38 protein-coding genes are annotated in these 48902 nt (G+C 73.3%); 17 read left to right on the top strand and 21 right to left on the bottom strand.

Annotated features, from left to right (window positions below):
* Both BMY19_RS31655 and BMY19_RS19330 read right to left on the bottom strand, forming a co-directional pair.
* On the bottom strand, nt 1–1925 hold a 1925-nt coding region (locus BMY19_RS31655; RefSeq protein ID WP_280141637.1), incomplete at its 3' end, for an autotransporter-associated beta strand repeat-containing protein.
* Between the two features lie 463 nt (nt 1926–2388).
* Nucleotides 2389–2874: a Ros/MucR family transcriptional regulator gene (locus BMY19_RS19330; RefSeq protein WP_100252642.1), complete on the bottom strand. Its 486-nt coding sequence runs from the start codon at nt 2872–2874 to the stop codon at nt 2389–2391.
* 793 nt (nt 2875–3667) lie between these two features.
* On the opposite strand from BMY19_RS19330, the gene BMY19_RS30515 reads away from it, so the two are divergent.
* The 6 genes from BMY19_RS30515 (at nt 3668) to BMY19_RS19305 (ending at nt 10246) form a co-directional block, all read left to right on the top strand.
* On the top strand, nt 3668–3934 hold the full coding sequence (locus BMY19_RS30515) for a hypothetical protein (RefSeq protein WP_128083444.1): 267 nt from the start codon (nt 3668–3670) through the stop codon (nt 3932–3934).
* Between the two features lie 180 nt (nt 3935–4114).
* Entirely contained in the window at nt 4115–4645 is a 531-nt protein-coding gene (locus BMY19_RS19325) for a lysozyme inhibitor LprI family protein (RefSeq protein WP_081636529.1), read from the top strand.
* Between the two features lie 147 nt (nt 4646–4792).
* Nucleotides 4793–5323, top strand: coding sequence for a lysozyme inhibitor LprI family protein (locus tag BMY19_RS19320; protein WP_128083443.1), 531 nt, complete (start codon nt 4793–4795; stop codon nt 5321–5323).
* A 147-nt stretch (nt 5324–5470) separates the two neighbouring features.
* Complete coding sequence (locus tag BMY19_RS19315; protein WP_100252640.1) at nt 5471–7423, top strand: FAD-binding monooxygenase; 1953 nt, start codon at nt 5471–5473, stop codon at nt 7421–7423.
* A gap of 14 nt (nt 7424–7437) precedes the next feature.
* On the top strand, nt 7438–8364 hold the full coding sequence (locus BMY19_RS19310; RefSeq protein WP_100252639.1) for an alpha/beta hydrolase: 927 nt from the start codon (nt 7438–7440) through the stop codon (nt 8362–8364).
* Nucleotides 8365–9145: 781 nt separating this feature from the next.
* Complete coding sequence (locus tag BMY19_RS19305; protein ID WP_100252638.1) at nt 9146–10246, top strand: adenylate/guanylate cyclase domain-containing protein; 1101 nt, start codon at nt 9146–9148, stop codon at nt 10244–10246.
* 32 nt (nt 10247–10278) lie between these two features.
* Here BMY19_RS19305 and BMY19_RS19300 read toward each other — a convergent pair whose 3' ends face one another.
* The 11 genes from BMY19_RS19300 to BMY19_RS19250 all read right to left on the bottom strand — a co-directional run bounded on the left by BMY19_RS19300 (nt 10279) and on the right by BMY19_RS19250 (nt 32887).
* Nucleotides 10279–10677, bottom strand: a complete 399-nt coding sequence (locus BMY19_RS19300) for a hypothetical protein (RefSeq protein ID WP_100252637.1) — start codon at nt 10675–10677, stop codon at nt 10279–10281.
* Complete coding sequence (locus BMY19_RS19295) at nt 10674–11414, bottom strand: hypothetical protein (protein WP_100252636.1); 741 nt, start codon at nt 11412–11414, stop codon at nt 10674–10676. Before BMY19_RS19295 ends, BMY19_RS19300 begins: the two co-directional genes overlap by 4 nt.
* Nucleotides 11411–13240 (bottom strand): reverse transcriptase family protein, encoded by a 1830-nt coding sequence (locus BMY19_RS19290; protein ID WP_100252635.1) that lies wholly within the window; start codon nt 13238–13240, stop codon nt 11411–11413. Before BMY19_RS19290 ends, BMY19_RS19295 begins: the two co-directional genes overlap by 4 nt.
* Nucleotides 13241–13550: 310 nt before the next feature.
* Nucleotides 13551–15215, bottom strand: coding sequence for a hypothetical protein (locus BMY19_RS19285; RefSeq protein ID WP_100252634.1), 1665 nt, complete (start codon nt 15213–15215; stop codon nt 13551–13553).
* Nucleotides 15212–18334 carry a hypothetical protein gene (locus BMY19_RS19280; protein WP_100252633.1) on the bottom strand — a complete coding sequence of 1041 codons (3123 nt, stop codon included), beginning with the start codon at nt 18332–18334 and terminating at the stop codon, nt 15212–15214. Before BMY19_RS19280 ends, BMY19_RS19285 begins: the two co-directional genes overlap by 4 nt.
* Nucleotides 18335–18530: 196 nt before the next feature.
* Entirely contained in the window at nt 18531–20516 is a 1986-nt protein-coding gene (locus BMY19_RS19275; RefSeq protein WP_100252632.1) for an SWIM zinc finger family protein, read from the bottom strand.
* A gap of 9 nt (nt 20517–20525) precedes the next feature.
* Nucleotides 20526–21656 carry a VWA domain-containing protein gene (locus BMY19_RS19270; protein WP_100252631.1) on the bottom strand — a complete coding sequence of 377 codons (1131 nt, stop codon included), beginning with the start codon at nt 21654–21656 and terminating at the stop codon, nt 20526–20528.
* Nucleotides 21653–25516 carry a DUF4132 domain-containing protein gene (locus tag BMY19_RS19265; RefSeq protein ID WP_100252630.1) on the bottom strand — a complete coding sequence of 1288 codons (3864 nt, stop codon included), beginning with the start codon at nt 25514–25516 and terminating at the stop codon, nt 21653–21655. The genes BMY19_RS19270 and BMY19_RS19265 overlap by 4 nt, the downstream gene beginning before the upstream one ends.
* Before the next feature lie 14 nt (nt 25517–25530).
* Entirely contained in the window at nt 25531–29421 is a 3891-nt protein-coding gene (locus tag BMY19_RS19260) for a DUF4132 domain-containing protein (protein WP_100252629.1), read from the bottom strand.
* A 47-nt stretch (nt 29422–29468) separates the two neighbouring features.
* Entirely contained in the window at nt 29469–31781 is a 2313-nt protein-coding gene (locus BMY19_RS19255) for a DUF5682 family protein (protein WP_100252628.1), read from the bottom strand.
* The gene (locus BMY19_RS19250) at nt 31778–32887 is read right to left on the bottom strand and encodes an ATP-binding protein (protein WP_100252627.1); all 1110 of its coding nucleotides are present in this window, start codon (nt 32885–32887) and stop codon (nt 31778–31780) included. The genes BMY19_RS19255 and BMY19_RS19250 overlap by 4 nt, the downstream gene beginning before the upstream one ends.
* A gap of 615 nt (nt 32888–33502) precedes the next feature.
* Between BMY19_RS19250 and BMY19_RS19245 the strand changes: the two genes are divergently transcribed.
* The 3 genes from BMY19_RS19245 (at nt 33503) to BMY19_RS30970 (ending at nt 34375) form a co-directional block, all read left to right on the top strand.
* Nucleotides 33503–33784 (top strand): hypothetical protein, encoded by a 282-nt coding sequence (locus tag BMY19_RS19245; RefSeq protein ID WP_020095099.1) that lies wholly within the window; start codon nt 33503–33505, stop codon nt 33782–33784.
* Nucleotides 33785–33913: 129 nt separating this feature from the next.
* Nucleotides 33914–34126, top strand: a complete 213-nt coding sequence (locus BMY19_RS19240; RefSeq protein WP_020095100.1) for a TOBE domain-containing protein — start codon at nt 33914–33916, stop codon at nt 34124–34126.
* Nucleotides 34127–34231: 105 nt separating this feature from the next.
* A complete protein-coding gene (locus BMY19_RS30970; RefSeq protein ID WP_020095101.1) occupies nt 34232–34375 on the top strand; it encodes a hypothetical protein in 144 nt (47 codons plus the stop codon).
* A gap of 45 nt (nt 34376–34420) precedes the next feature.
* Here BMY19_RS30970 and BMY19_RS19235 read toward each other — a convergent pair whose 3' ends face one another.
* The 5 genes from BMY19_RS19235 to BMY19_RS19215 form a co-directional block, all read right to left on the bottom strand.
* Nucleotides 34421–37660, bottom strand: a complete 3240-nt coding sequence (locus BMY19_RS19235) for an efflux RND transporter permease subunit (protein ID WP_100252626.1) — start codon at nt 37658–37660, stop codon at nt 34421–34423.
* Between the two features lie 11 nt (nt 37661–37671).
* Nucleotides 37672–39090 (bottom strand): efflux RND transporter periplasmic adaptor subunit, encoded by a 1419-nt coding sequence (locus tag BMY19_RS19230; protein ID WP_100252625.1) that lies wholly within the window; start codon nt 39088–39090, stop codon nt 37672–37674.
* Nucleotides 39091–39224: 134 nt separating this feature from the next.
* Nucleotides 39225–39596, bottom strand: a complete 372-nt coding sequence (locus tag BMY19_RS19225; protein WP_020095104.1) for a hypothetical protein — start codon at nt 39594–39596, stop codon at nt 39225–39227.
* Between the two features lie 63 nt (nt 39597–39659).
* Nucleotides 39660–40700 (bottom strand): AraC-like ligand-binding domain-containing protein, encoded by a 1041-nt coding sequence (locus BMY19_RS19220; protein ID WP_020095105.1) that lies wholly within the window; start codon nt 40698–40700, stop codon nt 39660–39662.
* Between the two features lie 309 nt (nt 40701–41009).
* Entirely contained in the window at nt 41010–41189 is a 180-nt protein-coding gene (locus BMY19_RS19215; RefSeq protein ID WP_020095106.1) for a hypothetical protein, read from the bottom strand.
* 208 nt (nt 41190–41397) lie between these two features.
* Here BMY19_RS19215 and BMY19_RS30965 point away from each other — a divergent pair, with 208 nt between their 5' ends.
* From BMY19_RS30965 to BMY19_RS19200, 4 genes are all read left to right on the top strand, one after another.
* Nucleotides 41398–41574, top strand: a complete 177-nt coding sequence (locus BMY19_RS30965) for a hypothetical protein (RefSeq protein ID WP_170863001.1) — start codon at nt 41398–41400, stop codon at nt 41572–41574.
* Between the two features lie 36 nt (nt 41575–41610).
* Nucleotides 41611–41853: a hypothetical protein gene (locus tag BMY19_RS19210; protein WP_020095108.1), complete on the top strand. Its 243-nt coding sequence runs from the start codon at nt 41611–41613 to the stop codon at nt 41851–41853.
* 173 nt (nt 41854–42026) lie between these two features.
* Nucleotides 42027–42401, top strand: a complete 375-nt coding sequence (locus BMY19_RS19205; RefSeq protein ID WP_042671492.1) for a hypothetical protein — start codon at nt 42027–42029, stop codon at nt 42399–42401.
* Nucleotides 42402–42738: 337 nt separating this feature from the next.
* On the top strand, nt 42739–42999 hold the full coding sequence (locus BMY19_RS19200; protein WP_100252624.1) for a hypothetical protein: 261 nt from the start codon (nt 42739–42741) through the stop codon (nt 42997–42999).
* Between the two features lie 19 nt (nt 43000–43018).
* Here the strand turns inward: BMY19_RS19200 and BMY19_RS19195 are convergent, their stop codons facing one another.
* Together BMY19_RS19195 and BMY19_RS19190 are read right to left on the bottom strand one after the other, a co-directional pair.
* Nucleotides 43019–43198, bottom strand: coding sequence for a hypothetical protein (locus BMY19_RS19195; protein WP_100252623.1), 180 nt, complete (start codon nt 43196–43198; stop codon nt 43019–43021).
* A gap of 222 nt (nt 43199–43420) precedes the next feature.
* Nucleotides 43421–43903: a DUF2721 domain-containing protein gene (locus BMY19_RS19190; RefSeq protein WP_100252622.1), complete on the bottom strand. Its 483-nt coding sequence runs from the start codon at nt 43901–43903 to the stop codon at nt 43421–43423.
* A gap of 1009 nt (nt 43904–44912) precedes the next feature.
* On the opposite strand from BMY19_RS19190, the gene BMY19_RS19185 reads away from it, so the two are divergent.
* Entirely contained in the window at nt 44913–45743 is an 831-nt protein-coding gene (locus BMY19_RS19185; protein ID WP_020095114.1) for an outer membrane protein, read from the top strand.
* Between the two features lie 203 nt (nt 45744–45946).
* Here BMY19_RS19185 and BMY19_RS19180 read toward each other — a convergent pair whose 3' ends face one another.
* A complete protein-coding gene (locus tag BMY19_RS19180) occupies nt 45947–46543 on the bottom strand; it encodes a hypothetical protein (protein ID WP_100252621.1) in 597 nt (198 codons plus the stop codon).
* Between the two features lie 196 nt (nt 46544–46739).
* Between BMY19_RS19180 and BMY19_RS19175 the strand changes: the two genes are divergently transcribed.
* The 3 genes from BMY19_RS19175 to BMY19_RS19165 all read left to right on the top strand — a co-directional run bounded on the left by BMY19_RS19175 (nt 46740) and on the right by BMY19_RS19165 (nt 48424).
* Nucleotides 46740–46955, top strand: a complete 216-nt coding sequence (locus BMY19_RS19175; protein ID WP_170855188.1) for a hypothetical protein — start codon at nt 46740–46742, stop codon at nt 46953–46955.
* Between the two features lie 41 nt (nt 46956–46996).
* Complete coding sequence (locus BMY19_RS19170; RefSeq protein ID WP_100252620.1) at nt 46997–48001, top strand: SDR family oxidoreductase; 1005 nt, start codon at nt 46997–46999, stop codon at nt 47999–48001.
* 156 nt (nt 48002–48157) lie between these two features.
* The gene (locus BMY19_RS19165; RefSeq protein WP_042675167.1) at nt 48158–48424 is read left to right on the top strand and encodes a GCG_CRPN prefix-to-repeats domain-containing protein; all 267 of its coding nucleotides are present in this window, start codon (nt 48158–48160) and stop codon (nt 48422–48424) included.
* Nucleotides 48425–48902 lie beyond the last annotated feature (478 nt).

Genomic DNA, 48902 nt, shown 5'->3' with positions numbered 1-48902 from the left:
AGGCGGGCGACGCCGGTGTTGGTCAGGTCGGCGGTGAGGGTGCCGTCGCTGGCGACGAGGCCGGCATTGCTGAGGCCGCCGGAGGCGGTGAGGCTGGCGCTCTGGGCGACGGCGACGAGGCCGGCATTGGCGAGGGGGCCGGCGAGGCTGTAGCTGCCGCCCGTGGTGACGGCGAGCGTCGCGCCGGCGGCGTTGGCGAAGGGGCCGGTGCCGGTCACGGATCCGGAGACGGCGAGCAGGCCGGCATTGTTGGCGATGGGCCCGTCGATGCGGCCGGCGCTGGCGAGCACGGTGCCGGCATTGGTCAGGCCGCCGCTGATCGTGCCGCTGGTGGCGAGGAGGCCGGTGTTGGCGACGCCGCCGCCGATGGCGCCGGCGTTGCTCAGGACGCCGCTGTTGGCCGCGCCACCACCGATGGTGCCGGTGTTGAGGGCCAGACCGGCATTAGTCAGCCCGCCCGCGACGGTGCCGGCGTTGATCAGGCTGCCGCTGTTGGTCGCGCCGCCGCCGACGGCGCCGGTGTTGAGGGCCAGACCGGCATTGGCGAGGCCGCCCGTGATGGTGCCGCTGTTGGCGAGCACGCCGAAGTTGCCGACGCTGCCGGAGACGAGGCCGGCATTGAGGAAGCTCGCCGCCGAGCCGACGAGAACGGGCGCGGTGAGGCTGCCGGTGGCGGTCAGGGCCAGGGTGCCGGTGCCGACCAGGGCGCCGCCCGTGAACGTGTTGGCGGCCGAGAGCACGGCGGTGCCGGGGCCGGTCTTGACGAGCACGCCCGGCTGGCTGCCGTCGGCGATCGGCCCCGCGAAGGTGGCGGTGCCGAGGTCGATCTGCAGGGTGCCGGGGCCGGCCAGCGTGATCGGGCGGGCGGTGGCGAAGCCGTCGGCGAGGACCTCGAGGGTGCCACCGCCGAGGGTCAGGCCGGTGCCGGCGGCGCCGAGATTAGCGTCGCGGGAAACGGCCAGGGTGCCGCCGAGGATGGTGGTGCCGCCGGCATAGGTGTTGGTGCCGGCAAGTTCGAGGGTGCCGAGCCCAACCTTAATCAGGCCGCCAGGCCCGGAGACGTCGCCGCCGAGGCTCGCAACATCGAGCGGGTTCAGCGCCGTCGTACTCATCAGGAAGACGGGAAGGCCGGTCGTGAATTGCGAGGCCAAGCTCAAGCTGCCCTGCAGTGCGATCATCGGCTGGGCAATGAGATCTGCACTTTCGGGGGCAATGCGCTGGTAACCCGCGAACCCGCTATCGGCGTCATAGATGAGATTGAAGCCGCGGAGGATCGTGATCGTCGTGTTGATGTAGGTTGCGCCGGTATCAGGCACCGGCGTGCTCTCCGCATAGACCTCGCCCACCGGCGCAAGCGGATTGCGCGTGTCACCAACTCTGAAGCTGTAAAGCGCTACAGGCGGGCTCGTACGACCCGGCATGTAAACTGTTACGAGAGTTCCCTTGGGGATCCTCGCATGGGGTGTGAGGCTGCTGCCATCCGGGAGGATGATGTAGGAGTCGTAGAGGCCCGTATCAGGCAGAACAGTTCCGGAGCCGATGGCGCCCCCAGCCTGCAGGTCGCCCGGCGTCATCTGCCATTCGATGGCGTTCCCCGATTTCGGGCCGGCAGTTAACCTAAGGAACGTCGTCCCTTGTGTATTTGCGGCTGTAAGTCCAAGTTGTATTCCGTCCTTAGTTATAATGTAGCCACGCACAAGTTTGGATGCGTCGCCAGTGGCGATATAGTTGATATTGAGCAACGGATTTGCATCGGGTGTCCCATTCGGGAAACCCTTTGCCTCACGGCCGAAGCCGACACCAAACATCTGTGTCTTAATTTCGCCGGTTACGGCAACGCCGCCCACTGTTTCCGCCGTCACCTGCAGTATGGGTACGCGCGCGGCAGCGACAGGTTTTTTCGTTGCCGGGTCGTAAAGCTGCACGGTGGTCTCGTAGAGCTGACCTGTTAAGACACGCTGGCTGCTAGAATATGTGATCTGTCCCGGTCCGATCGGCGCTTGGCCAGGAGCAGGTTGCCAAACTTTAGAGTCTTTTCCGATGGCTATACCCGTCGAACCAGTATCGAGCATGAAATTGCTTGGGCTCATGCCGTCGATACCGACACTCAGCGTTGCTCCGGGGCTATTGTTGCCAAATTCGTCCTTTGCCTTCCAGATAATTGGAGACGCAAATGGGATAGCAATACTGGTAGATTTGTCCGAATATAAGCCCCACGGCAGTCCCTCAGCGCTCCCGGCCGTGGCGGGCATCGAGATCGCCATACCCGCGAGCAGCGCAGCACGATAACGATAGGCGTCTGTCAAAATCATCCAATAAGACTTCTAAATATACGATCGGGAAGATTCAGAAAAGAAACGGAAACATTAACAATCGGTAAACCGTCTCTTAGGGAGTCATCCTCGTTTGTCGATCCGGAAGCTTTGCGCGTCCCAAAACGGCATTTCTCGACCGGTATAAGTGCTCGGCGTCGTTGACGATGCTGCTGCTCGCCTGCCACGCCGCCTGGGCGCCGTGCACGCCTAGCCCGATCGCCTTCGCGAGCGCCGAGTGCTTTGCAGCATAGCCGGCGACGACCATGGGATAGTCGTGGGGCAGGCTGAAGCTTGCGCGGTAGCTGTCCGGTGTCAGACCGTAGGCCGTGAGGTGCCGCTTCAGCGTCCTGTATTCGCAGCCGTTGATGAAGCTGATCAGCCTGTCCGGGTGGACGGACTTGCGGATCTGGGCGGGCGTCGGGGCGGGGCGGTCGGGCTCCGGCTCGGCGACGATCGGCGGGCCCACATCGCCCAGCGCGAGCAGGCCGTCGCGGACGGTGCGCATCAGGCCGGGCAGATCGGCCGCGGCCACCGCTTGGCGGCTGACGAAGGCCGCCACGATGCCGGTGGTGGGCTGAGGAGGTCGTCGGGGGAATCGGACATGGGGCTCTCCTGATCAGAGGGTCGATCGCGAGGACCGGGCGGATGAGGAGCGGCCACGATCAGGCCGCGGAGGTTGCCGTGGGCGGCAGCGGGCTCCCAAAGCGCCAGCCGTCCTGGCCGCCGATGTGGATGGGGGTTCATCATCGGCCTGCCGAGGCGCCGGTAGTGTGCGGCCCACGCTTCCCATCCGGGCGAGTCGTCGCGGACGAAGACGCGGCTGTGCGGCGCCCTGGGCTGGGCAGCGGGGCGAAGTCGGTCTGGCGCAACCACGCCTGCGACGCGAAGGCGTAGCCCGGCTTGCGCTGAGCGTGTGCCGCGTAGGCCCGTGCCGCGGCGATCGCCGCGAGTTGCTCGGATTCGGACAGCGCCTCGAAGACGGCGCGGGCATCCCGGGCCCGGCTCCCGACGAGGCCATCCGGCCAGACCGTGACGAGATGCTCGAATCGTACGGCGACCGGATCGAGCTGGCCGCCGGCGGCTGGTCTTCCGCCGGTCCGTGACCCTGCAACTCCGAAGCTACCACCGTCGCTGCCAAGTATTTTGAATACGGGCTCCTTGCCGCTGCTGTGAGAGAGATGCTCTTCAGCGCGGAGGCCGAATGAGGCGCCGCAGCTGACGTGTTCTGAAGCACCTAAGCTCTCCGAGGTCGGAGATATGTACTCCCGCAGCGAACCGGCAAAATCAACCGGATCGCCCCAGATCAAGTTAGATCTGTTCAATGCGCCATCTGTTAACGAAAGCAGCAATCCATGAAGTCCATTGTTGTTGCCGCAGCCATTTCGATCGCCTCGATCGGCGCGGCGAATGCGGGACCTATCATCGCCCTGGATAAGGCATTCACAACCTCCGATCAGCCCCTCGTGTCCAACGTCGCTTGGCTCAGCCGCTACGGCAAACTCTGCTATCACGGCACGAGGTGGATCCCCGCTTGCCATGCCACCAATCGGCCGGTTGGCTACATGAGAGGTCACTGGAACGCGACCCGTACTCGCTTCATTCCGGGGCGTTACTATTGAGGCGCCGGAAACCAAGTGATCCAACCTGCGCCTCATGTGAGGCGCGGTCCGGCCATGTGGCAATTGCAGCAAGCGCAGCTCGTGCTTCGAGATCGCAAATGCTGCGCGATCAACACACCTCAAAATTACGGCCGTAAATCTGTGGCTTGTTGCAGTATTACAGTCAGATCAGGTAGCAGTATGAGCAAGGCCGCTCTTCGCACCCTTGCCGGTGCATTTGCTGGCGCAGTGGCCAGCGTGACTTTGGTGCCCATGGCCCTTGCAGCGCCAAGTGCGCCCGCCGCTGAGACATGTGACTCGGACGACCCAACCATATGTCTGAGCCGCCATGGCGAAGCGGCTGTGAATATGTTGTCTAATGCTTACGCCGACGCATCCAAAAAGGTCGCTCCGATGTGCTTCGAGGTGATCGGCCCGGCCATCGGCGATTGCTTGGAGCGTGCTCAACGAGTCGCGGACAAGGAGCTCAATGAGACCTACGCCCGTGCGATGAAGTCGATAGGCAGCGACGATGACGCAGCCCGCAAATGGCGCGAAAAACTCAAGCTCGCACAACAGGCTTGGCTTCGATTTCGGGATGCCGACTGCGGCAATGTCATATCATTCGAGTGGATGGACGGTACAGGCGCCGGTCCAGCGGGATCAGCCTGTCTGGTCGCGCATACCATAGAGCGAGCGGCAGAACTTAAGCGGCGCTACGACCGCGAATAGATTTGTGACGCGGACTTTGGGCCCCTCCTGGCCTTAACGCCCCCGTTTCCGGCCCTCGATGGATTTAGTTTGAGATTGATATACACCGCGCCGGACGAATAGGCGCATACGCTAAGGCAGCATCCGCGGAATATAAAGGTGTCGACGATGAAGGCCCTCGCTCTCTCTATTATTTTATCTGCCGGCTTTCTTAGCGCGGCATACGCTGCGCCGAATGATGCGACGCCATCAGCCTCGAAAGAACCGCCGCCCTTGGCCTGCATGGATGACAATACAATAGACTCCTGCCTGAACCGTCATGGTGAGGATGCAGCAAAGGCGCTGTCGAAGGCCTACGGAGATGTTGCGGGCAAACTTGACGCTGCCTGTTCTGAGGTGATCAGCCCAGGGATGACCGCCTGCCTGGGTCGAGCCCAGGAAATCGCAGATAAGAAATTGAACGCGATTTACGCACGCGCCATGAAATCGATCAGCAGCGAGGATAACGGTAAGAAGTGGCAGGAGGAGCTCAGACTTGCTCAACAGTCTTGGATGCGATTCCGCAATGCCGACTGCGGCGATCTCATCACCGATGAGTGGCATGGCGGTACAGGGACTTATCCAGCTATCGCCACCTGCTTACTCGGGCATACGGAAGCGCGAACCGCGGAGCTTAAGCGGCGCTATGACCGCTGGTAAACGCTAGCGTTCTTCTCCCGGTGATACCTCTAGAGGGGCCGCGAGACTGTCGTTGTCGCTACGAATGTGTTTAGATGAATGTGCCGAAACGGATCTGACGCTATAGACCGTTTGAGGCCCCCGATAGCAGGCCGAGAATTTGCGCGGATGCAGTTCCATCTCAACGGCTACAAGTCCGGGGATCCAGCGATCGCCGAACCACCAGCGGTAGGAGGAAATTCACACTTAAAGGGCGCATCGCCGGATCTGGTCGATGTCCTAATAATCGGTTGCGGACCGACCGGCCTCACACTCGCCGCGCAACTCGCGGCCTTCCCCAACATCACGACTCGGATCATCGATCGGAAGCGCGGCCGCCTCCTCGTCGGTCAAGCCGATGGGATCGCATGCCGGACGATGGAGATGTTCGAGGCATTCGGCTTCAGCGAGCGCGTCCTCAAGGAGGCGTACTGGGTCAACGAAACCTGCTTTTGGAACCCCGATCCCAGCCAGTCGAACGTGATTACCCGCACTGGCCGCATCGTGGATACGGAGGAGGGATTGTCCGAGTTCCCGCACGTCATCATGAACCAGGCGCGGGTCCACGACTTCTTCCTCGCAACGATGCAGAACGCGCCCACTCGCCTGGAGCCGAGCTACGGACGCAACTTCCTCGATCTGGCTCTCACGGACGCCGAAACGGGCGACGGCATCGAGCCATCCAGCGACTTCGACTATCCGGTCAACGTCAGGCTTGAGCGGATCGACGATTCGCAGACGTCTGCCGTCGAGACCGTACGCGCGCGCTACATCGTCGGGTGCGATGGGGCCCACAGCGCCGTGCGTGGCGCTGTGGGCCTTACGGTGCACGGTGACTCCGCCAATCAGGCGTGGGGCGTCATGGATGTACTTGCCGTGACTGACTTCCCGGACATCCGCCTGAAGTCCGCCATCCACTCCGCCAAAGAGGGCAGCCTCCTAATCATCCCGCGCGAAGGTGGTTACCTCGTGCGCATGTACATCGAACTCGACAAGCTCGACGCGAATCGGCGCCTGGCAAGGGACGCGGTGACTGTCGATCACCTGATCGCGGCGGCGCGGCGTATCCTGCACCCCTACACGCTGGAGGTGAAGGAAGTCCCATGGTGGTCGGTCTACGAGATTGGGCAGAGGCTCTGCGAAGCCTTCGATGATGGCGGCCTTGCGCACCGTGAACATCGTTCGCCCCGGATCTTCATCGCTGGCGATGCCTGCCACACGCACAGCCCGAAAGCGGGCCAGGGCATGAACGTCTCGATGCAGGACGCCTTCAACCTCGGCTGGAAACTCGCCGCCGTGGTCCGCGGGCAGTGTACACCGCAGATTCTCCAGACCTACTCGATGGAGCGTCGCGCCGTCGCCCAGGAACTCATCGACTTCGACCGTGCGTTCGCCCGCATGTTCAGCGCCCCGCCCAGGCCATCCGACGTGACGGGCGGCGACGGCGTCGATCCGGCCGAGTTCGAGCGGTACTTCGTCAAGCATGGCCGCTTCACCGCCGGTACCGAGACCTGCTATCCGCCGTCCCTCATCACCGGCCAGTCCACGCATCAGAACCTCGCCGAGGGCTTCAGGATCGGGACACGCTTTCATTCGGCGCCGGTGATCCGGCTGGCCGATGCTAAGCCACTTCAGCTCGGCCACACCGTCAAGGCAGATGGCCGCTGGCGCTTGTTCCTGTTCGCGGATCCGGAGTCGCCCGACGCGCGATCCTCGCGATTGCGCGCCGTGTGCACGTACCTTGCCGAAGCGGACGACGCGCCCATCCGGCGGTTCACACCCGCGGGCGCCGACATCGACTCCGTCATCGACGTGCGGTCGATCCTGCAGCAGGGCCACCGGCAGTTCGTTCTAGGAGCGATGCCACCGCTGCTGCGACCGCCGAAGGGGCGTTATAACCTCGTCGACTGCGAGAAGGTCTTCTGCCCGGACCCGAAGGCCGGCGATATCTTCGCACTGCGCGGCATTTGGCGGGCGGACGGTTGCATCGTCGTCGTGCGGCCGGACCAGCACGTCGCGCATGTGCTGCCCCTGGACGCCCATGCCGAACTCGCGGCCTTCTTCGATCGATTCATGCTGTAGCGGGTGGAAGCGCGATGCGCAGCGAGATCGACGCGATCCGGGCCTTCCTGCAGGCGCAGCCGCGGCCGGCGGATCTCGTCGCACGGCGCGCCCGGCTCGACAGCTTCGGCCGCCGCGACGCGCTTCCGCCCGGCACCCGCGTCACCCCTGTCGATGCCGGCGGCGTGCCGGGTGAGTGGACCCTCTGCCCTGGTGGCGATCCCGAGCGCGTCCTCATTTTCCTCCACGGCGGCGGGTACATGGCTGGATCCCTCGACAGCCATCGCCACGTCGTTGCGCGCGCGGGGCAGGACGCCGGCGTCCGCACCCTCGCACTCGCCTACCGGCTCGCCCCTGAGCACCCTTTCCCCGCCGCCCTCGACGACGCGGTGGCGGGCTATAGGTTCGTGCTGGAGCAGGGGATCTCGCCCGAACGGATCGCCTTGTGCGGCGAGAGCGCGGGCGGTGGCCTCGCCGTCGCCGCCGCGCTGCGCCTGCGAGAGGCGGGCGACCCGCTGCCCGGATGTCTCTGGCTCTCTTCACCCTGGATCGACTTGGCCTTGCGCGGCAACAGCTTCAGGACGAAGGCAGCGGTGGATCCCATGATCCAGCGCCTCTACCTCTCCGAACTTGCGGCGGCCTACCTGAGCGGCGCGGATCCTCAGAACCCTTTGGCCTCACCCCTCTACGCCGATTTAAAGGGCTTGCCCCCGACGCTGATCCAAGTCGGCTCGGACGAGACGCTCCTCGATGATGCGGTGTGTCTGGCCGGCGCGGCCGGCAGCGCGGGCATGAACGTCACGCTTCGGATCTGGCCCGCGATGATCCACGCTTGGCATCTGTTCTTCCCGAACCTTGCGGAGGGGCGCGCAGCTCTCTCGGAGGCCGGCACCTTCGTGGATGGCCACCTCAAGCCGAGAAACATGGAGCCTAATATGCGAACTGAGGCTGCGTCCGTATAGCCAGTCAACCGATCCTACCCGCGCATGACTATCGGCTGATGAGCGCAATCCCGACATGAAAGTTTAATAAGATTTTCATTCCGACTTCGTTCTTTGGAGATTTTAAGCCTAAATAGATAAGCTGGAAATGAAACGCCTCTGCAATCGCGGCAGACTTTCGTAACTCTCATCAGTGTGTCGGAAGGCGGATTGCCTGCCTATCCGGCCAACGATCTCGGATTAGGTCCAGATTCTTTTGGCCAGACCGTGTTATTCCGCTGCTCGATTGCAATCTTGAGAGCTGCCTTTGATGAAACGTGCGAGCACGCTGCAGTTCAGCTCTGATTGAAGAGACATGATCACGCAGCCAGCAATGCCAAGAGTTTGGATGAAGGACCGGCCGCGCTGCGGTCACCTTCAAACGAAACTGCCAGCGCTACGTCTTGCAGTCCTCGCACAAAGTGCTAACCATTACCCGTAGACGTTCGTTAGGCTGCTGGCGGAAATAGCCTTTTTGGGTTGCAGGTTCGAGTCCTGCCGGGACCACCAGCCTCGCGGGATCCGCCGGGGGGCAGGTCCCAACCTCCCGGATCGAACGCGCCCCCACCTGTGGCCGCGCGGCGACACCGGCCGACGACGTCGGGTGGACGGCGCGAATCGCTCCGGATCGGTCACGGGCGACCGGCCAGCCCGAGGGCGTCAGCCCCATCCACCCGTCGCGGCGCCCCCCTCTCGCCTTCGCCCCCCGCCATCGCGTAGGTCCAACCGTGCTCACCGCCACGCTCGACCCCGCCGACCGCCCATGCTCCCACAGTACCGCTGGCTCTGGGCCCTGACCCTCCTCCTCGCCTCCGGCGGGGCGGGCCTCCTCTACAACCTGCTCTTCGTCGGCGGGGCCTCGATGCTCGCCGGCCTGGTCTACGCCCTGGCGGTGGGCGGGACGGTGCTGGCCTTCGTGCCCGGCCTGGCCCTGTCGGGCGTCCAGACGCGGCTGCGCCGCCTGCCGGCGCTGGTCTACATGCTGGCTGCCGAACTGCTCTACGTGGTGCTGATCACGCTCGGCTGCGCGCTCGGCGGCTTGGTCGTCTGGACCTTCGGCCTCACCGCCGACAGCCTGTCCACGGCGGTGCGGATCACGCCGCGGTTCCTCGCCTACTCGCTGGCCGTGTCGGCCCTGCTGGTCTTCGTCATGCGCATGCGCGACCTGATCGGCGGCGAGGTGTTCGTGAACTTCATGATCGGCCGCTACCACAAGCCGGTGCAGGAGGAGCGGATCTTCCTGTTCCTCGACGTGGTCGGCTCGACGGCCTTCGCGGAGACCCACGGCGACCTGCGCGCGCAGGAATATCTCAGCGCCGTGTTCGCGACGCTCGCCGAGCCGGTGCGGCGCAACGCCGGCTCCACGGACGACTTCATCGGCGACCTCGCGATGATCACGTGGCCGATGAAGCGCGGCCTCAAGGACGCGCGCTGCGTCACCTGCGTGTTCGCGGTGCTCGACCGGATCGAGGCCGACGCCGCGGCCTGGCAAGCCCGGTTCGGGACGGTCCCGCGGCTGCGGGCGGCGCTGCACGGCGGTCCGGTGGTCACGGCCGAAGTCGGGGTCGACCGCCACAAGATCGCGTATTTCGGCGACGCTGTGAACGTGACGGCGCGGATCGAGGCCCTGTGCCGCCCGCTGGGCGTCGACATCCTGATCTCGCAGGATCTCCTCGACCGGCTGGACCGGATGCCCGACGGCGTCCGCGCCCGCCCGCTGGGGACGCACGCCCTGCGCGGCCGCGGCGCGCCCCTGGCGGTCGCCACTCTCGAGCGCGGCGCGGCGCCGGACCGGCTGAACCCGGAGCAGAGGCCGGCGCCGCCGGTGCTGGACCGCGCCGAGGCCGTCGCGGAACCGCGCTAGGCTCCCCGTAGGGGCCGCATGTCGGTCGCGTCTCAGCGGCGGCGGACCCAGCGCTCCCACCAGCGCTCCCACCCGTGCGCCCAGAAGCGCCGGCCCCGCGCGCTCGCCGCGCGCCGCGGGGTCGCGGCCGGGCCGGCCCAGTCGGAGGTTGCCCCGAGCGCCGCCGGCAGGGTGGCGACGAGCGCCGCCGGCCCCTCGATGTCCCAGCCGATCACGCAGCAGCCGCAGCCGGTGCTGCGCACGCGGGTGAGCCGGCTGGCATGGGCCAGCATCCAGCGCTCGGCGGCGGCGACGTCGTCCCCGTCGCCCACGTCCACGCACAGGGAGGCGCGGGCGTGGCCCGGGGCCGGCGGCCCCTCGGGCATTGGGTCGACCCGCCCGTAGAGGGCCCGCAGGGCGTCGGAAGCCGGTCCGGCGTCGCCGGCGCTCACGGCGCGCCCATCTCGGCCAGCTGCCGTTTGGCGAAGGTGCAGGCCGCGAAGTCCGGGTTGATCGCACAGGCCATGTCGAACGCCGCCCGGGCCCGGGACGCCTCGGCGGCGACGCCCTCGCCGAGGCGATAGGCCTGGCCGAGCATGGCGCAGCCCCAGGCGCCGCGCCGGTCGCAATCGAGACGGAAGCTCCGGGCGAGGCAGGCATCCATGTCGGCGCGCGGCGCGTCGCGGAAGGGATCCTCCGCGTAGCCGCCGTTCCGGATCCCGGCCGCCCGGTTGGTGCAGCCCGCCGGGAACCCGCCCGCGCAGGCGAGGGCGTAGAGCCGCTCCTTGTCGAGGATGTCGGCGACGTCGAGGGAGTGGTGTTCCAGGGCGAGGGCGAGGTCGAAGCAGGCCGGCGCGTTCGACCACCGGGTGCAGAGCGCGTAGCAGGAAGCGGGCTCGCGCGCGCAGCGGCGCTCGGTGGGCCGGCGGGGCGCGAACGCCCACCGCCAGAACGGGCGCTCCCGCGCGAAGATGTCGGCCGGGCAGGTGCCGAAGCTGCGCAGCAAGGCCGGGTCCTGCCGCAGCGGCGCCGCGATCTCCGCGGCCTCGGCCTTGTTGAAGACGGGTGCGGCAGGCGCCTCGTCGGCCCGGGACGCCCCCGGTCCGAGCGAGAGGACCGGGGCCAGGGCGAAGAGCGCGGCGAGGCTGGTCCGGAGGTGCCCGGCCGGGAGGCTCCGGGCCAGGCTCATCGGCGCCGGCGCCAGCGGTGCAGCAGGCGTCGCAGGCCGAGGAGCAGGGCGACCGCGAGGACGAGCAGCCCGAGCGCCGGGTGCAGCAGGGCGGCCGCCTGGAACAGGACGAAGATCCCCAGGACGACCTTCCAGGGCTTCATCGGGGTGTCGTCGGGCTCGGCGCCCGCGTCCGGCGCGGCCTCCGCGCGGGCGGCCGGTTCCGGCGCGCCGAGACGCGGTCGCCCGGAGGCCGGCACGCCGCTGCGGCCCGGAACCGGCGCGGCCGCAGCCCTGGCCGCGGCCGCCTCCGCCTCGGCCAGGATCGGGTCCGGCTCGGGCGCGGGGCGGGGGGCCGGCACCCACCAGCGGGCGAGGGGCACCTCGCCCCGCGCGGACCGGGCGCGGAAGTCCGGCTGCCGGGGCGCCGTCACCGGGGCCGAATGGCGGTCCGCGAGGGCGCGGGCCTGCGCGACAAGCGGCGCGCCGGTCTCCGGTGTGACCATCCGGACGAACTGGGCGAAGCCGACCGCGGCGCGGAGCACGCCCGCCTCGCCGGCCGCGCCCCAGCGGCGCCCGGCCGGCCCGTGCCGCTCGAGCCCGTGCAGGAGGGCACGGAAGCGGCGCAGGGTCTCGCGGGGCACGCCGACCCGCTCGTTGACGGTGAGCCCGGTCACCTCCTGGTGCCGGCCGCGGCGCATCACGCGGGTCTTGTCCGGATGGACGGTGAAGCCCTCCCCGGCAACGATGGCGTGGACGTATTTGAGCAGCGCGCCGACCTTCCCGGCGGCCTCGCCGGAGGCCGAGAAGGTCAGGTCGTCAGCGTAGCGCGTGTAGGTGAAACCGAGGCTGCCGGCGAGGCCGGCGAGCCGGGCGTCGAGCCGGGTGCAGACGAGGTTGGTGAGCGCGGGGCTCGTCGGCGCGCCCTGCGGCAGCCGGCGGGGCCCCCGGGCGGCGTAGAGGCGGGCGCCGTCGATCTCGACCGCGTCCACGTCCGGCTCGGTGCAGAGCAGCGCCAGCACGGTCGCTACCGGCTCGGCGTAGCCCAGGCCCCGGAACTTCCCCTTGATCCGCCGGTAATCGAGGCTCGGGAAGAAATCCTTGAGGTCGAGATTGACCACGACGTCCCGCCCGACATGGGCGGCGGCGTTGGTGACGATCGAGCGGCCGGGCACGAAGCCGTGGGCCGCCGCGTGCACGGGGACGTGGGCGAGGAGCGCGTCGAGGATCCAGTACTGCGTCCGCTTCAGGCGCGGCATCGGCGCCGAGATGCGGCGCAGGCCGCCCGCCTTCTTGGGGATGGTGAAGCGCCGGTAATGGCTCACCGCGCTGAGCGCCCGGTCGTAGGCGAGGAAGCGCAGCTCGCCGAGGCCGATCCCCATGGCCTCGGCCAGCGCCATCGGGCTCGCCAAGGGCGGGAGACCGGGGGCGGGCCCCCGCCCCGGAGCGTCCGCGTGCGCGAGGCCGGCCGAGACGCCGTCGCCGAGATGGAGGATCTCCGCCTCCCGGCGCGCGTGCCATGCCTGCGCCCGGGCGTGGCGGTCGCGGGCGTTACGCAGCCGCGTCTCGCGCCGCCGCTCCAGCGCCGCCTTCTTGCGGCGGCGATGCATCTCCTTGAGGGCGGCCTCCGGGTCGCGCCACGCCGCCTCCCGCCGGTGCAGGTCGGCGAGGGCGCGGGCGATCTCGCCGCGGCGGCGGATCAGGTCGTCCGGCGGGTTAGGCTGCGCTTCCCCGTCCGGCCAGAAGCCGAGCCGGATCATCTCCTCGAGGATGACCTCGTCCTTCGAGCTCTCGCGGATCCGGTCGTAGAGCTGCTGGCGGGTCAGGCTGCCGGGCTGCTGGCTCATCGGCGGCCTCCGGCGCGGGCAGGAGGCGTGACGGGGGACGTCGGCCGGGATGCCTTCGTCAAGTCTCGGGACTGGCCCGGTCCACTCGACGCCGGCACGACCACCGGTGCGCGTTTGGGTTCAGCGAACCCAAACCGCGAACGCGCACCGGTGGTCAGTGCCGGCCCAGTGAAGAGCGGGCCAGTGACGCTTTGCCGGGCAGGGTGCAGGGACGGCGAATCGCCGCCCGAAATGCAAGGTCCGCCCCGGCCGACGCCCCTCGTCGCGGGGAGGATAGGCCAGGCGCGCGGCCGCATCAATCGGGTCCGTCTCACGCCTGCCACCGCACCGGCTTGCCCTCGACCTGGGCGTGGACGAGGCGGCGCACGGCCAGCATGTGCTCGCAGGGGCCCTGGGTCAGCCGGTTGTGGGTGTAGAACCCGCACTGGCAGCTGCCGCCGACCATGCGGTCGTCGGAATCGAGCTCCACCGCGGGCGTCAGGCTCCGGCCGTCGTCCAGCACGGTCCCGCTCAGGCGCCGCCTGTCGCCGGCCTGCTCGACGGGCCCGAGGGTGACCAGTCCGGCCGCCAGGAACCGGTCGGCCTTGGCCTCCTGCTCGGAGGCGAAGCGCAGGGCGCCCGGCGCCAGCGGCTCCCGGGTCAGCTCCCGCAGGCGGTAGACCCGCTTGTCGAGGTCGAACATGGCGCGGCCCGCCTGCACGTAGCCGCCGAGCGCCGCCTCCACGGTCGACCGGTCGAGGCCGGTCTCGGCGGCGAGTTGCCCGGTGTCGGCGGCGTGGTGGCGCCGGAGCGCCGCGAAGACCCGGGCGGCGGTGTCGGCGTCGACGTCGGCCCGGGGCGCGAGCAGGTCGAACTGCCCGGCCCGGGACCAGTCGTTGGCGGTCCAGCCCGACAGGCCGAGCGTGAAGCGCAGGCCGCCGAAATCCACCACCGCGAAGGCGGGGAGCCCGGTGCCGAGGAGGTGCAGCCGCACCGACCGGGCGAGCGGCAGGGTCCGGGCCAGGATCGCGAGCCGCCGCCGGCCCCACAGGCGGATCTCCGCGGCCGCGCCCCCGCGGTAGATCGAGCGCCGGAAGGTCAGCCGCTCGTTCCAGGGCTCGATCAGCACGCTGACCGGCCGGCCGGGCTCGAGCAGGAACCGCAGGGAGCGCGGGCCGTGGCGCTCGCGGCGCGCGGCGAGGCGGGTCAGGATCGCGTGCATGTCGACCGGGTGCAGGTCCACCACGTGGGCGGGCTGCGCCATGGCGCTCGACACCTGCAGGAAGCCCCGCATCCAGGAATCGGGCAGGTCGATCTTGTCCTCGCGGTAGGCGGCCTCGCCGGAGGTCTGGACCGCGAAGCCGGTCGGGTCGATCGCCAGCTCGGTGTCGCGGTAGCTGCGGATCTTCTGGAACTCGTCGTAGAGGGCGTGGCTGTAGTCGATGTTGGTCGTGCCGCAGGCCATGTCGCCGATCCGCGCGAACGTGTCGTGGTCGCAGGACAGGCGCCCGTAGCTCGACTCGTCGAGGCTGAACGCCTCGAAAAAGATCTCGTCCGGATGGACGGTGATGACCGGGTCGAGCACGATCCAGGCGTCGAGGTTCTCCCGGTAGAGATAGTCGAAGTACCGCTTCCGCGCGTCGTAGAACGACCGCATCACCGCGTCGGAGCGGGCCGCGATGTCCCGGGACTCGGCGCGCAGCGCCTCGATCTCGGCGCGCAGGCTGTCCTTCTCGGCGAGGGCCTCGGCCAGGAGTTCCTGCTCGTGGGCCTGGAGCCACGCGAAGTAGGCAGTGCGGTCCTTCGGCTTGAAGCGCAGGTCCGACACGACGACGTGGTGCAGGGCGGAGATCGCCTCCCGGAACGGCAGGTGCCGCGCCACCGTCCCGGCGAAGTAGGTCGGCTCGCGCAAGGTGTCGGGAACGAAGCCGAGCCGGGTCGCGTCCGCGTCCGAGACGGCCCGGCTCTCGCCGAGGTAGCGATGGACGAAGTTCATCGGGCCTCTTCCGAGACGGAGACGGGTCCCCGCGCCTCCGGCGGGCGCCGGACGAGGGGCACGGCGAGATCGGGATGCGCGTCGGCGACGTCGCGCAGGGCCAGGATCGCGGCGCTGCGGTCCCGGGCCGTGCCACTCAGGGTCAGGTCGGCGAAGAGCGGCAGCAGCGCCTCGGCGCGGGCGCGGCTGCGCAGGGCCTCGGCCCGGAGGAAGGCGGCCATCCGGTCCTTGGCGACCCGGCCGCGCAGCACCTGCAGCATCACGATGCGGGCGAGGGGGATCAGCCGCGCGAAGGCCGCCTCGCTCGCCACGGCCTGCTCGGTGAGCAACTCGGTGAGCAGGAGGTGCATCGACGGGGCGGGGTGTTCCAGGAGGCGCAGGACCTGCGCCTCCGCGTCCTCGGGCCGGAGCCGGCTGCGCAGGAGGTGGCGGGCGAGGGCCAGGACCTCCGGCTTGACGCTGTCGGTGACGACGGCGAGCGCCTCGGGCGTCCAGGCGGTCTCCGGCCACGCGTCGAACAGGCCGCGGGCGAAGGCGAGGGTGTCGGGCCAGTCGCTCTCGACCAGGAGGACGGCCTCGGCCGCCGCGGCCTGGAACCGGGCCGGGTCGGCCGCGAAGGCCGCCGTCGCCCAGTCCCGCACCGCCCGGTACGGGTGGCTGCCGAGCCGGGCGATCTGGCGGACGCTGAGGGCCTCGGGGCGCCGGTCGGGCAGGAGGGCGGCGCCGAGGCGGCGGGCGCCGTCCGCGCGCGCCTGCAGCAGGCGCCACAGGGTGCCGTCGTCGAGGGCGGCGCATTCCCCAGGCAGGGCCTCGCGCAGCAGGGCCACGGTGTCGGCCGCGTAGGCGTCGTCGGGCTCCGCGCGGAACAGGCTGCCGATCAGCTCCCGGGCGAGGCGGGGAGCGAGGCCCGGATCCGCCGCCGCGAGGCGCGCCACAAGGGGCCGGGCAGCCCGCCGGACGGCGCTGCCGGGCCCGCTGGCGAAGGCGACGATCCGGTCCGCGTAGGGCCCGAGCCGCGCGTCATCGAGGCGCGCCAGCAGGACGAGGGCGGCGATCCGGATGTCCTCGGATTCCGCGCCGATCAGCGCGTCCCAGCTCTCCGGCGGCAGGCCGGCGGCCCCGGCCTCGGACTGCGCCAGGAGGGCGAGGCCGGCGGACCGGACCGCGGCGGACAGGTGGGCGATCAGGGCGGCGGCGGTCTCGGACGTGACCGGCAGGTCGCGGTCCGGCCACAGGAAGGGCAGGGCGGCGCGCAGACCCCGGATCGCGGCCGTCGCGGCCGCGTCGGGCTCCGGCGGCATCGCCCGCAGCCACGCCACCAGCCGCGCCACCAGGGGCGCCGCGAGCCCGGTGGGCAGCGCCCGCGCCCCGGCGAGGCCGGGGAGGGCCGCCTGGACGTCCGGCTCCGGGCTCGTGAGCAGCGCGGCGGCGAGGTCGGGATCCGACCAGACGATCGGCGCCTCCGCCTCGAGGCGCCGCAGGGCCAGCGCCCGCGCCTCCGGCTCCGGGCTCGCGAGCAGCGCCGCCACCAGGGCGGCGAGTTCGGCAGGCTCGGCGATCCCGGCGGCGAGACGCGCCTGGGCGGTCCGGAACGCGAAGGTCCGCACGGCGTCGTGCGGGGCGGCCAGCAGGCGCCCGATCTCGCTGGCCGTCAGGGCCGCGCAGGCCCGCGGGTCCGCGCGCAGCACCCGCAGGCCCAGCCGCGCCACCGGCTCGATCCGCCCCTCCGCGGCGAGGCGGAGCGCCAGGTCCGGGCGGGCGCTCCAGAGGTCGGGGAAGGCCTCGTCGCGCCGGTCGGGATCGACGGCGCCGGTCTCCAGGAAAGTCAGCGAACCCGTCCGCGGCCGGGCCTCCGGGGCGTGACGGTACAGGAGCTGGCTCGCCGTCCAGTTGCGGCCGAGCGGTCCCCGCGCCCGCGCCTGCCGGCCCCAGGTCCCGTCCGGCTTCCGCCCCCAGGCGGTCCAGCGGGTCGGGGGATCGAGATCCTCCGGCCCGAGCGCCAGCAGGAAGTCCGCCGCCAGCGCCGCGAAGGCCGGGTCCCCGACGGCGCCGCGCTTGCGCAGGGCGCGCCAGATCCGCCGCTTCATGTAGGCGCGGGTGGCGGTGGACAGGCCGAGCCGCGCCTCAGGCCCCTGGCGCGCCGCGTCCACCGCGACGTAGCGCCGGAGGTCGGGGACGTAGGCGTGGCTCCGGCCGGCCTGATACATCGCCTGCGCGGTCTCGAAGCGCTGGGCGGTGGCGCCGAACAGGGCGGCATCGTCGGCCATCTCGGCGTGCTTGAAGAGGCGCCGCAGGCCGATCAGGTAGGGCGGCCGCGCCGGCAGCCGGAGCAGGGCGGCGCAGAGCGTCGCGTGCAGGCCGGGCGCCGCCTGCGCCCGGCGGCCGAGCGCCACCAGGGCCGGCCCGACCCGGCCCGGATCGTGCCGGGCAAGGCCGTCCAGCGCCCCGCACAACCCGTCGACGTCGCCCGCCTCGGCCGGCCGGGCGACCATGCCGGGCAGGTCCGGCTCGGCCTCCGGCGGCCGGTAGGGCCCGGTGAGCGGGGCGGTGAGCGCGAAGCGGGCGAGGTCGCGGACCACGCTGCCGGGCGCCTCGGCGGCGATCGCCGCGAGCGCCGGACCGGCCTGTGCGCCCGCCGCCCGGGCGAGCGCCCAGACCAGGGCGTAGCTCGCCCGCGCCGGGCCGAGGCCCCGCGCGAGGGCGATCAGATCCGGGGCGGTCGCGGCCAGCCGCAACTCGCCGATGCGCCAGAGCAGGCGGTCGCGGTCACGCTCGGCCCAGCTCTCGCGCAGGCAGGCGGAGAGCCGCGCCCGCAGCACGCCATCGCGCCCGTCGGGCGTCGCCTCGGGTGCGGCGGTCTCCGGGCCGTCGACCCGCCGGTAACCGCCGTTGATCTTGGAGACGACCACGCTGTCGAACACCCGGGCGGCCGCCTCGGCGGTCACGGGCTGGGGCGTCTTGGAGCCCTCGCGCAGGGTCGCGCCGCGCCGGCCGTAGCGCGTGTTGACGAAGTAGCGCTCGGGCGTCCCGAGGGCCTCGTTCTCGATCAGGTCGACGTCGTAGACCTTGTCGGAGGTGGCGTCCCGCAGGTGGAGGCGCGCCGCGCGGATGACCCTCATGCCACCGCGCCGGCCCGCGCGGCCGGGCAGGGATGCGTCGCGCGCGCGCGACGGTCGACGGGTCCTCGCATCCGGGCTCCTCGCGAAACGACCGGGACGGGCCGGCCGGCGAATCGCGGCGCCCGAAGCCGCGGCAACCTGCCCCAGCGGGACCGAGGGGGCAACCGCGCGCGCACGATTCCGTGATCGGGCCTCATCAGGCCTCTTCCGGCCCGGGATCGTCGCGCATGGCGGCGACCCAGAGGGCGGCCCGGGCGAAGGGCTCGGACTGCGCGCCCGGAGCCGCCAGGGTGGCGGAGAGGAAGGCGGAGAGCCGCGCGGCGGTGGCCGGATAGCCGGTCGCGGCGAGGCGTGCGACCAGGTCGGCGCCGCCGGCGCGGGCGCTGGCCGCGAAGGCCCGCCGCCCCGCATGGAGGGCGTTCGCCAGGAGCGCGGCCGCCTCGTCGAGGAGCGTGGCCGGCCCCAGGTCCGGCGCCGGCGGGATCGGGTGGCCGGCGCCGTCGGGGACGGCGAGGTCGGGCACGACGAGCCGATCGACCGACACCGACCAGGGATCGCAGACCAGGGTGCCGTCCGCGATCCGCACCGGGCCGGCGACCTGCCGCACGGGTCCCCAGCGCCCCGCGCAGGCGCCCGCGAGGGCGTCCAGGGCGTGCGGCGCGGCGGGGTCGTAGGCGCGGGCGAGATACAGCGTGCCGCCCGCCCCCGGCAGCGCGACGGCGGCCTGCCACGTCTGGGCGCCGGGCGCCCAGGCCTGTCCCAGGACCGCCTCGACGGCGAAGACGTGGAAGGCCTCCAGCCGGTCGCGCGGGCGCAGGAAGACGGGCGGCCGGTCGGCGAGGCGGCGCAGGATCGACGGGACGTCCCGCGCCGCCAGGGGGGCCGGCAGGGCCACCAGGGCGTCTCGCGGCAGCAGCGCCGTGCGGCCCCGCGCGCCCTGGCCGAGGGCGAGGAGCCCGTCGGCCCGGCGCCGCGCGACGCTGGTCAGGATCTGGCCCTGGCCGGTGCCCGAGACGGACAGGCCCGGGCTCAGGAGGCGCCCCGGCAGGCCGGCCGCGATATCCGCCTCGGCCTCGCCCGGCGCGAACGCGCGCTCCAGCGCCAAGAGCGCGCCGGTATCGGTGTCGGCCAGCGCCACCCGGGCGGTGGCGCCGCGCCCGCGGGCGAGGAGCCGGGCGCCCAGGGAGACGAGGCGCGTCTTGCCCATGGCGGTCTCGTAGGGCTGGCCGAGGCCGAGGGCGGCCTCACCGCCCTGGACGCGGCCGAGGAGTTCGGTGGCGAGCGCCAGGACGACGGCCGCGTCGTAGGCGGCGTGGCGCGCGGCATAGGCCGCGACCTGCCCGTCGAGATCCGCCTCCGCCAGCAGGAGCTGCGTGGCGCCACGCCTCTCGGCCGCCCGCCGGAGCCGGACGAGGGCCGCGCCGTGCGCCTCCGGTCCGGACACGACCCCGGCCTCCAGCAGGCCGGCGACCACCCGGTCGGCGGCCTCCGCGAGGTCCGTCTCCGCCAGCTTCGCCTCCGCTCCGGCCGGGGCCGCGCCGCCCAGGCGGATCTCGGCGGCGCCCGCGGAATCCCGGAAGGCGCGGATCGCCAGGGCGACGTGGGCGCAGCCGCCCCCGGCCGCGCAGTCGCAGCGGGCGTAGCCGACAGCGTCGGGCACGAGGAAGCGCACGGTCGCGGTCGGGAGCCGCGCGGCCGGGACGGCGCCCCGCTCCAGCCCGACCGTGATCCCACCCGCCAGGAGGCGCCGCAGCTCCGCCGCCGCGGCGCCGCCGAGCCCCGCCTCGAGGGCCGCGCCGTCGAGGGTGCCGGGATCCCAGGCGACCGGCGCCGCGGCCGGCACCGCCGCACCCTCGGGATCTCCATCGCCGCCCCCATCGCCGGTCCCGTCGGCCGGCCCGTCCGCGACCGGGGCGGCCCGGTAGGCGACGACGAGGGCGACCCGGTGCCGGCACATCCCGCTCGCCGGGCAGGTGCAGCTGGCCTCGCCGGGAGGCCGGCCGGGGCCGAGCCGCGTGACCGTGCCGTCGGCGAAGCGCGCCTCGACGGTGCCGTCCCCGGCCTCCGCGAGGTCCGGCCCCTGGCCGGCGGCCACCTCGCGCAGCGCCCGCTTCACCAGCCCGGCATTGGCGAGCTGGATCAGGCCGTCATCCGTGAGCGCGCGGAGGTCGGGGCGGGCCATCGGCGCCGCTCAGGCCCGGATCGCGGCGGCGAGCCAGCCGGCGAGCTCGCCGGGCGTCATCGCGCCGATCTCGGCGCCGGCCGCTACGAGCCGCTGGGCCATCGCCCGGTCGTAGGCGGGCCGCGCCTCCGAATCGAGGGCCGCGAGGCCCAGCACGCGGGTCCGCTGGCCGGAGAGCGCCCGCACCTGCTCGACCAGGGCGGCCTCGCTCGCGCCCTCGTAGAAGTCGGAGACCAGGACCACGATCGCCCGCTCCGGCGCGGTGATCAGCCCGGCCGCGTAGCGCACGGCGCCCCCGATATCGGTGCCGCCGCCGAGCTGGACCTTCATGAGCAGCTCGCAGGCGTCGTCGCAGTCGCGGGTCAGGTCCACCACCGCCGTGTCGAAGGCGACCAAGTGGGTGCGGATGCCGGGGAGCTTCCACAGGCAGGCGGCCATCACCGAGGCGTGGATCACCGAATCGAGCATCGACCCGCTCTGGTCGACGAGCAGGATCACCTGCCAGGGCCGCATCTGGCGCCGGTTCCGGGCGAAGAAGTGCAGCCGCTCGACGGTGATCCGCCGGCTCTCGGGATCGTAGTGGCGCAGGTTGTCGCGGATCGTCCGGTTCAGGTCGAGGTCGCGGGCGCCGGGCAGGCGGGTGTGGCGCCGCCGGTCGAGCACCCCCGAGAACGCCACCGCGAGGTCCCGCGCCAGCCGCTCCATCAGCTGCCGCACCACCTCCTGCACGAGCCTGCGGGCCATCACCAGCACGTCGGGCGCCATCAGGTGCTTGGTGCGCAGGACGGCCTTCAGCAGCGTCTCGTTCGGCTCGACCCGGGACAGCACCTCGGGGTTCGTGACCACGTCGTCGATGGCGTAGAGCTCGATCGCGTCGCGCTCCAGCCGCTCGATCGTCTCGCGGGGGAAGAGCGTGTGGACCGCGTTGATCCAGCCCGGCACCGTCAGGGTCGAGCCCTCGCGCCCGCCCTGGCGGCGCTCCCCCCGCGCCGCGCCCTCGGCGTCGCGGCCGTAGAGCCAGTCGAGCGCCTGATCCATGGCGGCCGCATCGCCCGAGAGGGCGCAGCCGGCCCCCGCGCAGGCGGAATCCGCCGCCTCGCCCAGGATGAGCCGCCAGCGCGTGACCGGGTCGAGGCTCACCGCAGCCGCGTCCCGGCGAGGAGGCTCGGCCCGCGCAGGAGCTCGCTCGCCGTCACCGGCGCGAGCTCGCCGAAGGTGCGCTGGCCCGGATCCGACCGGCTGCTCCAGGGCGAGCCGAGGGTCAGGTCGCCGAGGGTCTGCTCCCGGTCCTCGAACTCCACCGCGCCGGTGAACAGGCCCTCCGAGAAGGTCAGCGACGCCTGGCCGGCCGCGCCGCCCGGGAAGGTCACGGCGCGCTCGATCCACCACACCACCCCGGCATCCTGGGGCGCCCCGAGGGGCCAGCCCCGGGCGGCCATGCCGCGCAGGCGGTTGGCCTCCACGACGGTCCCGGCGAAGCGGCTCGTGGTCGATGCGGCGGCCTCGGCCTCCGTGAAGGCGTAGGTCTCGCGGGCGAGCTGCGGGAAGGGCTGGACGATCTCGTAGTCGCCGAACAGCGCCCCCCAGGCCGCCAGCGCCCCGGTGTCGAGCTGCAGGGGATGGACGAGGCCGATCAGGCCCGGGGCCGCCCCGGTCAGGTCGAGGTCGAGCGGCGCGTCGTCGGCATCCGTGAAGGTCAGGTCCTCGGCCACCCGGAAGGTCAGGCCCGGACCGGTCCGCGGGTCGGCATCCGCGAAGGTGGCCCAGACGAGGCGCTGGGCGAGGTGGCGCACGAGCGGGTGCGCGGCGAAGCAGGGGCCGAACACCGTCGGCTGGACCCGGCGGGCGCCGGCGAGCATCGCCTCCAGGCGGGCCACCTGCAGGCTCGCCACGGCCCGCGCGTCCTTCTTCAGGGCGCCCCAGCGGGCCACCGCCGCCGCGGCCTTGCCGGCCTCGTCGGCCTTGGCGGGCTTGGGCAGGTCCTTGAGCCTCTGGCCGGCGGCGTCCCGGACCCAGGGCTTGAGGGTCTCGTCGAACCCGACCCGGAACCCGCGGGGGCCGAAATCGAGGTCGAGGCCGCCGCGCTCGTCGAGGTCGAGGTCGGGGGCGAGCCGGTCTGCCAGTTCCTCGGGGGTGAGGCCGCGGGCCTCGGCGAGCTGGGCGATCTTCTGGCGGGCCTTCTCCTGGAGCCCCTTGAACTTCAGCTTCTCGGCGATGCCGTTGAGGTTCATCAGCGCGACGTCGGTGCCGATGTCGACCAGCACGTCGAGTCCGGTGACCGCGCGGGCGTGGGCGGCCTCGCCGGGCCAGCGGCGGATCAGGCGGGTCAGGTCGCGGGCGGTGGCGTCGGTGCCGAACCAGCCCAGCGCGCGCAGGGCCCAGCCGTCCTTGGAGGGCGTCCCGGCGGCGATCCAAGCGGAGAACAGGTCCCACGCGAAGGCCGCGAGGCTCGCCTCGGTGCAGGCCTCGCGGACCATCGGCACGCCGGCGTAGACGGCGTCCGGGTTGGTGAAGGACAGCATCTCGCACAGGGTCAGGATCGCCGCGTCCGGCAGGGCGGTCCCGTCCCGCAGACGCGGCCGGGTCAGCATGGACGGCACGACCCAGGCGGGCGGCTTGCCGACCTTGGCGGGGACGCGGGCGAGGGGATCGCGGTCGAGCACCTGCGCGACCGCCTCGGTCACGTCCGGTGCCTGGTCCGCGTAGCGCGCGACCACGGAAGCGATGATGGCGCGGCCGTCCGCCCGGTCCTGCGCCAGCACGCGCAGGGCGTGCTCGCCGGCGTCGCGCAGCGCCCCGGGCCGGCCCACGGCGTCGGGCAAGAGGCGGGTGAGGGCGGTCTCGGGATGGCGGCGCAGCCAGGCCAGGGCCGGCTCGCGGGCCTTCTTGAGCTTCGTGAGGGCGCGGGCGGCGGGCCCGGCGAGGCGGGCATCGTCCACCGCCAGGACCGCCGGCAGGAGCCCGACCGGATCGGCCTCGACCAGCCCGACGAGGCCCGGCATCGCCCGCTCGCCGAACCGCGACAGCATCGCCCACACGATCTCCGGCCACTGCGAGACGTGGAAGCATCCCGCGACGACGCGCGACTGGGCCCAGAGGGCGAGCGCCAGGGGCTCGGGCTGCCGCTCCAGGCTGCCGACCAGCTGGCGATAGGGCGAGTTCGCCCAGTAATGGCAGGCCTCGTCGATCTGGGCGACGCGGCCGGCGACCCAGGCGATCAGGGCCGGCGGATCGTCGCGCGGCGGCTCGGAGAGCGGGGGCGGGATCCGGCTCCAGCCCTGCGTCGGATGGGAAAGCTCGGCGGCCGCCACGAAGGCCCGCAGCGCCTCCGGGCCGTCGAGGGTGACGGCGTTCCGCGCGCGCCAGTAGCTCGGCGCGACCTCGGGCACCGCGTGGGCGAACGGCGTCGGCAGCGGCGCGAGGGCGAGGACGAGGTCGTCCCGGGTCCGGGCCTTGGCCCGCCAGGGCGGGTCCCGCAGCACCCGCGGCCAGGCGGCGGGCTCCGCGAGGGGCACCGCGCGGGCTTCCGCCAGGGCGTCGAGGATGCCGGCCCCGCGCCCGCCCGACGCCGCGAGCCAGCCGCGGACCGTGTCGAGCCCGTGGGCGTCGAGCGCCCGGTTCACCCGGGCGCGCAGGGCGGGCTCGGACCGGCCGCCCGCGAGGGCCGCGAGGCAGCGGGGCAGGATCGCGGCGGGATCGGCCTCCAGCGCCGCGTCGAGGGCGGCCGCGACGGGCTTCTCGTGGAGGTGGGGCAGCAGGGCCGGGAGCGCCCCGGCCTCGCCCGTCGACAGGATCGCCAGGGCGACCGTGCGACGCTGCTCGTCAAGGGCGTAGTGCAGCAGCCAGTCGAGGGCCGGCAGGGCCGGCTGCCCGGCGGCGCGGGCCACCGCCAGCAGGGTCGCGGCCGCCTCGGCCGCGTCGAGGGCGCAGTAGACGAAGTAGAGGTGGTAGCTGCGCTTGGCGCGCCAGCGCGCGACCGCTTCCGGCGGCGCGTCGGCCAGCAGCGGCAGGTAGGCCGTTTCGGCCGTGACGTCGATCCCCGCCGACGCGGCGGCCTCGACCACCGCGACGGGCTGGAGCGGGTGCGGGGCGGCCCGGTCGTCGGCCAGGATGAACGCGAAGGCGCAGGCCGCCGGCCAGTCGTGGTCCTCGGCGATCCGGGCGTTCAGGAGCGCGACCGCGGCGTCGTAATCGGCCTCCGGGGCGTGCACGAGGGCGGCCCGCAGGGCGAGGTGGAGCGGCTCGGCCCAGGACAGGCGCTGGTAGGCGCGCGGCGTCTTCGGGGTCGGGCGGCGGCGGTCGGCCAGCCGGGCGACGGCCTCCGTCCCGCCCTCGGCCACGGCGTAGCGCAGGACCGCCTCCAGTGCCCCTCGAAGGACGGCGTCGCCGGTGGCGGCCCGGGACGGATTCCCCTGTCGGCGCGCCTCCGCGGCGTCGACGATCGCGTCCAGCCAGGCGGCGAGGCCGTCCCGGTCCGGCGGCGCTCCGGCGAGGCGCGCGGCCTCGGCATCGCCGAGCGCGGCCGCCAGCGGCGCCGCGATCGCCTGCCAGGCTTCCGCCGCGTCCGGGCGCGGACCGGGGCGCAGGCGGGTCGGCAGCGGCACCGCCGCGAAGACCGCGGCCGGGGCGGGGGGCGGGACGGGCTCCGGCGGGGCCTCGGCCGGCGGCGGGGCGGCGGCCGGCTCCGCGGCTCGCTCGACAACCGTCTCGCCGGCCGGCCCGGACGCCTGCACCGAGGCGGGCTTCCGGGCGGCGGCGGTCGGTGCCGGGGCGGGCGCCGGGGCGAGAGCCGCGCCGTCGGCGCGGACGTAGCCCTTGGCGGTCTTCTCGCGGACGAGCTTGTCCTTCTCCTTCACGGCCGCGGCCGCGTCGGCGCAGGTCTTGTCCTTGCTCTGGCCCTGGGTGCCGAGGCGCCCGAAGCGGACGGTGAGCGTCGGGCCGGAGACGCCGACCTCCCAGAACTTGGCGGCGCTGCCCTCGACCAGCTCGTAGCGTTCCATGGCCTGTCTCCCTCTCACGCGTCGCCGGCAGCGGCGAGCAGGCTCGGCGTCCGCAGGACCTCGCTCGCGGTCACCGGGTCGAGGTCGCCGAACCGGTGGGTCGCCGCGGCGCGCCAGCCGGTCTCCGACAGGGTCAGGGTCCGCAGCGTCTGGATCCCGTCGCCCTCCGGGCCGGGCCGGTGCCAGAACCCGTCCTCGAATCGGAGGACCGCGACGAGGCGGGTGCCGTCGGGCAGCGCGACCGGGCGCTGCACCGCATGGACGTGCTCGCTCCCCGTGTCGGTCGACCAGCCCTGGGGCCGCAGCCCCCGCAGGCGGCGGCCGCCCACCCGGACCCCGTCGAAGCGGTGGGTCTCGGCGGCGCCCCGCTCGGCCTCGGTGAACGCGAAGGTCTCGCGGGCGATCTGCGGGAACGGCTGGGCGATCTCGTAATCGGCGAACAGGCCGCTCCAGGCGGTCCGTTCCTCCGGGTCGAGGTGCAGGGGGTGGACGAGGCCGACCACGCCCTCGGCCGCCGCGACGTCGAGGGCGAGGGCGTGGTCCGCGGCGTCGGTCGGCGAGAGATCTTCCGCGAGGCGGAAGACGTGCCCCGGCGGCGTCGCGGGCGCGGCGTCCGGGTAGAGGCCCCAGACGAGCCGCCCGGCGAGGTGGCGGATCAGCGGGTGGGCGGCGAAGAACGGCCAGAACACCCCGGGGGCGACGCGGCGCTGGGACGCCAGCATGGCCTCGAGCCGGGTGATCTGCAGGCCGGCCGCCGCCTCCGCGTCCTTGCGCAGGGCCGCCCAGTGCCGGGACGCCGCCTTGGCGGATTCGGGATCGTCCGCCTTGGTCGGGCGGGGCAGGGCGGCGAGCCGCCGGCCCTCGGCGTCGCGCAGGACGGGCTTCAGGGTCTCGTCGAAGCCGACCCGGAACCGGCGCTCCCCGAAGGACAGGTCCAGCCCGCCGCGCGCGTCGAGGCCGAGATCGGGGGAGAGCCGGTCGGCGAGGTCGACCTCGTCGAGGCCGCGGGCCTCGGCGGCGTCGACGATGGCGGCGCGGGCGGCCTCGCGCAGTTGCAGCAGCGGGCTCTTCTCGGCGATGGCGCTGAGGTTCATCAGCGCCACGTCGGTGCCGATCCCGGCGAGCACGGCGATGCCGGCCTTGCCGCGCGGCTTGAGGCCGGCCTGCCCCCAGGCGCGGATCTGCCGGGTGAGGTCGCGGGCGGCGTGGTCGCCCCCGATCAGCGCGAGCGCCTGCATCGCCCACTCTCCCGTCGCCTTGGCGCCGGCGGCGATCCAGGACTGGAACAGCGCGACCGCGAAGGCGTCGAGGCTCTCCGGCGTGCAGGCGGCGCGGACCTGCGCGGCGCCCGCGTAGGGCGCGAGCGGGTCGGAGAAGGCGAGCATCTCGCACAGGGCGGTGACGGCGGCGTCGGGCAGGGCGCCGCCGCTCCGCAGGACCGGGCGGGGCAGGGCGGCGGGGACCACCCAGTCGGGGAGCTTCGGCGGCTTGGACGGCACCTGCTCCAGCGGGTCGCTGTCGACGCCGGCGGCCACCGCCCCGGGCACGCCGGGATCCCGCTCCGCGTAGGCCGCGACGGCGGCGTCGAGGGCGGCGCGCCCCGCGGGTTCGGCGGCGAGGAAGCGCAGGGCCGCGTCGGCCGCGTCGCGGTCCGGGCCGGCGGCCCCGAGGGTCTCGGGAAGGAGCCGCAGCGCGGCGGTGCGGGGATGGGCGCGCAGCCACGCGGCCGCGGCCGGCCGCAGCTTGCGGGTGCGGTGGAACGCCCGGGCGGCGACCGGGGCGAGGTCGGCGGCGTCCACCGGCTCGACCTCCGGCAGGAGCTGCGCCGGATCCGCCGCGACGAGGCGGACGAGGCCGGGCACGGCCCGCGCGCCGAAGCGCGACAGCATCACCGCGATGGTGCGCCGCCACGCGACGTAGTGGGCGCGCTGCGGCCCGGTCTTCTCCCACAGCATCAGCGCCAGGGGCTCGGGCTGCCACCCGACCATCCGGAACCAGGGCCCGTAGTTGAAGTAGAAGAAGCCGGTGAACGCGTCGCGGTCCAGGTCGAGCCGGCGGTCGAGCCAGGCCAGGGCGGTGGCCGGATCCGCGTCGGCGGCGGGCACGGGCTCGGCCGGCGGCGGGATCGGCATGTCGTAGAGCGCCTCCGCCTCGGTGGCGCGGATCCGCGCCGCGAGGTCCGTCATGGACTCCACCAGCGTCCCGGCCTCGAAGTAGAAGGTGCTGCGGTCGAGGGCCTCGTCGGGGTCGAAGCCGTGCGCGAAGGGCGTCGGGATCGGCGCCACCGCCCGTTCCGACCGGGCGCGCGCGGCCCCGCGCCGCCGCCAGGGCGGATCCCGGAGCACGGACGGCAGGGCCTCGGGGGCCGCCTGCGGCGCGCTGCCGGCGGCGAGCAGCCGGTCCAGGCGCCCCGCGCCCCGGCCGCCCTCGGCCGCCGCCCAGGCGCGGGCGGTCTCGTGCCCGTGGCGCGCGGCGAGGGTCACGGCCCTGGGGCCGTAGGCGGGCTCCCCCTTGCCCTGGAGCGCGCCCAGATAGGCCCGCAGCATCCAGTCGGGGAAGGCCGCGTCGGCGGCATCGAGGGCGTCGCGGACCAGCTTGGTGCCCACGAAGGGCAGGAGCGCGTCGAGGGCGTCGGCGGCGCGGGTCTCCAGCAGGGCCCGGGCGACGATCGTGCGCTCGGGGCCGACCGCCCCCTCCAGGAGCCAGACGAGGCCGGGGGTGGCCGGCTCGCCGGCCGCGTCGGCGACGGCGATCACGGTCGCGGCGGCCTCCTCGGCCCCGACATCGCAAGTCGCCAGCGTCGCCCGGTGATAGGGCGCGGCGTACCAGGGCGCGGCCTGCGCGGGCGGCAGGTCGACGATCAGCGGCAGGGCGACGTGGGAATTGCCGTAGGCCTTGGGATCGGGCGGGTCGCAGCGCGCCAGCACCGCGCGGGCGGAGAGGGCGTGGTCGGCGCCGGGCCGGTCGTCCGCGAAGATCACCGCGAGCCAGCGGGCGAGGGTGGGCTCCGGGTCCGAAGCGGCGAGCCGGAGGGCCGCGTCCAGGGCCTCCGCGTACGCCGCCTCGGGGGCGGCGACCAGGGCCGCCCGGAGACCCAAGGTGGTGGGGATGTCCCAGGCCGAGACCGGGAGCGAGCCGTAGCGGCCGGAGGGACGGGGCCGCAGCCGGTCGAGCAGGGCCACGAGCGTCCCCCCGGTGCCGGAGCGGGCCACGAGCCAGCGGGCGAGATGCGTGAACGCCGCCCGGGCCGCCGGCCCCTGCGGTCCGGGCTTGGCGCCCCAGGGGCGCTGGCTCAGCGCCGGGCAGGCCGCCTCGAGTTGTTCCAGCCAAGCGCGGACCTCGTCCGGGTCGAGGGCCGGCGGCGCGCTGTCGAGCCGGGCGGCGAGGGCCTCGGCCGGCGCGCGCGCCTCGTCCGGGGCGGCCGCCAGCAGCGGGCGGATCCGCGCCGCGAAGGCGGCCCAGTCGGCGGCGGCGTCGAGGGGCGCGCCGGGCCGGCTGCGGGTGGGCAGGGGCGTACCGGTGAAGATCGGGACGCGGCGCGCCTCCGCGCCGGCGGCGGGGGCGGGCGACGTCCCGGCGGTCCCGGTCTCAGCGAACCGGGCCTCGGCGACCTGAGCTTCGGCCGCCGGGGATGCGGCGGCGTTGCCCGTCGCCGCGGCGCCCGCTCCGGAGGCCGGATCCGGTCCGGCCGGCGCGGCCTCACCCGCCGGGCGATAGCCCTTGCCGGTCTTCTCCCGCACCAGCCGGTCGAGTTCGACCTGGGCCGCCTGCGCGCTCGGAAAGCTCTTCGTCTTGGACTGCCCCTGCGTGCCGATCCGGCCGAATCTCACGATGAGAACGCTGTCCTCGGCTCCGGCCTCCCAGAACTTCGCGGATGTTCCCGCCGTCAGCTCGTAACGCTGCATGCAGTCCTCTCCCCGTGGCGCGGCGGTAAAATTTTCCTTGTCGCGGCTCAGGTCAACCCATGGCGGGCGAGCCGCGCGGCGACCCGCGCCTCGCGGGCCAGGGCCTCGGCCTGATCGGCCGGGCGGGCGCGCTGGCGCATCCAGGCCAGGGCCTCGACCTCGGCCCGGGCCTCGCCGAGGCCGCTCCGGCGCAGGATCGCGACGGCGATGCGCTCGCGCTCCCGGGGCGGGAACCACGCGAAGGCCATCCGCAGGGACGGCAGCGCGCGCAGGAAGTCGTCGTCGCCCCAGGCGGCCACCAGACCCTCGACGGAGGCGAGGGTCGCGTCGGCGGCGATCTCCTCGCGGGCGAGGGCGAACAGGCCGGCGAGGAAGTCGCCGAGCGTCGCGGGCAGGCCGAAGCGGCGCAGCCAGGCCAGGGCGGCCTCCGGGTCCGATCCGGCCGCGCCGCAGGCGACCCGGAAGCCGAGCGCCGCCCCCGCGAGGGCCGGCGGCGTCGCCGGATCGGCGAGGCGGCGGCCGAGCATGGCGGAGAACGGGGCGCGCAGGTCGTCGAGGCCCGGGATCTCCGCGCCGACCTCGCGGAACAGGTCGCGGCAGGCGAGGACCAGCGGGATCGCGCCGAGCCCCGCGCGGGGGTCCTGGACGGCCTCGACGACGAAGAGCGCCCGGGCCGCCAGGACGGCGCAGAGGCGGGCCAGGGCCGGCCGCGCCGGCGCGAAGGCGTCGCCGAACCGGTACAGCCGCACGATCCCGGCCCCGGCGGCGCCCAGGGCGGCGGCGTCGTGCGCCGCCGCGATGCCCGCGCTCAGGCGGGCGAGCAGTTCGCCCTCCAGGGTGAGGCCGGCGAACAGCGCGTCGGACAGGGCTCCGGCGAGGATTCCGAGGGAATCGGGCGCCGCCTCGACCCGGGCGGTGATCCGGGCGGAGGCGGCCATCTCCAGGGTCCCGCCCCAGAGCGAGGCCTCGATCAGGGCGCCGAGCCAGTGCGGGTGGCGCACGAGCGTGAAGCGCTCCCGCGGCAGGCCGGGCCCGGCGCGGTCCGGGCCCTCGCGGGCGATCCCCGGCAACCCGAGCAGGACCAGCCGGTGGAGCAGGTGCGCCCGCGCCCGGTCACCGGGCTCGGCCCAGTCGAGGTCGACGCTGCGGCGGGCCGGCCCCGGCTCCAGGTCGGCGGCGCGCAGGCGCTCGGCGACGTCGGCCACGAGGGGCGGCTGCCGGGTGCCGGGGGCGAGGCGTCCCTCGCGCGGGCCGGTGAGCGCCCGCAGCATCGCGGCGAGCGCCGGGTGGCCGGGCGCGGCGCGGCCGGCCGCCCAGGCGGGCGGGCGGTCGAGGGCGTCCTTCACCAGGGCCGCGAGGGCCGCGTCGATCAGGTCGGCGCGCAGGATCGCGGGATGGGCGCGCAGCCGGGCGAGGGCCTCGGCGTGGACCCGCCAGGCGACGCGGTCGGCGGTGGAGACGACCTGCCCGGCCTCGCGCAGGGCCGCGGTGATCGCCGTCATCGCCCAGTCGGCCGCGGGGGCGAGGCCCGACTCGGCCACGCGCTCGTAGTAGCCCGGCGCAGGCATGCCGGCCGCGTAGCCCGAGAACCGGTCGAGCCGGGGATAGGCGTAGGGCACCACGTAGCTGCCGGTGCGCAGGTCCGGCTCCGGCGGCGCCGGCTCGGGCCGGGTCCCATCCGCGCGCGCGGCGTGGCGCCGGACGGCGTCCGCGTGCCAGCCGCCGCAGACGAGGACGACCGGCCGGTCGCCGGCCGCCCGCAGGGCGTGGGCCGCGTAGGCGCCCATGAAGCGCTCGCGGGCCTCCTCGGCGGGATCGTCCGTGCCGGGCGGGCGCAGCAGGGCGAAGTAGCGGTCGAGCCGGGCCGGCAGTTCCGCCTCGGGCGCCGCCTCGGCGAGGACGTCCCAGAGGGCGTCCTGGTCGGCGACGCCGAGGGCGGCGGCCAGCGCCCGCTCGGCCGCCTCAGCGCGCGCCCCGTGCGGGTCGGCGTAGCGGTTGGCGCGGCGTCCGAAGGCCGGGTCCCAGGCCGGCAGGTCGCAGAACAGCGTCTCGGCACCCACCGCCCGGCCCGCCTCCAGGGCCTGCCATTCCGGCGAGAAGGCGCAGAACGGCGTGTAGGAGGCGGCGCTGCCCGCCGCGTCGGCCCGGAACGAGAAGATCGCCACCGGCAGGTCGTGGCCGAGGGCGAGGTCGGGCAGGTGCGGGTTGAAGTCGACCGGCCCCTCGATCAGCACGCAGGCCGGCCGCAGCGCCGCGATCGTGCGCCGGACGAGCCCGGCGCAGGCCGGGGAATGGTGGCGCACGCCGATGACGGTCAGGCGGCCGGGATCCGGCGCGGGACCGCTCGTTGCGGGGTTCATTGCGGGGTGAGGAGGTGCCGCGCCGCGTAGAACTCCCGCCACGCCGCGCCGGAGCGGCGGCTGACGCGCTGGTCGAGGTAGCGGCGCAGGCGGGCGAGGTCCTCGGCGTCGTCCTTGGCGGCGGTGCCGGCGAGGCAGGCGACGATGTCCTCCGGCCGGCCGGCATCGCCGCGCAGGAAATGGCCCTTCACGCCGATGGCGTGGGCGACGCTGACCGCCTCCGCGGTGCTCATCACGGACGAGAGCCGCTCCATGCCGGTGCCCTCGGTGTCCACGGCCTCGCGCAGCTCCCGGAAGCAGGTCACGAGGAGTTCGAGCACCTCCGGATCCGGGGCGCGGGGCACGCCGGAGCGGGCCAGCAGGGCGGTGGCCTCGCGCTGCACCAGGGCGAGCTCGGCGTCGAGATCGGCGATCGGGAAGACGGTCTCGAAGCCGAACCGGCGCTTGAGGGCCGCCGACATCTCGTTGACGCCCCGGTCGCGGGTATTGGCCGTGGCGATCAGGTTGAACCCCTCCCGGGCGTAGACCATCCCGTCCGCGCCGGTGAGTTCGGGCACCGCGAGCACCCGGTCGGACAGGACCGAGAGAAGGCTGTCCTGCACCTCCAGCGGGCAGCGGGTCAGCTCCTCGAAGCGGACGATCCGCCCCTCGCTGAGGCCGGTATGGAGGGCGCCCGGCACCAGGGCGCGCGGGCTCGGCCCCTCGGCGACGAGCAGCGCGTAGTTCCAGCCGTAGCGGATCTGGTCCTCGGTCAGCGACGCGCCACCCTGGATCGTCAGGGTCGAGCGCCCGCTGATCGCGGCGGCGAGGAGCTCCGAGAGCAGGCTCTTGGCGGTCCCGGGCTCGCCGATCAGCAGCAGGGCGCGGGAGGTCGCCAGGGTGACCATGGCCCGCTCCACGAGCGCCGGGGCGCAGACCACCTTGGCGGGCGTCGCGCCGTCGCCGCAGATGAAGCGCCGGACGGCCTGGAGCGAGAGCTGCCAGCCCGGCGGCCGCGGCGCCGGATCCTCGGCGCGCAGGCGCGCGAGTTCCACGGCGTGGACGTCCTCGGCCGGGGGTCTCTGACGCGCCTCGCGATCACCGCCCGCCCGCACCGCCTTCGCCATGCACCCGTCCCCTGCCGTCGCGCCGACCCTGTCGGCGACTCCTGCGATCGGCAGAGCATGCCCCGGCACGCGCGGGTTTCTCAAGCGTCTCCGCGCATCTCCAAGCATCGGCCACCGGGCCGGGGATCCGGCACCGCCCGGGGCGCGACGGATCGGGCGTAGTCCCGAAGAAAGCCTACATCGACACCAAGCACAGCATCAGGATCGCGATCTCGAAGACGATCCAGCTGCCGAAGACGACGACCAGCTCCCAGTCGGTTCTCTCTCTGGTCTTGGCCAAAGCGTACATGTTCGACCTCCTCGCGGAGCCCGATAGGCCGCAAGCGAATTCAGTCACCACGATGGAATGCAACGCGTCCGAATATTCAAACAGATTCTGCGACGGAATGCAATTGTGCCGGGCGGCTCAACTCCGTACATAAATCAATACATTGCCTCGCGTGACGGGCTCGCGCCCCGTCTTCGATGCAGAAATATCGCATCGCAGCAAGTATTGTCCCGCAACCCCGGCGCCCGCGCCGGTCCGGTCGCGGCGGCGTGAACGGGATCCGGCCGGCCGCGTTGCCCCGGTACGCCCGGAGAGGCGGCCTGGGGAAACGCTTGCAGGATTCGCACATGAAGACGCTGATCAGCCTGACCGTCGCCGGCCTCCTGGCGACAGGCGCGGCCGCCACGGCCGCGGAGAATACCGGGACCCGCATGCAGGGTTCGCCCAACGCGGCCGGCTACACGGGCCAGGGCGCGACGGGCAAAGGCGAGACGACGGGCACGACGACCGGATCTCCGGGCTCGGAGATGCCGAAGCAGGACGGCCGGATGAAGGGGCCGCCGAACGCGGCCGGATTCCAGCCCGGCGGCAGCGATGGCGGCTCGGCCGGAGCCTCCGGCCGTCGCTGATCTTGCCCTGCCCGGGGCCGCTGCCCGGCGGTCTCCAGGCCGGGGACCCGGCGTCGTGATTGATGCCGAGGCCCCGGCCGCGATAGGCCTGGACGGCGGCCGGACGGGCCGCGCAACCCGGAAGGTCCCATGAAACACGGCGCGCGCAACGACATCCCCGCCACGGTGACGGCGATCAAGCGCGGGGACGTGATGGCCCAGGTCGAGGTGGAACTGGTCGGCACCGCCTACCGCATGGCCTCGGTCATGACGGTCGACTCGCTGGAGGAGCTGGGCCTCAAGGAAGGCGACACCGTCCACGTGCTCGCCAAGGCGGTGAACGTGCTGCTGGTGAAGCCGTAGCGGCCTGCGCGGCCGGCATACCGCCGTCATCCCGTTGTCATCCCGTCGTCATCCGGCCGGCCTAGGGCGGCGCCTCCCGCCCACCCGACCGGCTGCGCTCACCCGATGGATTGGTTCGACCTGCCCGAAGACCCCCAGCCGCCGTCGGCCGCCGACGAGAGCCGGATGCGGCTCTACATCGCCGTGGGGCTGATCGGCATCGGCGCCCTCGGCATGGTCGGCGGGATGCTGCACATCCTCCCCGCCTGACGACCGTCCCGCCCGGCGACGGGCGCGGCCGCGGCGCGGGCGCCGTCAGGCGGCGCGATCCGCCACCGGCTCCGCCGTGGGCGCGGCGCGGTCGGCCGGACCGGCGCGCCCGAACCGCGCGTAGAGCGCCGGCAGCACCACCAGGGTCAGCAGGGTCGCGCTGATCAGGCCGCCGATCACCACGGTCGCCAGCGGCCGCTGCACCTCGGCCCCGGTGCCGGTGGCGAGCGCCATCGGCACGAAACCCAGGGAGGCGACCAGCGCGGTCATCGCCACCGGCCGCAGCCGGGTGAGGGCGCCCTCGCGGATCGCCGCCCGCAGCGGCCGGCCCGCGGCGACGAGCTGCTTGATGAAGGTCAGCATCACGAGGCCGTTGAGCACCGCCACCCCCGAGAGCGCGATGAACCCGACCGCGGCCGGCACCGACAGCGGCATCCCCCGCAGCCACAGGGCCGCGATGCCGCCGGTGAGCGCCAGCGGCACCGCGCTGAACACCAGGAGCGCGTCCCGCGCGCTGCCGAGCGCCGAGGTGAGCAGCAGGAAGATCAGGAAGAAGCACACCGGCACCACCACGGTGAGCCGCGCCTGAGCCGAGGCGAGGTTCTCGAACTGGCCGCCCCAGGTGACGTACGAGCCCGCCGGCAGGGTCACCTGCGCGGCGACCTTCGCCTGCGCCTCCGCCACCAGCGAGCCGATGTCGCGCCCGCGGACATTGGCGGTGACCACGACCCGGCGCCGGCCGTTCTCGCGGCTGATCTGGTTCGGCCCCTCGCTCACCGAGAACTGCGCCACCTGCCGCAGGAGCACGGAGGCGGCCTTGCCGTTCGCGCCCGGGGGGAGGGGGACGGGCAGGTTCTCCAGGGCCTCCCGGTCCTCGCGGACCTGATCGGTCAGGCGCACGACGATCGGCACGCGCCGGTCGCCCTCGAACACGACCCCGGCGTCCCGGCCCCCCATGGCGGCGCCGATCACGTCCTGGATCGCCCCGGTGCTGAGGCCGAGCCGGGCCGCCTCGGTCCGGTCGATCCTGATCTCGAAGACCGGCAGGCCGGTGATCTGCTCGACCTTCACGTCGTCGGCGCCCGGGATCCCGCGCAGGATCGCGGCGATCCTGTTGGCGGTCTCCAGCATCGGCTCGAAGGCGTCGCCGAACACCTTCACGGCGAGGTCGCCCCGTGTCCCGGCGAGCAGCTCGTTGAAGCGCAGCTGGATCGGCTGGGAGAACTCGTAGACGTTGCCGGCGAGCTCGCTCAAGGACGCCTCGATCCGCTCCTGCAGTTCGGCCTTCGACAGGCCCGGGTCGGGCCAGTCCGCCTGCGGCTTGAGCATCACGAAGGTGTCGGAGGAATTCGGCGGCATCGGGTCGGTGGCGACCTCGGCGGTACCGGTCTTCGAGAACACGTAGGCGACCTGCGGGAACTTGGCGATCGCCCGCTCCACCTTGAGCTGCATCGCCTGCGACTGGGTGAGGGAGGTGGACGGGATCCGTGTGGCGTTGAGGGCGATGCTCTTCTCGTCGAGCTGCGGGATGAACTCGGTCCCGAGCCGGGTGGCGAGCAGCCCTGCGCCCGCGAGGAGGAGCAGCGCCGTCCCGACGAACGGGGCGGGCGCCCGGATCGCCGCCGCGAGGACGGGCCGGTAGAGCGCCTTCAGGCCCCGGACGAGGGGGTTCTCGGCCTCGGTGACCCGGCCGGTCAGCGCGATGGCGATCAGGGCCGGCACGAAGGTCAGCGACAGCACGAAGGCCGCCGCCAGGGCGAGGATGACGGTCAGCGCCATCGGCTGGAACATCTTGCCCTCGACCCCCGTGAAGGTCAGGAGCGGGACGTAGACCAGCATGATGATCGCCTGCCCGTAGAGGGACGGCGCGATCATCTCCTCGGCCGAGTCCCGCACCGTCTCCAGGCGCTCCTCCAGCACGAGCGGCCGCCCGAGGGCGTGCTGCCGCTCGGCGAGGTGGCGCAGCGCGTTCTCGGTGATGATCACCGCCCCGTCGACGATGAGCCCGAAATCCAGCGCCCCGAGACTCATCAGGTTCGCCGAGATCCTCCCCTCGACCATGCCGGTCACGGTCATCAGCATGGCGGCAGGGATGACCAGCGCGGCGATCAGCGCCGCCCGGATGTTGCCGAGCAGCAGGAACAGGACGACGATCACGAGGGCCGCGCCCTCGGCGAGGTTCCTGCCCACCGTGCGGATCGTGGCCTCGACGAGCTGCGTCCGGTCGAGGACGGTCTGGACGACGATGCCGGGGGGCAGGGCCCGCCGGATCTGGTCCATGCGGGCATCGACGGCGGCCGCCACCGTGCGGCTGTTCTCGCCGATCCGCATCAGGGCGGTGCCAATGACGGTCTCCTGCCCGTTCTCGCTCGCCGAGCCGGTGCGCAGGTCGCGCCCGATCCGCACCGTGGCAACGTCGCGGATCCGCACCGGCACGCCGCCGCGGCTCGCCACGACGACGTCGGCGATCGCCTCCGGGCTCTCCAGGCGGCCGGCGGCGCGCACCACGTAGCTCTCGCCGTTATCCTCCAGGTAGCGGGCGCCCTGGTTGGCGTTGTTGGCCTGGAGCGCCCGGGCGACGTCCGCGAAGGACAGGTCGAGGGCGGTGAGCTTCGTGGGGTCCGGCTGGACGTGGTACTGCTTCTCGAAGCCGCCGATCCCGTCGACGCCGGCGACGCCGGCGACGGACTTGATCTGCGGCCGCACGATCCAGTCCTGCACCGTGCGCAGGTAGGCGACCTGCTCCAGCTCCGTCCTGAGCGCCTGGCCCTCCGGGGTCCGGTAGCTCCCGTCCGGCTGCCAGCCCGGCCGGCCCGCCGGCACGGCCGCGCGCTCAGGCAGCGGCGCGTACTGGACCGACCACATGTAGATCTCGCCGAGGCCCGTGGAGATCGGGCCCATCCGCGGCTCGACCCCGGAGGGCAGCTCCTCCCGCACCTGGGCGATGCGCTCGGCGACCTGCTGGCGGGCGAAGTAGATGTCGAGGGACTCGGCGAAGACCGCGGTGATCTGCGAGAAGCCGTTGCGCGAGAGCGAGCGGGTGTACTCGAGGCCCTTGATGCCGGCGAGCGCCGTCTCGACCGGGTAGGTGACCTGCCGCTCGACGTCGGCCGGCGACAGGGACGGGGCCAGGGTGTTGATCTGGACCTGGTTGTTGGTGATGTCGGGCACGGCGTCGATGGGCAGCCGCGTGAGCGCGGCGGCGCCGAAGGCCGAGGCCAGCAGCACGAGGAGCAGCACCAGCCAGCGCTGGCGGACCGAGACGGCGAGGATGCGGCTGATCATCGTCCGTCTCCTCAGTGGGCGTGGCCGGCGTCGGCCTTGCCGAGCTCGGCCTTCAGCAGGAACGCGTTGCCGACCGCGATCTCGGCACCGGGCTCGAGCCCGGCGGTGACCTCGAAGGCCTCGTCGTCGGAGCGGCCGAGGGTGACCGGCCGCTTCTCGAACCCCTCGGCCGTGCGCGCGAAGACGACACTCCGGCCCTCGACGGTCTGGACCGCCGCCTTGGGGATCCGGACCGGGACCGAATCCTGCGCGATCTCGACCTCGGCGGTCACGAAGGTGCCGGGCCGCCACGCGAAGTCGGGGTTCGGCAGGGCGACCACCACCCGGGCCGAGCGCGTGTCGGGGTTGAGGAAGGGGCTGACGAAGATCACGCGGCCCTCCGCCCGGCGCTCCGTCTCGCCCGTCCGGCCGGGCGTGACCGTCACGCGGGCGCCTTCCCGCACCTGGGCGAGGTCGACGGTCGGCACCGACAGCTCGATCCAGACCGTGGAGAGGTCCGCCACCGTGTAGAGGTCGGCCGGATCGCCCTCCTTGCCGACCGCCGTGCCGACATCGACCTTGCGCTCGACGATGCGTCCGGCGAGCGGCGACCGCAGGGGATAGCGGCGCAGCGTCGACTGGTTCGGCGTCGCCTCGTCGCGCTTCTGGGCGACGGCGACCTCGGCGGCGTCGAGGCCGAGCGCCGACAGCTTCTGGCGGGCGAGGTCGACCCGGAGCCGGTTCTCCAGATAGGCGGCCCGGGCGGTCTCGAACGCGGCCTCGGAGGCGCTGCGCGAGGCGAGCAGCTTCTGCTGGCGCTCGAAGTTGATCGTCTGCAGCTCGGCCTGGACCTGGGCGGTGAGGTACTCGCTCTTGGCGTCGGCGACCTCGCGGCTGTCGAGGATGGCGACGACCTCGTTCGCCTGCACGGCGTCGCCGAGGCGCTTGCGCATCTCCGCCACGGTCCCGACCACCCGGGCCGGGACCCGGGCGATCCGGTCGGTGTCGGGCGTGATCGTGCCGGGGACGAGGAGGTGGCGCGCCAGCGTGCCGCCCTCCACTCTGCGCGTGACGATGTCCTGGCCGGCGACCTGATCGGGCCGCATCCGGATCGTGCCCGCCTCGTGAGGCTCGTCGGCGCCGTGCGAGTCGCCGTGCTCGTTGCCGTGCGCGTGGTTGTGCGCGTGGCCGTGCGCGTTGTTGTGCGCGTGGTCGTGGTCGTGGCCGGCGTGATCGTCGCCCGCGTGCGGGTCGGGCGCGGCTTTGGGCCGGTCCGGTGCGGCCGCCGCGTAGCGCTGATCGTGGTCGTCGGCCGGGGCGCGGGCGAGCCCGACGGACGCCAGGGTCTGCCGGAGACGGTCGGGCAGGGTCGGGACGGCGGGGGCGGCGCCGAGGGCGAAGCCGGCGGCCAGGAGTGCCGCGGCGGCGGCCACGGACAGGATGATGCGCATGGGGAAGCTGCTCGGCCGGGAGGGCGGGGTGCCGCGCGCGGCGGTCCCGGAGGGTCCCGTTCAGGTGTCGCGTGGGGATGAACCCGGAGCCGGTTCGGCAGCCGGGCGGAGCGCCGCCCGCGGGCGGCGTCAGCTCACGCGCGCGGAGGCCGCGGCAGGCGGTCGGGACTGACGGAGGGGCGGCCCTGGGCGAGGGCGCCCGGCAGCACCCGGCCGGGGGCGGCCGGGGGCGCGATCTCGGTCGCCTCCAGGCGGGCCGCCTGATGGCAGCCGCAATGGAGGTGCTCCGAGAGGCCGGGATCGACGGTCGCGGGCGCCGCCGGCGCGTCGAGGGCGGGGCCCTGGCCCCGGTCGTGGTGGCCGCCCGCGTGGAAGGCGAGATCCGCCGCGAGGCCGACGCCCGGAGCGGCGACGGTCAGCGCCAGGACGAGCGCGAGCGCGCGGGCGGCGAGCGCCCACCAGCCCCGCGCCCCGGCCGGGCGCCTATGCCGAACCCCGAAGGTCATCGCGGCCCTTATGATCCATCCGAGGCCGGGGGCACAAGGTCCGGGGTGCCGGCCCCGGCCCCCTCAGGCCGCCAGCTTGAGGACCCACTGGTAGAAGTCGGCCCAGGTCTCGGCCTGGGCCGGCGGCTCCGCGGCCGGGGACCGGTCGGGCTCGGCCGCGGCCCGGTCGCGGACGTCCCGGGGGGCGCAGCCGAACTCCGCGCGGAAGGCCTGGGTGAAATGCGCGGGGCTCTCGAAGCGCCAGCGATACGCCACCTCGGAGATGCGGGCGAAGCGCCCGTCGCCGGTGGCGAGGTCGCGGTAGGCGCGGGCGAGCCGGCGCTGCCGGACGTAGCCGGAGACCCCCCCGAGGGGGACGAACAGCCGGTAGAGGGCGCTCCGCGAGACACCGAACCGCCGCCCGATCGTCTCGGCGGACAGGTCCGCGGAGGCCAGTTCGGCCTCGATGAAGCGCCGGATCGCGACGAGCAGAGGCGCCCGCTCGGGCGGCTGCGTGCCCCCTCCGTCCTCCGGCAGGCCCAGGGTCGCCGCGCCGAGCAGCGCGGCGGTGGCCTCGGCCGCCGCCGCGGCCTCCGGCTCCGAGAACCCGGTCGCGTGCGCGCTCAGGGAGTGCAGGTGGTCGCTGAGCATCCGGCCGAACGGGGTCGCGCCCCGGATCACCGAGCCGTGCAGGGCGTCGAGGCCGCTCTGCCGGGATCCGAAGAGCGGGCGCGGCAGCACCACCGTGATGGCCTCGTAGTCCGTGGAGGCGGCGGAGAGCGGCTGCGACAGGTCGAACAGGCAGATGTCGCCGGGGGCGCAGTCCCGCTCCCGGCCGCCGATCGTGACCCGGGACTGCCCGGAGACGCGCATGTGGGCGACGATGTGGTCGACGCCCATCCGGGCGGTCAGGGCCCGCGCGCGCACGAACCGGAGCCCGGAGGCGCGGGCGCTGCAGACGATCGCGGTGCCGAGGTGACGGACTCGGGACTGTCCGCGGAAATCGGGCAGGTCCTCCCGGCGGATCGTGAAATCCCAGAACGGCGCGACGGCGTCGCGCCAGTCGTCGGCCTGACGATGACCCGGGCTCTCGCCCCTGAGCTGCAGGATCGGTTTCGGTCGCATCGCCCGTGTTAGTCCTGGCCGAGCGCGGCCCGGTCACGCCGACAATATGGCGATTCTGTCTGCCCAGAAAAGTGGCACTCCGTTCCAATCACCGGACTCCGCGCCGTGCCCCGTCCCGGCGCGGTCGGCGAGAGTCCGGCGAGAGGCCGGCGAGAGGCCGGCGAGAGGCCGGCGAGAGGCCGGCGAGAGGCCGGCAAGGGGCCGGCAAGCGGCCGTGAAACAGAACGTCCCGCAGGCCGGGTGGCCGCGGGACGGTGAGTTGCACGGTTGTGAGGATCGAGGGCTTCGACCCTTATGGTTAACCGGCGGTTACCGGCCGCTCGGGGCCGCGCCGCTGCCGGTGGCGCCGTTGCCGGTGCTGTTGTCGCCCGCGGGGGCGCCGGGAGACGAGGTGTTGCCGTTGGGCGTGCTCTGCGCGGCGGCCATCCCGGCGCTGCCGGCAACGAGGGCGAGGGCGAGCAGGGCGGACTGAACGGTGCGGCTGGTCATGGCTCTCCTTGGATCCCGAGCGGGGTCTCGACGCGGGTCGTCGCCGTGCCGGCTTGTGCCGGCGTCGGCTGGAGAACCGCACCCCGGCGGCGCCCGTTCCCGCCGGGGCCGGGCCGGCGCGAATCGGCCGCAGCGCGCCCGCCACGGTTCGTCGGGAACACCCGCGAGTCCCCCCGGCTTGTCCGAGGGTCGAGACCGGGAGCGTGGCGTGAAGGTGTTCCGGATCATGCAGGCGGCGACGGGCGCGATTCTCTGGAGCGGTGCGGCGCTAGATCCGATGGCCGCCCTCGACGCGATGGCGCGCGCCGCCGGCTTCAGCGACCGCACGCGGATCCCGAACCATCTGCGGGCTGGCGGCCTCCACGTCGAGGAACTGCAGGCCTGATCCCGCCGCGCCGGCGGACGAGTCCGGAGGGAGACCATGACCAAGCTGTTCATCGCGCAGGTGCGCGACGCGGGCGGCGAGCGGCCGCTCGTGACGGTCCGGGCCGAGGCCGAGGGCGAGGCGCGCCTGTTCCTGGCGGCCGCCTATCCGGACGCCGAGATCGCCCACGTCGCCGAGCCCGGCGACTGGACGAGCGACGCCGATACCGGATCCCGGGCCGGTGACATCCGCGAGCATGCCGGCGTCGCGTGGCAGGCCCCGTCCAGCCTGGCGGACTGAGGCGCGTCCGCCGGGCCGCGGTGCCCGTCCCGGCCGCCGGGGCCGGTGCGTACCGGGAGAACCTGAGGAGAACTTGGAGAGAACCTGGGAATAGCCTGGGGAGAATCCGGCGGTGCCGACAATTCAAGCGATCCCGTTCACGCGTCCCTAGGGCTCCGCACCGACGGTGGTGCATGCGTTCCGCCGATCCGACACCGCGCCTGTTCGCGGCCGCGGCCGCCCTCACCGGCACCGGGATCCTGATGTGCCGGACCGAGCCGTCCTGGGACGGGATCCTGATCGGCCTGTTCTGCCTCGGGCTCTGGGCCCTCGGCACCTTCGGCACCCTCGCGGCACGGCCTGGCCGACCGGTGCGTTCCGCGCCGCGGATGCGGCCCATCGTGCTGGAGGCGGTCGTCGTCGAGACGCCCCGGTTCCCGCCGGAGCTGCTGCCCGCGCCCCGGCCCCCCGCGGCCCGGGACCGTGCCCTGGCGGGCCCCTCCCGCCTGCCGGAGCTCCCGTCGCACCGGCAGCGCGTGGTCGAGCGCTACACCCGCAGGCGCGGTTGAGCGCGGCGAGGTGGCCGACCACACCGCGAGCGCGTCGCGACGGCCGACCGGCACGACGCCTTCGTGGGCGATCCGGAGACGATCCCGGACGCCGACGACGCGGCGGGCGAGGCGGCCTGACGGAGCCAGGGCGGCGTCCGACCGCCGGGCAATGCCCGTCCGCGCGGGATGTTGGGGGCGAGCGCGAGAGGCACCGCGCGGGATCGCCCGCGGGCCGGACCGATCTGGTATGGATCGCGCTCGACGCGTCGTACCGAGAGAGGCCGGCGCCCGGGATCCTTGCGCCACGCCCGTTCCGGCGGCGCGCGGGCCCCGTGACCGGACGGGAGATCGCCACATGGCCACGCCCGAGACCCAGGCGCCCTACCGGCTGCAGTGCATGATCCACCGGGAAAGCGCCGGCGGCATCATCATCCACGACGAGCAGATTCCCGGGCCCCTCGTGGAGGCGGCGGTCGCCGCCGCCAAGGCCCGCTTCGCGGAGCTGCGCGCCGGCCGCGCGGGCTCGGCGGCCCTGCGGGATTCCGCCGGGCGGGTGGTCTGGTCGGCCCGGCAGGACGCCGCGACGCCCGGCACCGGGGGATCGGCAGCCTGGTAGGCTTCGGACCGACGCGCCGTCAGGTGAGGTGGCGCGGCTCCAGATCGATCACGGGGCCGCCCACGTCGAAGAACTCGTCCTCGTACGGGACCGCCTCGTCCATCTCCTCGGCCTCGCGCCGCCCGAACGGGATGACCGCGGACAGGATCCCGAGGCAGAGCGCGCCGGCAACGAAGGCAATCAGGATCGCGATGCTCATGACGGAACACTCGGGCGTCGCCGGCGGCGGAGTCGGGCCACGGCGAGACTAAGGCCCGGCTCGCGCACGCCGCAACCGAAATCACCGCCCGTTCGCGCCGGATCGCCCAGCCCGCACGGCGGGCGCGGCCGCAGCGCGCGGCACGGGCTCGCCCCGCGATCTCCGGAAGACCGGCAGCCCGCCCCCGGTCGCGGAGCGCGTCCGGGCGATCCGGGACGGGCCTCACCGCGGCGTCGAAACCTGATCCTGCTGCCGGTCGACCGCGTCGCGGACGCCGCGGCCGGCCATGAGGATCTCGGTCATGAACGCCGCGATCGCCGCCACGGTGCAGACCAGCGCCGCTCCGAAGCAGGCGAACAGGACGGACGCGGTCGCCGCGTCGCGCAGCGCGCCGACGAACAGCGTGAGCACGGCCAGACCGATCAAGCCGCCCGCCAGCGAGGCCAGGACCACCGCCACGTCCAGCACGAAGGAGCGCCGCCGCAGGAAGGTTAGCCGGCGGGCGAGGCGGCCGGCCTCGGCTTCCGTCGCCCGGGCGGCCTCCGCCGTGAGGCTGTCGACCTTGTCGGAGATCCGGCCGAGGCGGGTTGAGAACACGTTGAGCAGCGTCGCCAGCGCCGACAGCAGGAAGGCGGGCGCGAGCGCCACCTGGATGATGTGGGCGATGCTGTCGGGCTCGGTCGCGCTGAGGGAGAAGCCGAACATCGGCGGGCTACGCGGGCGGACGCGCCGCGCCCCGCCTCCGCCGGTCGCCGGGACGGACGGCGGCGTTGCTCCGGACGGGGCGGATCACCACAGGAGGCCCTCCGCCTGCAGCCCGGCCACGAGCAGGCACAGCGCCGAGAGGAACGCCACCGCGAGATACGGCGCCGGCGTGTCGGTCATCGAGGCCTCCCGGCCGGTGCGGGGCCGACATCCCCGATCCCGGTCCGGGCCCGGAGGGCCGGCATCGAAGGCAGCGCGACGGGGTGCATGCGCGTCTCCTGAAATCTCCACCGACGACGAGGCCGGCAGATAGGGCCTGCGGCGCGCCGGAAAAGCCGCGGCCGCCGCGCCGGCCCGGCGCGGCGGCGCCTTCTCCACAGGCCGGGAGACCGGCGCCGCGCTGCCGCCGATCCCCCGCGAGATCTGCCGGTGCCGAGGAGATCGATCCGGCCGCGGCCGCGCGCCAAGACCCGGGGATGCGCGACCAAGACTCGGGCCAGTCGGGCGGCCGGTTTCATCTGCGCAGATCCGCGGCCGGACGCGCGAGTGGTGCCCGCACAGAGGCGCGAAGGCGTCCGAAAACCCCGCAATACGGGACGGGATCGCGCGAGATCTGCGGCGCCGCCCGCACCCGCGCGCCCGGGGATGCGCGGGCACCACCCGTAAATTAATGTTAACCGCTCGCGGGATCGCGATCGGGCTTGCGGGCCGCCGACCGGTAGGATTTATTAAACCTCGAAGCTTCCTGGTTGGTCCTGGGAACGTTCACCGACAAACTGAAGCCCCGTCCGCTCGAGCGCGACGGGGCATTTTGTTTCTGGAAACATTCGGATACCGAAGTTCTTCTCGGGCTAGACCAGTCGATTTCGCGATGTGCTCCAGCGCACCCGGCTGTTTCGGGGTCAAAGACCCGATTCCGAGCTGTTGCAGCGATGCACTATCGCCCCGGCACGTCCTGGCGTTCTGTCCGCCCCGCACACATCCCGCCCAACGGGAGACAGAGGACCAGATGATCAAGAAGCTTCTGCTCGCGAGCGCCGCCACGGCTCTCCTGACCGGCGCCGCCTCGGCCGCCGACCTGCCGCGCCGCGCCGCCCCGCCGCCGGTGTTCACCCCCGTCCCGGTCTTCACCTGGACCGGCGCCTACTTCGGTATCAACGCCGGCTACGCCTTCGACGCCAGCAGCAACAACACCAACAGCTTCGGCGTGCCCGCCCCCTACGGCAACGGCACAACCGCCTTCTTCAGCCAGCGCAACCAGGAAGGCTTCACCGGCGGTGGCCAGGTTGGCTACAACTTCCAGTTCACCCCGGGCTCCGGCATCGTCGTCGGTGTCGAGGCCGACGCCCAGTACCTCGACTTCGGCCGCAGCCGGAACAACGCCTTCCTTGTCGGTCCGCTGGCCCCCGGCTACTACGTCACCGACCCGCGCGGCCTCTCCAGCCTCGACTTCTTCGGCACCGTGCGCGGCCGCATCGGCTACGCCTTCGACCGCGTCCTCGTGTACGGCACCGGCGGCTTCGCCTACGGCTCGGGCAGCGCCGACCGCTCCTTCGGCGGCTTCGCCGGCAACGACAGCTTCCGTACCGGCTACGCGGTCGGCGGCGGCATCGAGTACGCCCTGCCCACCGACTCGTTCCTGAACTTCTTCCGTTCGAACGCCGTGACGCTCAAGGTCGAAGGCCTGTACGTCAACCTCGACCGCAACACCCGCAACCAGGGTGCGTTCGTCATCAACGCCGCCAACAACTTCCCGGTGGTGTACAACAACATCGGCCGCCGCGACGACGAGTTCGCCGTCATCCGCGCCGGCCTGAACTACAAGTTCGGCTCGTACTGAGATCCACCCGCGATAGCGCCCCCCGCGCCGCGGGGGGCTGCGTCCCGCTCACTGGGACGGCGCGCGGGCCTCTGGACAGGCCGCATCCCCTCTCGACCTGAGCATCCCCAGCCCGATCAAACTGGCCGCTTGAGCCGAGGAGCGTCCCGGGAGCCATTCCCGGGACGTCTTGCGTCGGGGGCGAGGGCCCGCCGCGGCGCGCCTCAGGCGTGGACCGCGTGCTCGAGCTGCGCCTTCGACATCCGCGACCGGCCGGGCACGTTCTGCGCCCGGGCCTTGCGCATCAGCGCGGCCTTGGTCGTTTCCGCCTTGCCGGACGCCTTGGCGGCAGACTTGCCGGTCGTCTTGCCGGACGTCTTGCCTTTTCCGGACGCCTTGGTGGACGTGCCGTCCTCGCGCGCCGCGGCGGCCTTCTCGGCGGCGGCCTTCTCGGCGGCGGCCTTCGGCTGCTTCGAGAACTGCTTGCCCTTCCGGGTATCGGCGCGCTTCTTGGCCGTGCTGGCGGCGTATTCCGTGTCGGTCAGGCTCTCGCGGGCCTTCTTGGGCAGGTAGCGCTCGCCGGTCTTGCCGCTCTCTTTGCCAGACTTCGTGCCCCACTCCTCGTCGGTCCATTGCTGGAGATGGTTGTCGGCCGACTTCTTGCCGGCGTAGCCGCCGCCCTCCTTCTTGTATTCGGCGGTCGCGATCTGCGCCTTGCGCGCCGACCACTGGCCGGGCTTCCCGCCCTTCTCGGACTTCGTGACCTGCGTCTTGACCTTGTCCCACAGTTTCGGGTCGGTCTTTTTGGCGGTTCCTGACATCGGCGCCTCGTGAAAAAGATTTGGCAGACAACACGGGCCCCGCGGCCGTGTTCCTGCGGCGCGTTCGCCCGGCTCGCACCCTCCCGCACCTCGATTCGCGCGCAGCGTCCGCCGCCCCGCGGCCGGGGCAGCCGGATACGCCGGCCGCCTGACGGGTTGGCCCTCAGGGGATCAGGCCCATCGCGAGGGATGCAGCATGGCGGACACGCCGGACGACACCCAGGCCGAGCGGATGCCGCACGGCGAGCCGGAGCGCGCGGGCCTGGCCGACAGCCCCCGCGACACCGCAACCGGCACGGTCAGGCCGCAGGACGGCCCGATGGAGCGGGCCGGCACCGAGAAGGAGGAGGCGCGCCGCGGCGGGACCAGCCTCGGCGCGGAGCGCGACCGGCCGGGCGGAGGCCGGGGCTGAGCGCCGCCATCGAGACAGCACGCGAGAGAGGAAGACGCAGCATGCAGATCCGGCACAAGCCCCTGCGCGAGCAGGTGATCGTCATCACCGGCGCCTCCAGCGGGATCGGCCTCGCCACGGCCCGGGCGGCCGCCCGCCGCGGCGCCCGCGTCGTGCTGGCGGCCCGGAACGGCGCCGCCCTCGACGACATCGTCCGCGACATCCAGGAGCGCGGCGGCGAGGCCCGGGCCGTCGTGACCGACGTGTCCCGCCGCGAGGATGTCGAGGCGCTGGCCGCAGAGACCGTGCGCGCCTACAGCGGCTTCGACACCTGGGTCAACAATGCCGGTCTCTCGATCTTCGGCCGCCTCGAGGAGGTTTCGGACGAAGACCATCGCCGGCTGTTCGACGTCAATTTCTGGGGGATCGTCTACGGCTCGACGGTGGCGCTGCAGCACCTGAAGCGGACCGGCGGCGCGCTGATCAACCTGGGCTCCGTCGCCTCCGACCTCGCCTTGCCGATCCAGGGCATGTACTCCGCCTCCAAGCACGCGATCAAAGGCTTCACGGACGCGCTCCGGATGGAGCTCCAAGAGGAGGGCGCCCCGGTCTCGGTGACGCTCATCAAGCCGGCCTCGATCGACACGCCGTTCCCGGAGCATGCCCGGAACTACATGGCGCAGGCGCCCAAGCTGCCGCCGCCGGTCTACGACCCTGCCGACGTCGCCGACGCAATCCTGTACGCCGCGGAGCACGGGCCCCGCGACCTCTACGTCGGCGGCGGCGGCAAGCTGATGAGCGCGCTGCGAAAGCGGGTCCCCGCGGCGACCGACTGGATGGGCGCCCAGGTGATGTCGCGGAGCCAGACGGCGGGCGCGGCCGGCAAGCGGCGGGACGGCGCCCTCCACGCGGCCGGCCGCGACGGGGCCGTGCGGGGCGGCTCGCCCCACCACGTCATGCGCAGCGCCTACACCCGGGCCTCGATCAACCCGGTCCTGACCGGGATCCTGCTGGCGGGGGCCACCGCGGCCGCGGCCTCGCTGCTCGGCCGCGCCGACCGCCGCTAGAGCCCCGCCGCGGCGCCCGCCCCCGCGCGGGCGCCGGCCGGACTGTTTGTTTCTAGACGATGATGGCGGAGGTCAGCCGACATTCAGGGCCGATGACCATTCTGACCGGGTCTTGCGCCGGGCCGACCGGCGCGGAACCGAACAGAAGGTCTGATGATGATGCACGTGAAGATGATCGCGGCCGCCGCGGCTGTCGTCGGCGGCCTCGGCCTGGCCTCCGCCGGCGCGGCGCCCCTGGCGCCCGCCGGCGCCGATACGCTCACCGGCCCCGCCGCGGTCAGCACCGTGGCGTTCGGCTGCGGCCCCGGCTGGGCGCCCGGCCCGTACGGGCGCTGCCGGCCGATGTACCGGCGGCCGCGCTTCTACGGCCCGCGCTGCTTCTTCCGTCCGACCCCGTGGGGACCGCGGCGCGTCTGCCGCTAAGGTCGCGCAGGCACGCGTCCCGACGCGCGGGTCCGGCGCCGAACCGTGGCCCGACCCGCGGGTTGATCCAGGGGCAGGTCCCGTCTCCGAGGAGGCGGGGCCTGCCCCTTTCCCGTTGGCGGTGATGCGGGCCGGCAGCGCCGGGGATGCCACGACCGGGACCGCGGACGGTCCCGCTCCGGTTGGACATGGCCATGGCCCAGGATAAGAGCGGCGGCGCGAACCCCTCGGCGGCGGAACGGGCGGCGGCCGAGCGCGTAGCCCGCAAGCGCCTCGGTCCGGACGGCTGCCCGGAACCGGCACCCGACCGGCGATCGCCGTCCGGACAGGACCGCGGGAGCGAGGCCGCGGCGCCGGACCGCCGGGCGCCTCCGGGGCGGCCGGTCGCGACGCGCCACCGGCCAGAGAGGCTTCCCGAGTAGCGCCCCGAGTAGCGCCCCGAGTAGCGCCCCGAGTAGCGCCCCGAGTAGCGCCCCGA

The sequence above is a fragment of the Methylobacterium sp. UNC300MFChir4.1 genome (genome assembly GCF_900110155.1).
Lineage (GTDB): Bacteria > Pseudomonadota > Alphaproteobacteria > Rhizobiales > Beijerinckiaceae > Methylobacterium.
Note: the sequence above shows the minus strand (reverse complement) of the source record. Positions and strands in the feature narration are given on the sequence as shown.

Coding starts and splice junctions, on each gene's coding strand:
- BMY19_RS19230 (WP_100252625.1), bottom strand. CDS start 39,090: ATGCGCATCATCCTGTCCGTGGCCGCCGCCGCGGCACTCCTGGCCGCC.
- BMY19_RS19170 (WP_100252620.1), top strand. CDS start 46,997: ATGCAGATCCGGCACAAGCCCCTGCGCGAGCAGGTGATCGTCATCACC.
- BMY19_RS19290 (WP_100252635.1), bottom strand. CDS start 13,240: ATGAGCCAGCAGCCCGGCAGCCTGACCCGCCAGCAGCTCTACGACCGG.
- BMY19_RS19190 (WP_100252622.1), bottom strand. CDS start 43,903: ATGTTCGGCTTCTCCCTCAGCGCGACCGAGCCCGACAGCATCGCCCAC.
- BMY19_RS19265 (WP_100252630.1), bottom strand. CDS start 25,516: ATGGAACGCTACGAGCTGGTCGAGGGCAGCGCCGCCAAGTTCTGGGAG.
- BMY19_RS30515 (WP_128083444.1), top strand. CDS start 3,668: ATGAAGTCCATTGTTGTTGCCGCAGCCATTTCGATCGCCTCGATCGGC.
- BMY19_RS19225 (WP_020095104.1), bottom strand. CDS start 39,596: ATGACCTTCGGGGTTCGGCATAGGCGCCCGGCCGGGGCGCGGGGCTGG.
- BMY19_RS19195 (WP_100252623.1), bottom strand. CDS start 43,198: ATGAGCATCGCGATCCTGATTGCCTTCGTTGCCGGCGCGCTCTGCCTC.
- BMY19_RS19185 (WP_020095114.1), top strand. CDS start 44,913: ATGATCAAGAAGCTTCTGCTCGCGAGCGCCGCCACGGCTCTCCTGACC.
- BMY19_RS19320 (WP_128083443.1), top strand. CDS start 4,793: ATGAAGGCCCTCGCTCTCTCTATTATTTTATCTGCCGGCTTTCTTAGC.
- BMY19_RS19255 (WP_100252628.1), bottom strand. CDS start 31,781: ATGAACCCCGCAACGAGCGGTCCCGCGCCGGATCCCGGCCGCCTGACC.
- BMY19_RS19210 (WP_020095108.1), top strand. CDS start 41,611: ATGACCAAGCTGTTCATCGCGCAGGTGCGCGACGCGGGCGGCGAGCGG.
- BMY19_RS19175 (WP_170855188.1), top strand. CDS start 46,740: ATGGCGGACACGCCGGACGACACCCAGGCCGAGCGGATGCCGCACGGC.
- BMY19_RS19215 (WP_020095106.1), bottom strand. CDS start 41,189: ATGACCAGCCGCACCGTTCAGTCCGCCCTGCTCGCCCTCGCCCTCGTT.
- BMY19_RS19315 (WP_100252640.1), top strand. CDS start 5,471: ATGCAGTTCCATCTCAACGGCTACAAGTCCGGGGATCCAGCGATCGCC.
- BMY19_RS19220 (WP_020095105.1), bottom strand. CDS start 40,700: ATGCGACCGAAACCGATCCTGCAGCTCAGGGGCGAGAGCCCGGGTCAT.
- BMY19_RS19250 (WP_100252627.1), bottom strand. CDS start 32,887: ATGGCGAAGGCGGTGCGGGCGGGCGGTGATCGCGAGGCGCGTCAGAGA.
- BMY19_RS30970 (WP_020095101.1), top strand. CDS start 34,232: ATGGATTGGTTCGACCTGCCCGAAGACCCCCAGCCGCCGTCGGCCGCC.
- BMY19_RS19165 (WP_042675167.1), top strand. CDS start 48,158: ATGATGCACGTGAAGATGATCGCGGCCGCCGCGGCTGTCGTCGGCGGC.
- BMY19_RS19275 (WP_100252632.1), bottom strand. CDS start 20,516: ATGGCCCGCCCCGACCTCCGCGCGCTCACGGATGACGGCCTGATCCAG.
- BMY19_RS19245 (WP_020095099.1), top strand. CDS start 33,503: ATGAAGACGCTGATCAGCCTGACCGTCGCCGGCCTCCTGGCGACAGGC.
- BMY19_RS19310 (WP_100252639.1), top strand. CDS start 7,438: ATGCGCAGCGAGATCGACGCGATCCGGGCCTTCCTGCAGGCGCAGCCG.
- BMY19_RS19180 (WP_100252621.1), bottom strand. CDS start 46,543: ATGTCAGGAACCGCCAAAAAGACCGACCCGAAACTGTGGGACAAGGTC.
- BMY19_RS19305 (WP_100252638.1), top strand. CDS start 9,146: ATGCTCCCACAGTACCGCTGGCTCTGGGCCCTGACCCTCCTCCTCGCC.
- BMY19_RS19280 (WP_100252633.1), bottom strand. CDS start 18,334: ATGAGGGTCATCCGCGCGGCGCGCCTCCACCTGCGGGACGCCACCTCC.
- BMY19_RS19205 (WP_042671492.1), top strand. CDS start 42,027: ATGCGTTCCGCCGATCCGACACCGCGCCTGTTCGCGGCCGCGGCCGCC.
- BMY19_RS19260 (WP_100252629.1), bottom strand. CDS start 29,421: ATGCAGCGTTACGAGCTGACGGCGGGAACATCCGCGAAGTTCTGGGAG.
- BMY19_RS19200 (WP_100252624.1), top strand. CDS start 42,739: ATGGCCACGCCCGAGACCCAGGCGCCCTACCGGCTGCAGTGCATGATC.
- BMY19_RS19285 (WP_100252634.1), bottom strand. CDS start 15,215: ATGAACTTCGTCCATCGCTACCTCGGCGAGAGCCGGGCCGTCTCGGAC.
- BMY19_RS19240 (WP_020095100.1), top strand. CDS start 33,914: ATGAAACACGGCGCGCGCAACGACATCCCCGCCACGGTGACGGCGATC.
- BMY19_RS19295 (WP_100252636.1), bottom strand. CDS start 11,414: ATGAGCCTGGCCCGGAGCCTCCCGGCCGGGCACCTCCGGACCAGCCTC.
- BMY19_RS19235 (WP_100252626.1), bottom strand. CDS start 37,660: ATGATCAGCCGCATCCTCGCCGTCTCGGTCCGCCAGCGCTGGCTGGTG.
- BMY19_RS19325 (WP_081636529.1), top strand. CDS start 4,115: ATGAGCAAGGCCGCTCTTCGCACCCTTGCCGGTGCATTTGCTGGCGCA.